The organism is uncultured Sphingomonas sp. (assembly GCF_964243315.1).
In the GTDB taxonomy this organism is placed as follows: Bacteria; Pseudomonadota; Alphaproteobacteria; order Sphingomonadales; family Sphingomonadaceae; genus Sphingomonas.
This window is the reverse complement of the sequence record NZ_CAXTEM010000005.1, coordinates 1-57,671: the sequence shown is the minus strand read 5'-3', so window position 1 is coordinate 57,671 and position 57,671 is coordinate 1. Positions and strand designations below refer to the sequence as shown.

Below are 57,671 nucleotides of genomic sequence, written 5' to 3'. Positions count from 1 at the left end.
GCCTGCGCGTGGCGCAGCCGCTGCGGGTGGCGTCGGGCGGCGTCGATTACCGCCTGCCGACCGGCTACGACTATGCCACCGAACTGGTGAACGCGTGGACGATCCAGCGGTTGGACCTCGCCCCCACCGGCCGCGAACTCGACATCGAGGCGCGGTACAGCGCCTTCCTGATCGGCGGCGCGCTCCACACCAACCTCTACTGGCGCCGCAACCCCGGCAACATCGCCACCGCGCCCGCCGATTACGGCCTCGCGCTACGCTGGGCGCGCGGCTTCTAGCTCGCCGTGCTCCTGCGCACGCAGCAGCCCAGGACCACAAGCATCAGCGCTCGTAACTCTGGATTCCTGCCTAAGCAGGAACACGGGAGCGAACCATTTGCATCCCACTCTCTGCACCCCCATCTCCTCGTCCATGACCGCATATTCCCTCCTCGATCTCGTCCCCGTCGTCGAAGGCGGCACCGTCGCGGGTGCGCTCGCCAACGCCGCGGATCTCGCCGTGCATGCCGAGCGGCTCGGCTTCACCCGCTACTGGACGGCGGAGCATCACGGCATGACCGGCATCGCCAGCGCCGCCACCGCGATCGTGATCGCGCATGTCGCCGCAGCGACCCGCACCATCCGCGTCGGCGCGGGCGGCATCATGCTGCCGAACCACGCCCCGCTGGTAATCGCCGAACAGTTCGGCACGCTCGACGCGCTGTTCCCCGGCCGCATCGATCTCGGCCTCGGCCGCGCGCCCGGCTCCGACCAGCGCGTCGCGCGCGCGATGCGCCGGACGCTCGAGACCGACGCCAATGCCTTTCCGCAGGACGTGCTCGAATTGCAGAGCTATTTTGCCGACGACGGTCAGACCGGGATCAGCGCCACGCCGGGCGCCGGCGCGAACGTCGACATGTGGATCCTCGGATCGAGCACCTTCGGCGCGCAGCTCGCCGCCGCGCTCGGCCTGCCCTATGCGTTCGCTTCGCACTTCGCACCCGATGCGCTCGACCAGGCGATCGCCATCTATCGCCGCGACTTCCGCCCCTCCGCACGTCTCGCCCGTCCGCACGTGATGGCAGGCTTCAACGTGTTCGGTGCCGATACCGATGAGGAGGCGGAATTGCTCGCCTCATCGCAGCAACAGGCGTTCGTCGCGCTGCGCACCGGCAACCCGCGCCAGCTGCCGCCGCCGGTCCCCGGCTATCGCGCCTCGCTGCCGCCGCAGGGCAAGGCGATCCTCGATCACGTCCTGCAATGCTCGGCGGTGGGCGGCCCCGCCGCGATCGCACGCGGCATCGCCGCCTTCATCGAGCGAACGGGAGTCGACGAACTCATGCTGACCAGCTCGATCTTCGACCACGAAGCCCGCAAGCGCAGCCTGACGATCGCCGCCAACGCGGTCGGCGAGCTCAAGCTGGCAGCCTGACCTCCCCGTTCCCTGGGCCGTCTCGTGCTCCCGCGAAGGCGGGAGCCTAGGACCAAGTAGAACCACCGGCTGTTATCCTGCTTGATTCTAGGCTCCCGCTTTCGCGGGAGCACAACGAAAGGCGCGCAGAGCTGACGGCCGCGCTGATGAGATTACCCGCTCGCCGCAGGCAACCTCAGCCGCACCAGCAACCCGCCGAGATCCTCGCTCTCCTCGAGCGCGACCGTGCCGCCATAGATTTCGGCGACGTCGCGCACGATCGCGAGGCCCAGCCCGGTGCCGGGCTTCCCCGTATCCAGCCGGACGCCGCGATCGAAGATGCGTACCCGCTGTTCCTCGGGGATACCCATGCCGTCGTCCTCGACCAGGAATTCCACGAACCCCGCCTGCGCGCCGACCGTGACGAACACGCTGCCGCCGCCGTATTTCGCCGCATTCTCGATCAGATTACCCAGCATCTCGTCGAGATCCTGCCGTTCGACATGCACCTGCAACGTCTTCGGCCCGGTCACGTCGATCCGCACATGGCGGTACAGCCGCCCCACCGCGCGTTCGACCGATTCAAGGCTCGGCCAGACCGCCGCCCGGCTATGCGCCGACCCGCGCCTTCCCACCGCTCGCGCCCGGGCGAGGTGGTGGTCGACCTGCCGCCGCATCGTTCGCGCCTCGCGGATCACGGTGTCGGCGAGGTCGTCCGCCTCTGCCGTCGCGGCGTTCATGATTACCGTCAGCGGCGTCTTCAGCGCATGCGCGAGGTTGCCCGCATGCCGTCGCGCTTCCTCGGCCTGGCGCTCGTTATGCTCGACCAGCGCGTTCAGTTCCTCGACCATCGGCGCGAGCTCATTGGGCATACCGCCGTCGATCCGGTTCGACTGCCCCGCGCGCATCCGCGCGATCTCCTCGCGAACCCTGCGCAGCGGCCACAGCCCGTAGAATGTCTGCAACGCCGCCAGCAGGATCAACCCGACGCCGAGCAGCGCGAAGCTGCGCACCAGCGTCCGCCGCAGCGCCGCGATCTGCGCGTTCAGTCCATCGCGGGTCTGGGCGACCTGGAACCGCCACCGCACCGTCGATCGCGGCAGCTGGACGTCCCGCTCTAGGATGCGCAGCTGTTCGCCCTTGAATTGCAGGCTGTCATAGGCGTGCACCGCGCGGTCGGTGTGCTTCGCGCCGAACTTCAGCCGCCGATCCCATAGCGATCGCGACGCGAAGCTCTCCTGCCCCGGCGCCGAGACCTGCCAATACAGCCCCGAATAGGGTTCGAGGAACAGCTGGTTCGCGGGCTCGCGGTTGAAGAACACCTCCTTGTCGGGCCCGATATCGGCGGTGACGATCAGCGCAGTCAGGACATATTCGAGCTGATCGTCGAAGTTGCGCGTAACCGCAGTCACCAGCACGCGATCGAGCGCGAAGCCGCCCCCGGCGAGCAGCACCGCGATCCACGCCGCGGCGATCAGGATCATCCGCCGCGACAGCGACCCCGTCGTCTTCGGCGATTGGCGCTCCGGCGCCGCCGGGGCTTCGATGACGGCGGTATCGTCGGTCATGCCACCGGTCAGGCGTCCGGATCTTCGAGGCTGTAGCCGAGCCCGCGGATCGTGGTGATCACATCCTGGCCCAGCTTCTTGCGGATCCGGGTCACGAACACCTCGATGGTATTCGAATCACGGTCGAAGTCCTGGTCGTAGATATGTTCGATCAACTCGGTGCGGCTGACCACCTTGCCCTTGTGGTGGAGCAGATAGCTCAGCAGCTTATACTCCTGCGCGGTCAGCTTCACCGGCTCGCCCGCCCGCGTCACCTTGCCGGACCGGGTGTCGAGCCGGATGTCGCCCGCGTTCAGCTCGGACGAAGCGTTGCCGGAGGCACGCCGGATCAGCGCGCGCAGCCGCGCGATCAGTTCCTCGGTCTGGAACGGCTTGGCGACATAGTCGTCCGCGCCCGCGTCGAGCCCCGCGACCTTGTCCGACCAACTGTCGCGCGCGGTCAACACCAACACCGGCGCGGTGCGGCCTTCCTTGCGCCACCGATCGAGCACCGTCAGCCCGTCGACCTCCGGCAACCCAAGATCGAGCACGATCGCGTCGTAATTTTCGGTCGAGCCGAGGAAATGCCCCTCCTCGCCATCGGTGGCGAGATCGATCGCATAGCCCGCGCCCTCCAGCGTGTTCTTCAATTGCTGGCCGAGATTGGGTTCGTCCTCGACGATCAGAACACGCATGGCTTTCCTTCCCTCCGGTTTATCGCGACCGCGATACCACGAAGCCGCCTGAAGGAAACAACCTGTCGGACGGCTGAACCCCGCAATACCTCACAGCGGTTACGCGCGGGAAGAATCGGCCATCATCGTCCCGTCCGGCCGATCACCTGCCCCGATCGCCCGTCGACATCGACCCAGATCACCACCCCGTCGCGCAGGAACTTCAGCGTGTAGACGCCCGTCCCCGAATCGAAGTCGACGCCGATATATTGCGCGCCCCGCATCGTCGGCACGACCCGCCCCTCGATCTCGCGCAGACCGAGCAGCCGCCCGTCGCGGCGCGCGGCATAGGCGGTCGCCTGGTCGCTGCGGCGCTGGTCGAGCACCGGCACCGTGGCGGGGGAGGCAGCGAGCAACAGGAGCGCGGGGATCATCGTCATCATGCGTCGCATAGGGGCGCCGCATTGAACAGCCTGTGAATGCTTCCCGCGACCTCCTCTCCTCGGCGCAACTTGCCGGGAGGGTCGCGGCCCCCTACCTGCCGCGCACATGGCTGCCCCTATTCTGTCTTTCGAAGGCCTTGGCTTGATCCAGGGTTCCGGCTGGTTGTTCCGCGAACTCGACATTCATGTCGGCGCGCGGGATCGGCTCGCGCTGATCGGTCGCAACGGCGCAGGCAAGACCACGTTGCTGAAGCTGCTCGGTGCGCGCATCGACGCCGACGAGGGGCGCCGCACGATCGTCCCCGGCACCCGCGTCGTCCTACTCGAACAGGAACCCGACCTCCGCGGCGTCGCGACCCTCAACGACTATGTCATGGGCGGCGACGACGCGCCGCTGGCGCACGAGGCGGAGGCGATCGCCGGTCAGCTCGGCATCGATCTGTCGCGTGAGGCCGCCTCCGCCTCGGGCGGCGAGCGCCGGCGCGCCGCGATCGTCCGCGCGTTGGCGCAGGATCCGGACGTGCTGCTGCTCGACGAGCCGACCAACCATCTCGATATCGCCGCGATCGAATGGCTTGAGGATTGGCTCAAGCGCTTCCGCGGCGCCTTCGTCGTGATCAGCCACGACCGCACCTTCCTCACCCGCCTGACCAAGCAGACCTTGTGGCTTGATCGCGGTGCGATCCGACGCGCCGAGATCGGTTTCGGCGGTTTCGAAGCCTGGACCGAACAGGTCTATGCCGAGGAAGCACGCGCCGCCGAACGCCTCGACGCGCGCCTGAAGATCGAGGAACATTGGCTGCTGCGCGGCGTCACCGGTCGCCGCCGCCGCAATCAGGGGCGCCTGTCCAAGCTGAAGGAGATGCGCGCCGAACGCGCTGCGATGATGGGGCCGCAGGGTGCCGCCAACCTGACGACCGGCACCGACGACGCGCGCTCCAAGATCGTGATCGACGCTAAGCACGTCAGCAAATCCTATGGCGACCGCACGATCATCGGCGATCTTACCCTGCGCGTCGCTCGCGGCGACCGGATCGGCATCATCGGCCGCAACGGCGCGGGCAAGTCGACCCTGCTCAAGCTGCTGACCGGCGAACTGGAACCCGACACCGGCAGCATCCGGCTCGCCAAGACGCTCGACGCGGTGGTGATCGACCAGCAGCGCAGCCTGATGGCGCCCGAAAAGACCGTCCGCGAGGTCGTCGCTGATGGCGGCGACTGGATCGAGGTGCTCGGGGTCAAGAAGCACATCCACGGTTATCTGAAGGAGTTCTTGTTCGACCCGAACATGGTTGAGGCGAAGGTCGCGTCGCTGTCGGGTGGCGAACGCTCGCGGCTGTTGCTGGCGCGGGAGTTCGCACGCGCGTCGAACCTGCTGGTGCTCGACGAACCGACCAACGATCTCGATTTGGAGACGCTCGACCTGCTTCAGGACGTGATCGGCGATTATGACGGCACGGTATTGATCGTCAGCCACGATCGCGATTTCCTCGATCGCACCGTCACGATCACGCTCGGGCTCGACGGCAGCGGCACGGTCGACGTGGTCGCCGGCGGCTACGAGGAGTGGGAACGGCAGCGCAAGCCGCGCACCGACACGAAGCGCACCGCCGCCAAGCCCACCGCCGCGCCCGTGACACCGCCCGCCGCGAAGGCCAAGCTCACCTACAAGGACCAGCGCGACTACGATCTGCTACCCAAGCGGATCGAGGAACTCGACGCCACCATCGCGCGCCACGAAGCGGCAATGGCCGATCCCGCCCTCTACACGCGGGATCCCACCGCCTTCGCCCGCCACGGCACCGCGATCGACACCGCCCGGGCACAGAAGGAAGAGGCGGAGATGCGCTGGCTGGAACTTGCCGAACAGGTCGAAGCGCTGGGCTGAGTCGGCCTTTCTCTCTCCGTCATCCCCGCGCAGGCGGGGATCCATACTGGCTAGCCTCAGAGATTGGCCGCGAGGTTCGCCAGTATGGATTCCCGCCTTCGCGGGAAAGACGAATTGGGAAGCCCCTCCTACCGCGCCGCCACCGCGTTCTGATCCACCGGCACCACCGGCAACCACACCCGGCTCGCCGCGCTGCCGCCATGTTCCACGGTCACCGTCGCCTTCCGGTAATCGCTCTTCTTCGCGAGGAAGATGTTCGGCACATAGACCTGCGGGTTGCGGTCGTAGAGCGGGAACAGGCTCGACTGGACCTGAATCATGATCCGGTGCCCCGGCTTGAACACATGGTTCACCGTCGGCAGCCGGAATTTATACTCCTGCACCTTGCCCGCCGGGATCGCCGACGGCTTGCTGAAGCTGGTCCGATATCGCCCGCGGAAGATATCGAGGCTGATCGGTAGCTCGTACCCACCCATCTTCGCGTCGGTCGCGTTCTCGGCCGGCAGCACGTCGATGATCTTGACGACGAAATCGCCATCCGTCCCCGTCGTTCGCGCGAACAGATCAGCGATCGGCGCCCCCGACACGCGAACCGGCGCGGTCAGCACCGGCGTCTGATAGGTCAGTACGTCGCCACGCCCGTCGACATGGCGCTGATCGCTCACCAGCCAGTCGCCCCAGCGACCGTCGTTGAAGTTCACCGGGCGCGGCAGATGCGGCACCGGCTTGGCGGGATCGGACACGTAGCTGACGCTGCCCGACGCCGTCTTGTCGAACCCCAGCGCCCCATCGTTGCCGAGATACAGCGGCGTCAGCGGCGCCGCGCAACCCTTCTCGCAAGCCAGCGGCCAGGTGGTCAGCTTGTCCCAGTGGTTCTCGCCGGTGTTGTAGATCGCGGCCGCGGGCAGGTTCGCGGGCGCACCGTCCTTAAGATACTGGTTGAACAGCGGCATCACCATCTGTTCGCGAAATTGCGCTGCGGTGTCGCCGTTCCACTGGAACGCGCCGAGGCTACGACCCTCGCGATTGACCTGGCTGTGCCGCCACGGCCCCATCACGAGGAAGTTGTTGCCCATTTTCCCCTTGGCTTTCAGCGCCTCCCACGCGGTGATCGCGCCGTACATGTCCTCCTGATCCCATAGCCCCTGCTCCCACAGGGTCGGGATGTTCGACGGATTCGCGGCGAGCAGCTTATCGAGCGCCTGCCCTTCCCAGAACTCGTCATAGGCAGGATGCGAGACCATCCGCTGCCAATAGGGCAGCTGGTCGTAGCCCGACTTCTGCGCCCAGGCGCCCGCCGATCCGATCTCGCGGAAATTATCGTAATCGTCATAGCCGCCGGTGGGCGGCGCCTCGCCCGCGCCCTTGTAGCCGGTCTGGCTGCCGAGCCAGGCAATGTTGGCGAGGCGGAACGCGCCATAGTGGAACCAGTCGTCGCCCATCCAGCCGTCGATCATCGGGCTTTCGGGCACCGCGACCTTCAACGCCGGGTGCGGGTTGAGCAGCGCCATGACCACCGTGAAGCCTTCGTAGGACGACCCGATCATGCCGACTCGGCCGTTCGATTCTGGCAGGTTCGTCTTGTTCACCAGCCAGTCGATCGTGTCATAGGCATCGGTGACGTGGTCGACCTTGGTCTTGTTCAGCGGCCCGATAACCGGGCGGGTGACGACATAATCCCCCTCCGAACCATACTTCCCGCGGACGTCCTGATAGACCCGAATGTAGCCCGCCTTCACGAAGACCTCGTCCGCGAGCGGCAGCGTCGCCAGCATGCTCGGACTGTCGCTGCGATTGGCACGGCCTTTGGCGTTGTACGGCGTGCGGGTCAGCACGATCGGCGCGTTCACCGCGCCCTTCGGCACCACGATCACGGTGTAGAGCTTGGTCCCGTCGCGCATCGGCACCATGATCACGCGCTTGTCGTAATCGGCGTTACCGGCAGGCGGCACGAACTTGGCGGGAACATCGCCGCCAACGGGAGCGACCTGCTGCGCCGCGACCGGAGACAGTATCAACGAGGCAGCGGCAGCGAGCAGGATCGGCTTGATCATGGAGGAAACTTCCCAAAGGTCGACGTTGCCGCATCGTGGCGCGCACATCGGCCGCTGGCAACACTGGTTAAGCAACCCTGCCCTATTCGCATGCGTCTTGAACCATCGCGCACCCGGGCCGTATGGCGTCGGTCAGCCCGACAGGGCTCCCGCGTCCAGGAAAGCCTCGCTCGATGAGTAACGATCCCGCCAAGCCGATGCCGAACCCGGCACAGAACGTCGCCGTGGCCCCGGCCGTCACCCTGGTAATCTTCGGCGCGATGGGCGATCTCACCCGGCGCCTGCTCGTCCCCGCGCTCGTCAACATGACGCGGCTCGGCCTCAGCGGCGACGACCTGCAGATCGTCGGCGTCGGCATCGATCCCGGCGACGACGAGACCCTGCGCGCCAGCGTCGCATCGCTGCTGAAGGACACCGACGCCGACCCCGCCTGGACGCGCCTCAAGCCCCGCATCCGCTACCTCCAGGGCGATTTCACCCAGAACGCGGTCTACGAAACGCTATCCGCGCAACTCGTCGGCAACGTCGCCTATTATCTCGCGGTGCCCGCGCGCTTCTTTGGCGACATCGTCGACGAGCTCGCCCAGCACGGGCTGCTCGCCGAGAAGCCCGGCGCCTTCCGCCGCGTTGCCATCGAGAAACCGTTCGGTCACGATCTCGCCTCCGCGCGCGCGCTCAATGCGCGCATCCTCGGCCATGTCGGCGAGCAACAGATCTACCGCCTCGATCATTTCCTCGGCAAGGAAACCGTCCAGAACATCATGACCGCGCGGTTCGCGAACATGATGATCGAGACGCTGTGGACCAGCAACAGCATCGACCATGTCCAGATCACCGCGGCGGAGGCGGTCGACGTCGGCACCCGCGGCAGCTTCTACGACGCCACCGGCGCGCTGCGCGACATGATCCCGAACCACCTGTTCCAGCTGCTCGCGATGGTCGCGATGGAGCCGCCCGCCAGCTTCGATGCCGAGGCGATCCGCAACGAAAAGGCCAAGGTGCTCGGCGCGGTCCGGGCCTACACGCCCACCGCCGCACGCGAGAACGGCGTGCGCGGCGCCTATACCGCGGGCCGGGTGGGCGACCGCGACGTCGCCGGCTATCGCGACACCGCCGACGTCGCACCCGAAAGCCGTACCGAGACCTTCGTCGCGCTGCGGCTGATGGTGGACACCTGGCGCTGGGCGGGAGTGCCCTTCTATCTGCGCACCGGCAAGGCGATGGCGGTGCGCGATACCGAGATCGTGGTGACCTTCAAACCGGTGCCGTTCGCGCAGTTTGACAAGACCGCCGCCGAACGCCTGCCGCCCAATCGCCTCGTCATCCAGCTCCAGCCCGGCGAGGGGTTGAGCATGGAGATCCTGATCAAGCGTCCGGGGCTCGGGGTGGACACAGTGCCGGTGACGCTCGACTTCAACTATGCCGATCGCTTTGATGTCGGCCATCTTACCGGCTATGAGTCGCTGCTCTACGACATGTTCATCGGCGACCAGACGCTGTTCCAGCGCGCTGATGCGATCGAGGCGGGCTGGGCGGCGATGCAGCCGTTCCTCGATCTATGGGCGAGTGACGGCGCACCCGAACCTTATGCAGCGGGGAGCATGGGACCGGCAGGGGCCGACGCCCTGCTCGAACGCCACGGCCACCAATGGCACGCCTTGGCGGCCGCCGTTCCCCGGCGCGTCACCCCGTGATCGGGTCGCTCGGCGCATCCTTCACGCGTCGCGCATACAGCCCGACGATCGCGAAACAGACCAGCGGCGCCAGCATCGCGATCCGCAGGCCGCCCCCTGCATGCGAGACGAACCCCATCAGCGGCGGGAAGATCGCTCCGCCGATGATCGCCATCACGATTAGCGACGATCCCAGCGTCGCGGCGGGTCCGAGATCCTTCACGCCCAGCGCGAAGATCGTCGGGAACATGATCGACATGAAGAAGCCGGTGAGCATCAGCGCGCCGATCGCGATGTCGCCGGGTGCGACTATCGCGACCGCGCACAGCGCGACGTTCGCCACCGCATAGCCGCCGAGCAGCACGGTCGATCGCACCCGCTGCATCAGCGCGGCGCCGACGAAGCGGCCGGCCATGAACAGCACCAGGCTCGCGGACAGCAGATAGGCGGCGGTACGCTCCGGGGTTTCCGGTCGGATGTCCTTCACGAAATCGACGAAGAAGCTCCAGATGCCGACTTGCGCGCCGACGTAGAAGAACTGTGCCGCCACCGCTCCGCGCAACGCCGGGACGCGCAGCAGCGCACCGATACCGCCCGGCGCGCGCACGTCCGATTGACCGCCCACCACCTTCGGCAGTCGCGTTACCGCGATCGCCGCGCCGATCGCGATCACCACCGCGGCGAGCACGAGGTACGGCGTCTGCACCATACGCGCCTCGCCTAGCCTATAGGCGTCGAGCGCCGCCGGCGTCATCGCGGTCAGCGCCGCGCTCGAATGTTCGACGCCCGAAAAAATGAAGGTGCCGCCGATGATCGGCGCCAGGAACCCGCCGAAGCCGTTGAACGCCTGTGCCAGGTTCAGCCGCTGCGACGCGCGCGCACGATCGCCGAACGCGACGATGTAGGGGTTGGCGGCGGTCTCCAGGAATGCAGCACCCGATGCGATCACGAACAGCGCCGCAAGGAACGCACCGTAGTCGCGCAGCTCGGCCGCCGGGTAGAACAGCAGCGCCCCCGCCGCATACAGCGACAAGCCCGTCAGGATCCCCGCCTTGTAGCCGAACCGCCGCATCAGCAGCCCCGCCGGCAGCGCGATCAGAAAATAGCCGAGATAAAAGACGAACTGGATGATACCCGCCTGCGCGCGGTCCAGATCGAGCGCCTTCTGGAATTGCCGGATCAGGATGTCATTAAAGTTGTTCGCGATCGCCCAGAGGAAGAAGAGGCTGACGACGAGCATGAAGCCGATGCGGAACCCGGGGGTGATGAACGCGCCGCCCACTTCACCGGCGACATTGGCGTCGGCATCCGCATCGACCTGCGGCAACATCGTCGCGCTCGGCATGTTCATGTCCTCCCCAGCCCGTCCGGGCATGCGCCGGCTTGATCACGCCGGCTGCTGTCCGAAGCTAGGGCAGACTTTCACCTGTGGCAACGTGATTGCTGCACCGGCTGATCAGCCCTTGGCGGTGCTCCGCTTCGCGCGCTTCGGTGGCTCGACCACTGCGGGTGTCGCATCGGGTGCGGCATGCCCGCGCCAGCCGAGCCGGGTCGAGATCGTCTGCGCCGCCGCCGCCAGCTGCTCGCGCGCTGCCTCCATGTCGACCGGTTGAGAGCCGTCGATCCGCTCCAGGAAAGGGATCGTCAGCGCCGCGATCAGGTATCCGTCCAGCCCAAGCACCGGATAGCTCATGTCGGTAACGCCATAGGTGATCGGGCTCGGCTGGCGATCATAGCCGCGCTCGGCGACCAGCGCGATCCGCTCCTTCAGCTCCCGGATCGAGCTCCCCTTCACCGCGCTGAGTTCGTCGAGCATTTCGGCGGTGCGCGCCGGGGCGGAGAAGGCGAGGATGACATGGCCCGAGCAGCTCTGCGCCAGGTCGATCGTCACGCCGATCTGCACGCTGAAACCGCTCGCGCCGGAGCCCTTTTCGCGCGCGATCACCAGCCCGCTGGCGCGGTTGCGTACCACCAGATGGCAGGACTGCCCGATGTCGCGCGCCAGTGCCTGCATCACCGGCACCGCCGCCTTGGTCAGGTGCCGCGCGGGCGTCGCGCGATAGGCGAGATCGAGCAGCTTGTAGGCGACCACCAGCCGATCGGTGTCGGGATTCTTGATCAGATAGCCGCGACGCTCCATCACCACGACGATCCGGAACAACTCGCTGAGCGACCGTTGCAGCCGCGCGGCGATTTCGGTCAGGGTCAGACCGTCGGGTGCCTGCGCGAGCAATTCGATGACGTCGAACGCCTTGTCCAGCGCCGGGGCGGCATAGACGTTCTTGGGCTTCCCCGCGGTCGGCCCCGCCTCCTGGCCGGCATCGTCGCTGTTGTCGCTGTGGCTGGTCATGACCGATCCGTAAGTCGCGTTGGTTCGCTTGACAATGGATGGTTACGCTACGGCCCGCGCGCCTTCGCCATGTCGATCGTCAGAACCGCGCGATCGCCTTCAGCACCTGATCATGCTCGACGATCAACGCGGGCACCCGCTCGGGTGCGTCCTCGGCCGCGAAACTATGGGTGAGGAGCGCGTCGGTCGGGATCGATCCGTCGGCGATGCGCGCGATCACCAGCTCGAAATCGGCATGCGTCGCGTTGCGGCTGCCGAGCAGGCTCGTCTCGCGCTTGTGAAATTCGGGATCGGGAAAGACCAGATCCTCGCGCACCACGCTGACCAGCACGTAACGGCCACCATGCGCGACATAGCCGAGGCCCTGACGCATCGCCGTGATGTTGCCGGTCGCATCGAACACGCAGTCATAGAATTCGCCCCCGGTAGCTTTCGCGAGCGTCGTGTCGATCCCGGCGGCCACTGGAACGACGTTAGCGATCCCCACCTTGTCGCGGGCATGCGCCAGCCGCGTCGCGCTGGTGTCGATCAGCGTCACCGTCCCCCCGGCGAACTGCGCGAACAAAGCCACCCCGACGCCGATCGGCCCGGCCCCGATCACCAGCACCGCATCACCCGCGGTCACCCCGCCACGGCCGACCGCATGCGTACCGACCGCCAGGAACTCGATCATCGCCGCCTGGTCCAGCGACAGGTTTCCGACCGCGATCACCGCGGCTTCGGGCACGCTCAGATATTCGCACATGCCGCCGTCGCGGTGCACGCCGAGCACCTCGATCGTCATGCAGCAATTCTCGCGTCCCTTGCGGCAAGCGATGCACGTGCCGCAGGACAGGTACGGGTTGATCGTGACCACCTGCCCAGGCGCGAACCGTGACCCGTCATCGACGTCGATCACCTCGCCGGCAAGCTCGTGTCCGATCACCCGCGGGTAGCTGAGGAACGGCTGGCGCCCGGCATAGATGTGATAATCGGTTCCGCACATCCCGATCCGGCGGATCCGCACCAGCACCTCGCCCGGCGCCCGGCGCGGCATTGGCCGCTCCTGTACCGCGAGCAGGAATGGGCTGTCGCAAACCACCGTCTTCATCAGCCCTCCCCCCAATTTCATGCACAGATCACACGTCGTTGCGTGGATGAAACTAACCTGCCTTATATGCAAGTCTATTCTGATCACACGCGACCAACCGATCCGAAACGGTTCGTTTCAGATCGATACGGTTTGATCTAAGTGTCCGTAGCGTCCGGCTGCGTCGATGCAGTGGATCGTCGCCAGAACCGCTAAGCCGGCGGCGCGCCTATCCCGCCAATCCGTGCCGCACCAGCATCGCCGCCGGATCCGGATCGCGCCCCCGGAATGCGCGGAAGCTCTCCGCCGCCGGCCGCACCGCGCCCTGCGCCAGCACCGTGTCGCGGAACAGGTCGCCGGTGGCGCGGTCGACCAGCCCTGCCTCGGCGAAGCGCTGGAAGCCGTCGGCGGCAAGCACCTCCGCCCACAGATAGCTGTAATAGCCCGCTGCGTAGCCGCCCGCGAAGATGTGGCTGAACGCGTGGGGGAAGCGGTGCCATTCGGGCGGTCGGATCACCGCCACCTCGTCGCGCACCGCCTCGATCACCTCGATCGGGTCGCCGCCCATCGTGCCGAGGTGGAGCAGCAGGTCGAACAGCGCGAACTCGACCTGGCGGACGATGAACATGCCCGATTGGAAGCGCCGCGCCGCCAGCATCTTGTCGTACAGATCGCCCGGCAGCGCCTCGCCGGTCCGGTAATGCCCGGACATGCCTGTCAGCACCTCGCGGTCCCACGCGAAATCCTCCATCAACTGGCTCGGCAGCTCGATCGCGTCCCACTCGAACCCGCTGGTGCCCGCGATGCTCGGCCGGTCCACGCGGGTGAACAGATGGTGCAGGCAATGCCCGGTCTCGTGCAGCAGCGTCGTCACGTCGTTGTGGCTGAGCAGCGACGGCGTGTCCGCCCCGACCGGCGCGAAGTTGCACACCAGATAAGCGACTGGCACCGCCACCGCGTCGCCGTCCGCCAGCCGCGGCCGCGCCGGCGCCATCCATGCGCCGCCGCGCTTGCCGTCACGCGCGTGCAGATCGAGGTACAGCCCCGCGATGACGCTGCCCGCCTCGTCGATCACGTCGAAGAACCGCGCATCGGAGTGCCAGCGCGGCGCGTCGTCGCGCGCCACCAGGCGGATCCCGAACAAGCGTTCCAGCAGCGCCTGCCACCCGGTCATCACCCGATCGACCGGGAAGTAGGCGCGCACCGCCTGTTCGTCGACCGCATACCGATCCATCCGCAGCCGGTTGGCAACGAAACCGACATCCCAAGGCTGGAGATCGTCGATCCCCATCGTCGCCGCGAACGCCCGCAGATCTGCCAGGTCGCTCTCCGCCGCCGGCCGCGCCCGCGCCGCGAGATCGCGCAGGAACGACATCACCTCGCCCGCATCGGGCGCCATCTTGGTCGACAGCGACCAGCTGACCGGATCGGGATAGCCGAGCAACTGCGCGACCTCGCGCCGCAGCGCGAGGATATCCGCAATGCGGGCACTATTGTCGAACTGCCCGGCATGCGGACCGCGATCCGATGCGCGGGTGCCAAACGCCTCGTACGCCCGCGCGCGCAACCCGCGATCCTCGGCGAAGGTCAGGACCGCGCCGACGCTCGGCTGTTGCAGCGTCACCACCCAGCCATCGAGGCCCCGTGCCTGCGCCGCTGCCGCGAACATCGCACGATCGGCGTCGGCGATCCCGGCGAGCAGCGCCTCGTCGGTGACGTGCTCGGTCCATGCCTCGGTGGCGTCGAGCACCGCGCTGCCGAACGCGGTCGCCAGCGCCGAAAGTTCGACCGAGATCTCGCTGAACCGCGCCCGCGCCTCGGGTTCGAGCGCCACGCCCGCCTGCACGAAATCGCGGATCGCGTGTTCCACTGCGACCCGGTCGGCGAGCGGCAGCGTCGCGAAGTCGGGCGCCGCGGTCAGCGCCACGAATACCTCGTAGAGATCACGGTTCTGCGCGACCGCCATCGCGTTCTCGACCAGCCGGTTCTGCCCCTCGGCATGCGCGGCGCGCAGCTCGGGCGTATCGGCGACCGCATGGAGGTGCGACACCGCCGACCAGAGCGCGTCGAGAGCGGTATCGGCGCGCTCGAACGGCAGCCAGGCGTCGGCGAAGCCGATCGGGCGCCGCGCCACGAGATCGGCGACGACCGCGCGGTGCTTGGCCAGCGCGGCGTCCAGTGCGGGAAGGATGGCGTCGGCGGTGAGATCGGCGAAGCGCGGCAGGGCACGGGGATCGAGCAGCAGGGTCAATGCAAACGGCCTATCGTGGATGTGATCACACCCAGATAGGCATCAATTCCCCGTCGCGACACCCCGCTCGGTGCCGGATGCTCAGACCTTCAGCCGCAGCGCCCCGAGGAAGTCGCGCTTGCCGAGCGGCAATCCCTGCGCGCGCAGGATCGCGTACGCAGTGGTCGCATGAAAGTAGAAATTGGGCTGCGAGAACGACAGCAGGAAATTCGGGCCGGTGAATGGGATCTTCGTCTCCCCGAACACGAACGCGGTGTCGCTCTCGGCCATTGCGTCGACCGCGTCACGGTCCAGCCCCTCCAAATGAGCGATGGCGTTACGCAACACCGCATGCAGCCCGTCGAAGTCGGTCGGCGGGACCGAGCGGTCGGGTGAGAACGATCCCGCGCGGACCCCCTCCAGGCCACCGGCCGAATGCGCGGCGCAGGACTTCACCTGATAGGCGAACGGCAGCATGTCGGGGGCCAGTCGCGCGTCGATCAGCTCGGACGCGGGCTTGCCGTGCTCCGCACAGAACGCCTCCGCCTTGGTGACGAGCGCGTCGACCGCGCCAAGTATCTGCAGGTTGGACGGTATCACGGCATCGTATAGCGAAAACGGCATCATCCTGCTCCCCATGGCTTGCGCGGCTTATGCGACCGCAGCGCCGCCGGGTCCACGCCGAACATCGCGCATCGTCTGCGACTTAAGCCGAGTTGCCGATCACGGCGCGCCGAACCCTGCCCCAAGGCCGCTCAACGTCCGCACCAGATCGCCCTGCCGGTTGATCCCGGTCTTGGCGAACACCGATGCCAACTGCCGCCGCGCGGTAGCCGTGGTGACGCCGTGCCGCCGCGCCGCATCGGAGATCGTCAACCCTTCGAGCAACGATCGGGTGAGCCGCGCCTCGGCGGGGGTCAGATCGAACATCAACCGCAACAGATCGGCGCCGGGAATGCTGACGTTGCCGGCGCTGGCGAGTACGATCAGCACCCCGTCGCTGCCGAAGTAATCGCGCGCACCGCGGATGAGCGGGATCATGTGCGCCGCGGCGGGATAGCCGCGCCATTGCAGGTCCAGCGGGATCGATCGGCCGCCCGGTAGAACGCCGGTCGATCGCACCTCCTCCACCGCTGCCTGCAGTCGCTGGTCCCTGAACCGCATCGCGCGGGTGATCGGCGCGATCGTGGCGCCGCTCGCGAAGGCGTGCTCGAATTCGGCGTTGCACGCATGGTGCCGCCCGTCGCGCGTGATCACCGCCGCCGCCACGCCGGCGAGCGACAGCGCGTCGAGGACCGCGTCATCCATCCGCGCCCGGACCGCCGCTGCGATCGTCAGCGCCCGCCCGAGGTGCGGCCGCAACCGATCGAGGAACGGCACCGCCGCCCGCGCCCGGTCATGTGTCTGGCAGCCTTCCACTGTCAGGATGCATGCATCGTCCGGCAGGCCCTGGAACAGCGAGCCCGCGCCGCCGACCATGCCATGCGGCTCGAGGAAGTCGGATTGCACGGGCATCTGGCGAAGCGCGTCTGCATCCACATAGTCGGTTTCGACGCAAAAGCCCGGATGATGATCCGCGATCAGGCGATCCGCGCGGCCGCCGGTGAGGTGCCACCCCTCCGCGAAGAACGCGTCGACTACCTCGGCGATGCCGGGTGACGCGGTCCAGCGCATGCGATCGGGCGACGCGGTCATGATCATCGCGCCCCGCGCGCCGCATTGCTGCGCGATGCCGTCGAGCACGGCAGGCCAGCGGCCGACGTCGATCGCAGCCCCGTAGATCGCGTCGACGTGATCGTCGAACGCGATCGCATCCGATGTCGCGGTCTTGCTCGCCACCGGCAGCCTCCCCCTGTTGCGATGGATGCTATTCCCCGGTGCAGATGGTTATCTGTCGCCTCAAATCGTGTCGCATACATAAGATGGTGGATGCGGATCGTTTGCAGCGATGCTCTTTATGCGCTGCGACCCAAGCCCTTCAGTGGGTAACTGGTGCCCGGCCCTTGGTGCCGGGCATCATTTTTTCGGCTTCGCTCGCCCGTCGCCGCTTACCTTTCCCGGCACCATGATGAGCGTGCGCCCCTCGACTCGCCACGATTCGAGCTGGGTCAGGAAGTTCATGCCGAGGATGTCGACCTCGCCCAGTGCGGGGGTCACGACCACCGGCAGGTCGCGCGCCTCGATGTCGCCGAGCCGCAGCAGCCGGATCCGCCCGGTCTCCGCGCGCACCGTGCCGTTCGCGGTTCGCATCATCACCGGGACCAGGCTTTGCCCGAGATCGATCGATGCACGCTGTGCGGTGCGCGAGGACAAGGCGGTGATCGTCGCCCCGCTGTCCACCAGCATCCGTCGCTCCACGCCGTCGATCGTCGCGCGTGCCCAGAAATGGCCATCGGGCGACATCCGGATGCGCACCTCGGTCCCGGCGACGCTCTGGCTATCGAGCCCGAGCCGTTCGGTGAGCTTGGCGATGCGCGGGTCGAACGGGGCCTGTTGAAACAGCATGAACAGGCAAGCGGCAAGGATCGCGAGCGAGAACAACGCCCTTAGCAAGCGACCGATAAAGGGTATCCGGAACACCAGCGTCAGCACGATCGCCGCGCCGACGGCATAGAGGGCAACGTGCTGCCACTGCGGAAGCGTCGCGATCGACACGGACGCGCCGGATGGCTTACCGGCCGCCGGTCGCGCCGGCGACGATGCGGTCGATCGGCACGTCGTGGAGCTGCCGGAACCGCGCCTCAATTAGGCTGAACAGCCCAAACGCGAACAGGCCGATCGCGATGATGATGTCGACCGGGCTGGTCAGCCACGACAGCGCCGCCGCGGTGCCGCCCGCCTCGCTGGCACGCTCCTCGAGCCCGGCGCGCAGGATGAAGACGCTGCTGATCAGAAACACCACGCCTCGCGCTGCGTAACCCGCCCGCCCGCTCCACCGCGCCCACGCCTGGCTCGCGATCTGCGGCTCGAGATACCGTAGGAAGCTGCCCTTTGCAGCCTTGACCAGCTGGACCACGCCGACCGCGAGCAGGATCAGGCCGGCGGCGATCAGGATCGCCTGGCCGCCCGGCAGCGCCAGGGCCGCCTGCGCGCCATCTTGCGTACCGTCGCTTGCGGAGGCAGTGCCCCGCATCAGCTGGATCGCCTGCCACGCGAGCAGCAGATGGACGACGCCGCTGATCCCGGCGCCCGCCCGCTCCAGCGCGCCCTTGCGGTCGGTCCCATGATGCTCGATGTCGAACGCCGCATCCGCGAGCCGCCATAAGCCATAGGCGATCAGGCCCGCCGCCATGATGCCGAGCAGGATCTGCCCACCGCCCTGACCGAGATACCGCAACGCGCCGCTGGTATCCTCGGATCGGCCGGTCCGGATCACCAGCAACGCGATGACGATGTACAACAGACCCCGTGTCGCGAAGCCGATGCGTGTCAGAAGCGTCAGTCGCGTACTTGCCGTCATGGTCGATCTCCCTGCACGCCGCCAACGTCCCTGCACGCGGCTCGTTCCGGCCGCGGAACAGGCGATCAGGTGGTCGGCCTGTGCGGGTGCCGCGCTAGGTCATTCGCGAAGCGCGCCGTCACGAATTCCGATCAACGGACCCAGCAGATAGTTGAGCACGGTCTGCCGGCCCGCTTTGATCGCCACGTCGGCGGTCATCCCCGCGATCACCGGCCTGTCGCGGCCGAAGCCTGCCGCCTCCGCTTTCAATCGGACGCGATAATAGCTTTCGCCCTTGGGATCCTGGATCACGTCGGGGGAGATCTCGATCACCTTGCCCTCGAGCCCGCCATAGACCGCAGCATCATAGGCCGAGATCTTGATCGACGCCGGCAGCCCCGGCCAGACGTTCCCGCGATCGCGCGGAGCGACGCGCGCCTCGACGATAACGGTCTGGTCTACCGGTACGATCTCCGCGACCGGCTCGCCCGCGCGGATCACGCCACCGACCGTCTGGAAATAGAGCTTGTTGACGACGCCATCCATCGGCGCGCGAACCTCTTCGCGCGATCGCTTGTCGGCATAGGCGGTAAGGTTCTCGTTGGCCTTGGATAGCTCCAGCCGAAGCTTGGCGGCGTGTTCCTTGGTCTCCTCCATCGTCCGGGTATAGACCTCGCGCTGGCGCGCCGCCGCCTCGCCGAGTTCCGCCTGGCTGCCGGGAATGGAGTTCTGGACATCGTCGATCTTGGTCTGGAGCGACAGCAAGGACGCGCGCTTGTCGGTGACCTCGCGCTCGGAGATCGCCTCTTCGGCATAGGCCTTTTCGAGCTTGGCGAGCTGGCCCATCATCAGCCGTTGCTCGCTGCGCAGGTTGAGCAGGCGCGCGGCCGACGCGGCGATGTCAGCGCGCCGGGCGCGGCCCTGCTCGGCCATGATGCTCGACGATTGCCCCATCTGTGCGCGACGCGAATGAAACAACACCTCCTCGGACGCCGCGATCGCTGGCGCGATTGCCGCCAGCTCGGCGGGCGCGTGGAAATCCGCGGCGCCCGCGATCTCCGCATCGGCACGGGCGAGCGCGATCTTCTTGGCGACGACGTCGGTGCGCGCGTTCCGCGCATCCGCCGACGTGAACTCGTTGCTCAACTGGAGCAGCACCTGACCCTTGCGGACCCGCTGCCCCTCCTCGACCAGCAATCGCTTGACGATGCCGCCCTCCAGATGCTGCACGACCTGATTTTGCACCGACGGCACTACCCTGCCCGGCCCGCGCGTCACCTTGTCGACCGAAAAGAGCGCAGCCCACACCAGGAAGATGGCGAGGATCGTGCCGGTCACGACCAGGATGTTGGTAGGACGCTCGGTGCGGATCCGGGCGCTCCAGGGTGCAAGGCCGCCGAGCGGCATGCTGGCGACCGGCGCGCGACCGCCCATGGCGGTGGCGACCTCGTGACGGCCGACGCCTTCGAACAGGCTTGCTCCGCCACACAGGCAGATCAGTCGGTCGCGAAATCCAGCGAAGCTCATCGTCGGCACCCTTCCAGAGACCATCGTCTCGTTGCGGGACGCCGTTTACCCTTCCTTATCCTTAAGAATGTTTAAGCGGTCGCACGAAACAGCGATGGCGGCGGCGAAGATGACATCAGGTGACCAGTCGGATCGAGGGCCCAGCCTGGCGGCACGCGTCGCCGCACGCGTCCGATCGCGACCGCCCGCCTACGACCCCGCAAACGATGGGGCCGCGATCACGTCGTTGCCGATCGTCGACGGACTGGTGCTGCTGGCTGCGGCCTGCGGGCGTGACTCCTCCGCCACGATGCTGACCGCGGCATTGCCCGCGCATGGCGGCATCATGGATCCGCGCCATGCGCCGCTCGCGCTCGCCCGCGTCGGGCTAGACGCCAGCTGGCAGCCGCGCCGTGCCGCGACGATCGTCGCCGCGGACCTGCCACTGCTCGGCGCCACCCGCGACGGTGGCTGCGTGCTGATCGACGCCATCCGCGCGGACGGCCAGCTCCGCGTGCGCGACGCCCGCGGGTTGTTCTTCGGCGAGGCGGCACAGCTCGACGCGCTGCTGGCGGGCGAACTGCTGCTGTGCGGCCATGCCGATCCGATCGAAGATGATGGCGACGACGAAACGCAGGCGCGCTCACTCTCCGAACGCAATCCGCGGCTGTGGCTGGTGGGCAGCTTCTTGGGTGAGCGGCGGATGCTCGCACAGTTGGTGGTCGCCGCGGTGCTGCTCAACGTCTGCGCGCTCGCGATCCCGCTCTACATGCGCGCAATCTATGACCGGGTCGTGCCCAACCTGGCGCTTGAATCGCTCTGGGCCCTGTCGGTCGGCATCACCATCGTTTTAATCTTCGAGTTTGTCTTCAAGACCGTGCGGTCGGCTTATGTCGAAGCGGTCGGGGTGCGCGTGGCGCAGGCGGTGCAGCATCGCGCGATGGCGGCCTTCCTGCATGCCCGCAACGCGAAATCGCATTCGGCGGGCGGGCTGATGACCGCGCTGCGCGACGTCGAGGGCCTGTCGCTGCTGGTGCCCCAGGCGGTCGTCGCGTTCTTCGTCGATCTACCCTTCTTCTTTCTGTTTCTCGTCCTGATCGGCCTCATAGGCGGCTGGACCGTTGCGGCGCCGGTACTCGGCGCGGGTGCGCTGCTGATCGTTGGGCTCGTCTGCAACTATGCGGTCAAGCTAGCCAGCAAGCGCACGTCGAAGCTAATGCAGGCGCGGCAGGATCTCGCGGTCGATCTCGCGGAGGGCCTGGAGACGATCAAGGCCAACCAGGCCGAAGGACGCTTTCTGTTTCGATGGGACAATGTCTCCGATCATCTCGCGATCGGCGGCAAGGCCACGCGCAAGTGGACCGAGCTGCCCGGCACCACCGCCGGGCTGGTCGTGCAGATGGTGACGGTGCTGGTCGTCGTCGTCGGCGTGTTCCAGATCAAATCCGGGATGATGACGACGGGCGCGCTGGTCGCGTGCACGATGCTCACCGGGCGCGCGATGGTGCCCGTGTCCAGCGCGATCACGATGATGTCAAAGGCCAACCAGAGCCTGTCGCAGTTCGCCGGCCTGGCCCGCATTCTCGCCTTACCGGCCGAGCGGCAGGTGTCCGATCCAGGCGTGCGGCGGACCGCAGTCGCGGGGCGGTTCGGTCTCGATTCCGTATCGGTGACGCATCCCGGCGCGGCGTCGCCCGGCCTTGCTAAGGTCTCGCTGACGATCGCTCCGGGCGAGAAGATCGCGCTGATCGGCAAGTCCGGATCGGGCAAGACGACGCTGCTCAATCTGCTCGCCGGGCTTGCGCAACCCAGCACCGGCCTGCTGACGATCGATGGTCATGCGATGGCGCAATATGCCGCTGCACAGCTGCGGCGCGGCATCGTCTACGCGGCGCAGGACGCCACGCTGTTCGACGACAGCATCTGGGAAAATATCTTGCTCGGCATGGACGAGCCCGACGAAGCTGTCGTCGAACTCGCGATCGCCGCATCGGGGCTCGACACCTTCGTCAGCCGGACGGTCGAGGGTTTCTGCCGCAAGGTCGGCCCCCGCGGCTCGCATCTGTCCGGCGGACAGCGCCAATCGGTGCTGCTGGCACGCGCGCTGATCCGCGATCCGCGAGTGCTACTGCTCGACGAGCCAACCGCGTCGATGGACATCGGCACCGAACAAGCGGTCATTCAGGGCCTGCGCGGCGCCACGCGCAATCGCACCCTGGTCGTCGCGACCCACCGTCTCGCGGTGCTCGACATCGTCGACCGGGTGATCTGGCTCGATGGCGGACGTATCATCGCGGATCGCCCACGCGACGAAGTCCTCGCGATGCTGCGCAATCCGAAGATGCGCGCGGCGGCGTGAGGCTTAAGCAGCACGCAAGGTCTTAGTTAGCGTCCTCTTAACCTCGACGGCTTACCAGTTTCAGCGAGGTGCCGCCCCTGGCCGGCGGCACGCGGAGGATCGAGATGGCGGGCGCATCGGCAGAAGGCGAAGTCAACCACTGGCCGGCGTTCGTCGACGTGCTGACGACGGTGATCATGGTCGTCACCTTCCTGCTCGTGATCATGAGCGCAGCGGTGATGGTGCTGTCGCAGCGCATGCTCGAACGCGCGAAGGCACAGTACGAGCAGCAGCATACCAAGGACGCTGACCCGGCCACGGCCCGCGACAAGCTGACCGCCAAGGGCAAGGCGCACGACACCAGCCGCATCGCCTCCCCGGCAGAGGCCGCCGACGGTTCGTCGATCGCGGAACTCGGTTCGGTGCTGAAGAGCGAGACCCCGATCGACGGCCAGGACCGTTTGACCGTACGAACCCGCGAAACCCCCGATACGCTGCGGCTCGCAGTAAAGGCGGACGAGCAGGCCGAGGACAGCAAGGGCGTTCGGGTGCAAGCGTCGGACGTGTTGCTGCGGGTCGACTTCGAACCGCTCGCCGTTCGCTTCGATAGCGACAGCGAGAAGAAGGTGAAGGACTTCCTCGCCAGCAGGACACTGCCCGGCGCCGTCTACGAGATCTGGTCGTCGGCGCCGCAGACCAGTTCGGTCTCCGAGGCCCAGCGCCTCGCCTTCTTCCGCGCCGCGCTGACCCGCAACCTGCTGATCCGTGCCGGCATCCCCGGCGCGGAGATCAAGACCCAGATCCGGGTGACCGATCCGACCTCCACCGACGGGCACAATGTGCGCGTCGTCGTGAAACCCTGACCGTCCGACGACCGAAAGATCGAGGCATGGAAAAGAAGATACGCTCCGAGTTGATGAGAATGACCGCCATCATGGTCGTCCTTCTCGGGCTCGGCATCTACGCGCACGAATTCGTCATCGCCGGCATCCAGGCCAAGGTGGCGCTGAACCTGTCCATCTTCGCGACCTTCGGGCTGGCCGCGTGGCTGGCGTTCAGCCACGTCTTCGCGCTGAAGAACGAGGTGCTCGCGCTCAACGCGTTGAAGGTCGATTACGGCACCCGGTCGCGCCGACCGCTCGATCCCTACAAGCAGCCAGCGATCATTTTTCAGGAACCCGAACTGCTCGGCCAGGGCTATCGGATGATCACCGAAGAACTCGGCAAGCAGGATTCGCTGCATCTGTCGAACGCGACGGTGCAGGTGCTGCTCCACGACGTCGATCAGCGCATCGGCGATCGCAAATCGACGATCATGTACTTCTCCGGGCTGATGGTTTTTCTCGGGCTTCTTGGCGCGTTCATGGGCCTGATGAAGACCGTCCATTCGGTGGGCGACCTGATCGGCAGCATGGACGTGTCCGGCGCCGGCGGCACCGACAGCTTCGGTCAGCTGATCGAGGGCATGAAAGGCCCGCTGAACGGCATGTCCGTGGGCTTCAGCTCATCGCTCTTCGGGCTGATGACGTCGATGGTCCTGGGCGCGCTCGAGCGCTTCATGACCAGCGCGATGAAGGCGCTGCGCAACGAATTCGAGCATTGGCTCTCGAACATCGCGGAGCTCGAGGGTGGCGCGGAACAGGCGACCGGCGATCGTGCCGAGCTCGCTGCGGTGACTGCGGCGCTCCAGGCCGGCAGCCGCCAGCTCGCCGAGTTGCATGACGCGCTGAAGACCGGATCGACCAGCCATGTCGAGACCAACCGCACGGTCAGCGCGATGGCGGCGCAGATCGAGGCGCTGGCCGGGCATGTCGGCCAACTCGCCGATCCCCGGCCGATGCTCCGCCCGGTGGCTGAGAGCGTCGCCGAACTCGCACGCAACCAGACTGAGATACTCGGCCAGGTGCAGACGCTGTTCCGGATGGCCGAGCATGACCGCGCAGCGATGCGCGCGCTGCTCGACGGGGTGAACACCCACGCGCATCGCCACCCCCCGCTAGACGGCGCGACGCTGCATGCGCAGATCGATCGGCTGATCGGGCTGCAACAGGAGGTCGCCGAACGCGAACCGGTGGCGATCGCAACTGCACCCATCGAGGCGGTGGCCCGCCCGAGCTTGTGGCAACGCCTGCGAGGACGACCGCGCGCGCAGACGGAAAGCCGGGCGCTGATGCCGCTGGTCCGCACCATCGCGGCGCAGCAGGAACGCCTGTCGCACGACGTCCGCGCGACCTTCGACAGCGCGGTGTCGTGGTTGGCGTCGCAGCGCCAGACTGATCGGGCGACGCTGGAGAAGCTGACCGAGGATCAGGGCGTCATCGACGATCGCCTGTCGCGGCTGGTCGCAAGATCGGAAGGCGCCGTCGACAAGCATGGCGCGCGTGCCGAACTGGAGGCGCTCAGCCGCGCGCTGGACGCCGCGATCGACACGGATGGGTCGGCACCGACGACCGCCACACCTCGCAACACCGCCGGCCGCGCCGCATAGCAGATCGGGAAGAACCCCATGAACCTCCTGCCCACCTGGCTTCACCGCCGCCGCCCGGTCTTCTCGCGCACCACCGAACGGTACAGCGTGGCGATCGACGGATCGCTGATGATGATCGATCGGATCATCAACTTCCCCGGCCGCGTGATCGACTTGTCGACCGGTGGCGCGCTGTTCCGCCCGCGCTTGACCTACCTACTCTACCGCCGCGACGTGCCGGTCTGCCTGACGGTCGGCGGCCATGAGATGTTCGGACGTATAATGGGCACCAATTCACTCGGCTTCGGCCTGAGCTTCGACGAACCGCTCGAAGATGAAGAATTTCGTGCGATTTTGGCGCTGTCCGCAGTCCCGGTGGTCGGATCGGCACGCGCCGCGTAACCTAATATTTACCCTAACCGGGCATTAATCTTGCCGAACGGACGTGTTCCGAGGGGCAATTCAATGACTTCTTCGTTCTTGCAGCAGACCCGAGCTCGTAGGCTTTGCGTCTCGACCGCAAGCCTGCTGGCATCGCTGGGATCGGGCGGTATCGCAAGCGCTGCCGAGGCGCCTGCGGTCGTCGCGAAGGAGATGTCTCGACCCGCCGCGCCCTATGCGTCGACCGCCGCGCCGACCGCTGCCAAGGCATTGTTCGTGACGACGGCGACGATCCGCCGATCCGTCGGCGGCGAGATGCTGCTGCCCGATACCGACCTCACCACGATCGAGCGCGACCTGCCGCAGATCGCGACCTTTCGCCGCGGCGCCTTTGCCGCGTCGGCGCCGCGACCGATCTATGGCCCCCGCCCCGTCGCCAATTATACCCCTGTCGACAACGATCTGAACCGCCTCACCGCGTTCGTCCTGCCAGTCGCGGCGACCCGCGTCGTCGCCACGCTTCCCCAGGGAACGCCGCTTCCGACAGCGACGGAAACGCCGGTAGCGATCGATTCCGACGTTCGGACCGAGCCGCTCCGCGCGGCGATCGTCGAGGCGCTCCGCAGCAACCCCGAAATTCAGATCGCGCTCGCGCGCCAGGACGACGCCAAATACGGCGTCAACGAAGCCGTCGCGGGCTACCTGCCGCACATCGACGTCGCGGTGGCGATCGGCAACGAGTTCAGCGATCCCCAGCTCGGGTCGTCGACGATGCTCCGCCGCGGCGAGGGCCTTCTGTCGGTTCGACAGAACGTCTGGGACTTCGGCACCACGATCAACGACATCAAGCGCGCCCGCGCCGGCTATCGCAGCGCGCAATGGGGGACCCGGGAGAAGATCGAAGGCATCTCCTACGACATAACCGCGGCCTATTTGAGCGTGCTGGAGCGGCAGAAGCTGCTCGCACTCTCCGAACAGTCACTGGCAGCGCACCAGAAGATCCTGAAGATGGTGACCACGCAGAACGATCTCGGGCTCACCACCCCCGCCGACGTCAGCCGTGCCAAGGCCCGCGCCGAGAACGTCCAGGCTCAGATTCAGGACCGCAAGAGCGCGCTCGAACAGGCGCGCGAGGCGTTCCGGCGGCTCACCGATCACCTGCCCGGCGTCGCGACCGAGGTGCCCTCCGCCGCCGCCGCACTGCCGGCGAGCGCCGACGCCGCGGTCGCGATGATCGCCGACCATAGCCCGCGCATGGCGCAGGCGGTGCAGGATCGCCGCTCGATCGAACGCCAACGGGCCAGCCAGACGGGCACCTTCCTGCCAAAACTGGGACTGCTCGCGCAGGCGAACTGGCGCGATGACGTGCAGGGCCGCACCGGCAAGAACAGCGACGCACGGGTGATGTTCACCGTCACCTACGGCTTCCTCAACGGCGGTGCCGACGTCGCAGTCCGCAACCGCTTGTCGGCACGGCTGCGCGAGGCCGACTACGAGCTGGAGCGCCGTCGCCGCGAGGTCGAGCAGGATCTCCGCATCGACTTCAACGCGCTCGAGGCCGCACGCACCAAGACCGCCACGATCGAGTCCGAGATCGCCTCGTCCGAAAAGGTCGCGCAGCTCTATACCCAGCAGTTCCGCGAGGGCCGGCGCACCGTGTTCGACCTGCTCGACAGCCAGCAATCGCTGTTCGACGCGCGCGCCAACTTGGTGTCGAACGGCACCGCCAAGCAGCTCGCCGAATTCCGCGTGCTGCAAAAGCTCGGCGGCCTGTTCGACCTGCTCAGCGAAGGGCAGAAACTGCCGAAGCTCGCCGTCCCCGCCGCCGAACAGGCGAAGCGCGCGGACTGATCCCGGCGTTACGGCGCGAAGCACATGATACGCCTGCAAACGCTTTATTAACTATACCCCGCCATCCTCGCGAGGATCATTGGGGGTATGCCGTCATGGCGAAGTCATCGAAACTCGGCGCGGGCAAGAACCCGGTTGGCGCGAAGGCGCAGCTGGCTCCCGATGCCGATGGCGGCGCCGTCAAGATGATCGCAGGTGGCGTGGTCGGCCTGACGAAGGTCGTGCCACTCGGTGCCGACGACAAGGCGCTGCTCCACGCACGCTATGCGCCGTTCAAGGTCGAGATCGTCGACATCGACGTCGTGCTCGTGTTCGAGGACGGCACCAAGATCGTCATCCCCGGCATGGCACTCGCTGTATTCTCGGGGCGCAAGGCGCTGCTGGTCTTCGACGACAAGGAGATCGATGCCGAAAGCACGTTCTCGCAGGTCGGCGAGATCAAGGAACAGCCGCTACCGATGAAGCTGGCGCTGTCCTCGGCCGCGTCCGAGAAGGCCACCGACGGCAAGTCGCAGGGCGACAAGGCGGAGGACGGTGGCGCGATCCAGGCCAAGGACGCCAGCGCCCAGCAACAGGCAGCGCAGACCAAGGACGAGAACCAGCACAAGTCGGACGGCGAAGCCAAACGACTGACCGAGAAGATCTCGAACACGCAATCTTCGTCGGCCGGTAGCTCGAACGCCCCGCCCTCCGCCAAGGCGATCCAGCCCGCCCCCGACGATGCGATCGGCGAGGCCGGCATCGGCAAGCTGGTCCCCAAGCTGACCCTCACGCTGTACAATCGGGAGGGCGGCCGGACCGGCACCGAGAACGGGCAAACCACCGTGACCGGCGCGACCGGTGCCGAGGGATCGTCCAAGGATTCCCAGTTCGCCGCGCAATCCGCAAAGGAGCGCATCACGGGCACCTCCGCCAACGACGTGATCCGTGCCGATGATCCTAAATATGCGCCGTCCGGTGCATCCGCGCGTGCGCTGCACGTCGAGGCGCTGGTGCCGACCGGCGGGCTGACCTTAACGACCGTGCTGATCCCCTCCCTCCCCGCCGGTTACTCGATCGCCAACGCGACGCTGACCGACAAGGGCTGGCTGGTCAGCATCGACCAGGGATCGATCGCGAAGCTCACAGAGATCGCCGATCCGACCGGCAAGATGGTCGCGGTGCCCGCGTCGCAATCGGCCTTCGCGTTCGACCTCCAGTTGATCTACGCAGTGCCCGCCCTCGGCACCGCCGCCAACGCCAGCGGCTTTCAGGAGGAATTCTTCCTGCCGGTGCAGCTCGGCCTGTCCACCGACGGCAAGAACAGCTCGAACAGCGTCGAGGTCTCGACCCACTTCGGCATCAAGATCGTGACCTCGCAAGGCGACATGACCGTCATCGATCCGGTCAGCGGCAACCCCGTTTATGTCCTGTTCTCCAACCCACCGGGCAATATCATCGCCGCAGGCGACGGGGCCGACCGCATCGTCGCGGGCATCGGCGCCGACCAGATCGACGGCGGCACCGGCCTGGACATCGTCAGCTACGAAACGTCGAACGCGGCGGTGACGGTCGATCTCGGCGCGGGCAAGGGCAGCGCCGGCTATGCCGAAGGCGATACCTATACCGCGGTCGAGAGCGTGACCGGCTCGGCCTATGACGACGTGCTGAAGGGCGACGCGGGCGATAACAGCCTGACCGGCGGCAAGGGTGCCGACACGATCGACGGCGGCGCGGGCACCGACACCATCGACTACACCAACGCGATCGATACGGCGGCCGAAGGCAGCGACGGAGTCGAGATCTTCCTCGACGGTACCGCATCCCTCGGCGGTGAGGCGGAAGGCGACAAGCTCGCCAACATCGAAATCGTGATCGGCACCGGCCGCGACGACATCCTCCACGGCGGCACCGGAGCGGAAACGCTGAAGGGCGGCGCCGGAGATGACCGTGTCACCGGCAGCGGCGCCGCCGATCGCCTGGACGGTGGCGACGGCACCGACGTTGCGGATTACTCGGCGTCCGCGAACGGCGTCACCGCGTATCTTGACGGTCGCGCCGGCGTCGGCGGCGATGCCGAGGGCGACGTCGTCACCGGTGTCGAACGGATCATCGGCTCCGCGCATGACGACACGCTGGTCGGCGATGCAGGCGACAACATGCTGTCGGGTGGCGCGGGCGCTGACCGGATCGACGGCGGCGCGGGCAACGACAGCGTCGATCTCTCGGACAGCGCGGTCGGCGTGACCGTCTATCTCGACGGGCGTGCCGGCGTCGGCGGCGATGTCGAGGGCGACACCTATGCGCAGGTCGAGACGCTGACCGGCTCGCGTCACGACGACCGCCTGGTCGGCGGCAGCGTGGCCGAAACGTTGAAGGGCGGCGCGGGCGACGACGTGATCGAGGGCGCCGTAGGCGGCGACACGATCGACGGCGGAGCCGGCCGCGACATCGCCAGCTATGCGGGTGCCGCAGCGGGCGTGCGGGTCGCGCTCGACGGATCGACGCTCGACGGCGCCGATGCGCTCGGCGACCGCTTCGTCAGCATCGAGGGCCTCGAAGGGTCGCGCTACGGCGACGTGCTGATCGGCACCGCCGGCGACGACACGCTGCTCGGCAACGATGGCGACGACATCCTGCTTGGGCTTGGCGGAGCGGACCGGATCGACGGCGGCGCCGGCATCGATACGACCGATTATTCGCTGTCCCGCTTCGGCGTGACGGTGCGGCTCGACGGCGGTCTGTCGGAAGGCGGCGACGCCGATGGCGATCGGCTGACCGGCATTGAACATGTGATCGGATCGGCACTCGACGATCGGCTGGTCGGCGGCGCGGGCGACGACCGGCTCGAGGGACGATCGGGCGACGACGTGCTCCAGGGCGGCGCCGGCGCGGACATCCTCCAGGGCGGCGAAGGCGCCGACACCGCGGACTACGCGACTTCGCTGGCGGGCGTGACGGTCGCACTCGACGGAACGATTGGTCGCGGCGGTGACGCCGAAGGCGACCGACTTTCGGGCATCGAGCGATTGGTCGGCTCGGCCTATGCCGACGCGCTGACCGGCAGCGCCGGCGATGATGTGATCGCGGGCGGCGCCGGCGACGACGTGTTGGTCGGCGACATGGGCGCTGACCAGATCCAGGGCGGCGACGGCTTCGACACCGCCGACTATGCCGCCGCGAGCGGCAGCGTCACCGTGCGTCTCGACGGCACCGCTTCCTCCGGCGACGTTGCCGAGGGCGACCGCCTGACCGGTATCGAACGACTGGTCGGCAGCAGCTATGCCGACGACCTGCGCGGCGACAGCGGCGCCAACCTGATCGATGGCGGCGCCGGCGACGATTTCTTGCGCGGCGGACTTGGCGCGGATCGCCTGGTCGGCGGCGACGGCAGCGACACCGCGGCTTATGACGATTCCCAGACCGGCGTGGTCGTCGACCTCGCGCTCGGCACCGGCAGCGGCGGCACTGCCGCGGGCGATCTCCTCAAAGGAATCGAGAACCTCACCGGCTCAGCTTCCGACGATCGGCTGCTCGGCGACGCCGGTGCAAACCGGTTGAGCGGCGGCGCGGGCAACGATCTGCTCGACGGTGGCGCGGGTGCGGACAGCCTCGATGGCGGGATCGGTCAGGACATCGCGGATTATTCGCGATCGGGCGAGCGCGTGATCGTGGCCCTGGACGGCTCGCTCGGCCTCGGCGGCGACGCTGCGGGCGACCGGCTGACCGAGATTGAGGGCGTGACCGGATCGGCATTCGACGACCTCCTGACGGGCGACGGCGCGGCGAACCGGCTTGCGGGCGGCACTGGCGACGACCTGTTGCGCGGTGGCCTCGGCAGCGACGAACTCGACGGCGGAGTCGGCTTCGATGCGGCCGATTATTCGCAATCGGCCTCCAACGTGATCGTCGCCAATGACGGCTCGCTCGGGCTCGGCGGCGACGCGCAGGGCGATCGGCTAACCGGGATCGAGCGGATCGTCGGCTCCGGCTTCGACGATCGGCTCGGCGGCGGCGCAGGCGTCGACACGCTCGAAGGCGGCGCGGGCGACGACGTGCTCGCGGGCAACGGCGGTGCCGATACGCTCGACGGCGGGTCGGGCAGCGACATCGCGGATTATTCGCGCAGCACCGCCGGCGTATCGGTATCACTAGGTGGCGGCCCGAGCATTGGCGGCGATGCCGAGGGCGACGGCCTGCTGAGCATCGAAGGCGTGCTCGGATCATCTTTCGCCGACACGCTCCACGGATCGGCGGAGGCGGACCAGCTGGCGGGCAATGGCGGCGACGATAGCCTCGCCGGCCTCGGCGGTGCCGACCGGCTCGACGGCGGCGCCGGCTTCGACGTCGCGGACTATTCCTTATCGGCTACGGCAGTCACGATCGATCTCGGTAGCGGAACCGCGGCGGGCGGCGACGCGCAGGGCGATACGCTGACCGGCATCGAAGCGGTGATCGGATCGGCTTCCGGCGATCTGCTGCGCGGCGGTGCAGACGGCGAGAGCCTGTCGGGCGGCGACGGCGACGACACCATCGCGGGTCGCGGCGGCGCGGACCTGATCGCAGGCGGCGACGGCTTCGATACCGCAGATTACTCCGACAGCGCGTCGGGTATTCGGCTGACGCTCGACGGAAGCATCGGCGCAGGTGGCGACGCCGCGGGCGACCGGGTCACGGGCATCGAGCGCGTGATCGGGTCGAACAGCGCCGACATCATCACCGGTGCGGATGCATCCGAGACGATCGAGGGTGGTGCGGGCGCCGACCTTCTGCGCGGCGCTGCTGGCGACGACATGATCGACGGCGGCATCGGCGACGACCGGCTGGACGGCGGCAGCGGCGACGATCGGCTCGACGGCGGTGACGGCGACGATTTCTTGATCGGCGGCAGCGGTGCCGACCGCATCACCGGCGACGCAGGCTTCGACGTCGCCGACTATGCGACGTCGACGAGCGGGATCACCATCGGCCTGGACGGTTCGGCGGGGGTCGGCGGCGATGCGGCGGGCGATCGCCTGGTCGGTGTCGAAGGCATCATCGGGTCCGCCTTCGCGGATCTCCTCACCGGCTCGACCAGCGACGACCGGCTCGACGGCGGCAGCGGCGACGACGTGCTCGTCGGCGCAGCGGGCAGCGACCGGCTGGCGGGCGGCGACGGCGACGATCTCATCCAGGGCGGCAGCGGGGCCGACGCGATCGACGGCGGCGCAGGCCGCGACACCGCCGATTACGGCAGCGCGAGCGCAGGGGTGCAGATCGCCCTCGATGGCACCACCGGGCTCGGCAGCGATGCCACCGGTGACACGCTCTCCTCGATCGAGCGGCTGATCGGCAGCGGCTATGCCGACGTGCTGACCGGGGCCGCGGCGGACGAAGACCTGCTCGGCGGCGGCGGTGCCGATCGGCTGGACGGTCGCGGCGGCGCGGATCTGCTCGACGGCGGCGCAGGCATCGACACCGCGGACTATTCCGGATCGGCACTGGGCGTGATCGTCGATCTCGCGACCGGCACCGGGCAGGGCGGCGACGCCGAGGGTGACCGCCTCGTTTCGATCGAGAACCTGATCGGCTCCACCGGCGACGACGTGCTGAATGGCACCGCAGGCGCGGATACCCTCGACGGCGGCGCAGGCGACGACGTGCTGACCGGTCGTGCCGGCGCGGATACGCTGATCGGCGGCGCCGGCCGCGACACCGCGGACTATTCGGAGTCCGCCTCGGCAGTTTCGGTCGGGCTCGAGGGCACGATTGCCGCGGGCGGCGATGCGCAGGGCGACGTGCTGTCCGGCATCGAACGCGTCGTCGGCAGCGCCTTCGACGACCAATTGCGCGGCGGCGTACTCGACGACGAACTCGTCGGCGGCGAGGGCGCGGACAGCCTCTCCGGCGGGCTCGGCAACGACATATTGTCGGGCGGCGACGGCGATGACGCGCTGGTCGGCGGCATCGGCGCGGACCGGATCGACGGCGGCGCCGGCTACGACGCGGCGGATTACTCGGCATCGCTCGCCGGAGTCGCGCTTACCTTGGACGGCAGTGTCGGCATCGGCGGCGACGCCGCGGGCGACCAGCTGACCGGCGTCGAGACGGTGATCGGATCCAGCTTCGACGATCGCCTCACCGGATCGGTCGGAGACGATCGCCTGGTCGGCGGTGCCGGGGACGACGTGCTGGCCGGTGGTACCGGCGGCGACCGCCTCGAAGGCGGCAGCGGCGACGATATCCTCGCGGGCAACGCCGGCGCGGACGACCTCCTCGGCGGCAGCGGTGTCGATACCGCAAGCTATGCGGATGCGAGCGCAGGCGTCGCCGTGTCGCTCGACGGCACCGCCGGCAGCGGCGGCGATGCGGCCGGCGATCGGCTGACCGACATCGAGAACCTCATCGGCTCCGGTTTTGGTGACGTGCTGGGCGGCGGCGCGGGCGCAGAGACGATCGTCGCGGGCGCGGGCGACGACCGCATTCTCGGCAGCATCGGCGCCGACCTGCTCGACGGCGGCACCGGCTTCGATCTGGTGGACTATAGCGCCTCGGCGGGTGCGGTCCGGGTCACGCTCGACGGCTCGCTCGGCATCGGCGGCGACGCCGCGGGCGACCAGATCATCGACATTGAAGGCGTGATCGGATCGTCGCTCGACGACATGCTGACCGGCAGCGGTGCAGTCGAACGGCTCGACGGCGGCGCCGGCAACGACCAGCTCGTCGGCGGTGGCGGCGACGACACGCTGCTCGGCGGCAGCGGCAACGACCTGCTCGACGGCGGCGCGGGCGCGGACCTTATCGACGGCGGCGACGGTGTCGACACGATCGATTATTCGACCTCGTCATCGGGCGTGACCGTGTCGGTGGACGGCTCGACCTCGACCGGGGGCGCGGCGCAAGGCGACCGGCTACTGAACGTCGAGAACCTGATCGGCTCCGCGTTCGATGACGTGCTGCGGGGCACCGCTGCCGGCGACACGCTCACCGGCGGCGCGGGCGACGATGTGCTCGCGGGCCGGGGCGGCGCGGACCAACTGATCGGCGGCACCGGCTTCGACACCGCGGACTATTCGGACGCTGCCGCAGGCATTGCGGTCTCGCTCGCGACCGGCCTCGGCTCGGCAGGCGATGCCAAGGACGACCGCCTGGATTCGATCGAGCGCGTCGTCGGGTCGGCGTTTGCCGACACCATCGCGGGATCGGTCGCGGCGGACACGCTCGACGGCGGTGCGGGCGACGATCGCCTGGCCGGCGCGGGCGGCAACGACATCCTGCGCGGCGGCGACGGTGCGGACAGCATCGAGGGCGGCACCGGCGCGGATCAGATCGACGGCGGCGCGGGCTTCGACACGGTCGATTACGGCGCATCGGATGTCGGCGTCCGCATCGACCTCGTCGCGAGCACCGGTCGCGGCGGCATCGCCGAGGGCGACACCCTGGCCGGGGTCGAGCGCGTGCTCGGCTCGGCCTATGCCGACCAGCTGATCGGCGGCAGCGCCGGCGAGGTGCTGGAGGGCGCAGCGGGCGACGATGTGCTGGCGGGCGGCCTCGGCGCCGACCTGCTCGACGGCGGCGCGGGCACCGACACCGCGGACTATTCGCGCGCGATCGCAGGCGTGATGCTCGATCTGACGAGCGGCGGCACCGGCGGCGAGGCCGCGGGCGACCGCTTCACCAGCATCGAGATCGTCCAGGGCTCCGACTTCGCGGACGCGATCACCGGGTCGGCGGGGGCCGACGAGCTCTACGGACGCGATGGCAACGACATGCTTACGGGCGGCGCGGGCGACGACCTGCTCGACGGCGGTGTGGGCGACGACATCCTCGCGGGCGGTGCTGGCGCCGACGTGCTCACCGGCGGCGCGGGACGCGACTCGGTCGATTATACCGCGAGCGCGGCGGCCGTGACGGTCAGCCTCGACGGGCAGACTGCAGGGGGCGGCGACGCGCAGGGCGACACGCTGTCCGGCATCGAGCGCGTGACCGGCTCCAGCTTCGACGATCGACTCACCGGCGAGGTCGGTGCGAACGACCTGATCGGCGGCGCGGGCGACGACATCCTGTCGGGCGGCGCAGGCAGCGACACCTTGGACGGCGGCGTCGGCGACGACCTGCTGACCGGTGGCGCGGGCGCTGACGCGATCGTCGGCGGCGCCGGTTTCGACGCCGCAGACTATTCGGCGTCCGGTGCCAGCATCGACGTGCGGCTGGACGGCAGCCTCAACACCGGCGGCGACGCCGATGGCGACACGCTGTCGGGAATCGAGCGCGTGATCGGGTCGAACTTCGCCGACATCCTGACCGGTGCAGCAAGCGACGACAGTCTGGCGGGCGCCGGCGGCGACGATATCCTTGTCGGCGGCCTCGGCGCGGACGCGCTCGACGGCGGCGCGGGCAACGACACCGCGAGCTATGCCGCCGCCACCGGCGGAGTCGTGATCGACCTCAGCGGCGCGGCAGGCACCGGCGGCGAGGCCGCGGGCGACCGGCTCACATCGATCGAGAACCTGATCGGCTCCGCCTACGCCGACACGCTCGGCGGCGGGACCGGCGACGAGATCATTCGCGCGGGGGCGGGCGACGACGTCGTTGCGGGCAGCGCGGGCAGCGACCTGCTCGACGGCGAAGCCGGCTTCGACACGGTCAGCTACGCCGCATCGGGATCGCGGGTCACCGCCTATTTGGACGGACGAGCTGGCACCGGCGGCGACGCGACGGGCGACGTGCTCGTGTCTATCGAGTCGCTGGTCGGATCGAACCACGCCGATCTGCTCAGCGGTTCGGACGATGCCGACCGGATCGAGGGTGGTGCGGGCGAGGACATCATCGACGGCGCGGGCGGCGACGACACCCTCTTCGGGGGCGACGGTGACGACGCGATCACCGGGGGCGAAGGCGCCGACGGGATCGACGGTGGCACCGGCTTCGACACGATCAGCTACGTGGATTCGACCGCGGGAGTTCAGGCGGGCCTGGACGGCGTCGCCGGCATCGGCGGGACTGCACAAGGCGACACGGCCGTAGCGGTGGAGCGGCTGATCGGCTCCTCCTACGACGATCTGCTGCGCGGCAGCGCGGGCGACGATGCGCTGCTCGGCGGCGACGGCAATGACGTGCTGCGCGGCGCGGCTGGCGCGGACATGCTCGACGGCGGCACGGGCAACGATACCGCCGATTATTCGACCTCCGCGATCGGCGTCACCATCGGTCTCGACGGCAGCGCCGGCATCGGCGGCGATGCGCAGGGCGACGTCCTCACCGACATCGAACAGATCACGGGCTCCGCACATGCCGACCTGCTCTCGGGCGGCGTCGATGGCGAGACACTGGACGGCGGCGCGGGCGACGACGTGCTACGCGGCAGCCTCGGCAGCGACCGGCTGATCGGCGGGGCCGGCTTCGACACCGCCGATTATGCGGCCTCCAACGCGGGCGTGACCGTCGCGCTCGACGGCAGCTTCGGCTCGAGCGGCGATGCGTCGGGTGATCGACTCGACTCGATCGAACGGATCATCGGCTCGGCATTTGACGATACGATCGCGGGCGGCAGCGGCGACGACATGCTCGACGGCGGCGCAGGCAACGACCGGCTGACCGGCCGCGCCGGCAACGATAGTCTGTCGGGCGGGCTCGGCGACGACGTGCTCGACGGCGGTGCGGATGCCGACCGCTTAGACGGCGGCGCCGGGATCGACACCGTGACCTTCGCGAACTCGATCGCGGGCGTCAGCGTCGATCTGCTCGCAGGCTTCGGCAGTGGCGGCGACGCCGAGGGCGACGCTTATGTCGATATCGAACATCTGATCGGCTCCGACCTGGCCGACGCCCTTACCGGCGCCGCGCGTGACGAACAGTTCGAGGGCGGCGCGGGCGACGATGTGATCCGCGCGGGCGCGGGCGACGATCTCCTCGACGGCGGCACCGGCAACGACCTTCTCGCCGGCGGCGCGGGTGCGGACAGCATCGACGGCGGCAGCGGCTTCGACACCGCCGATTACGCCGCCTCCTCGGCCGCGATCGACGTGGTGCTCGACGGATCGGGCGCCGCGGGCGGCGACGCACAGGGCGACACCCTCACCCGCATCGAACGCGTGGTCGGATCGACGTTCAACGACACGATTACCGGCATCTCCGCGGGCGAGACGCTGGAGGGCGGCGCCGGCGACGACACGCTCATTGGCAATGGCGGCGGCGACACGCTGCGCGGCGGTGCCGACAACGACCTGCTCCGCGGCGGCGCGGGCGCGGACATGCTCGACGGCGGCACCGGCTTCGACACCGCTGACTATTCGGGATCCGACGTAGCAGTCGAGATCGACCTGGGTGCCGGCACGGGCACCGGCGGCGACGCACAAGGCGACACGCTGAACGCGATCGAGCGCGTGATCGGATCGGGCAATGGCGACACACTGACTGGCGGCCCGGGCAACCAGACGCTGCTCGGCATGGCGGGCGACGACAGCATCTCAGGCGGCGCAGGCGACGACACGCTGTCGGGCGGATCGGGCGACGACATGATCGAAGGCGGCGCAGGCGCGGACTCCTTCGACGGTGGCACCGGCGCCGACGTGGTGACCTATCGCGGGTCGTCCACCGGCGTAACCGCGTTCCTCGACGGCACGGCCGGCATCGGCGGTGACGCGCAGGGCGACGTCATAACCAATGTCGAGGCGCTCGACGGTTCGGATCATGACGATGTGCTGGGTGGCCGCGCGGGTGCCGAGCTGCTCCGCGGGGCCTCCGGATACGATCTGCTGCTCGGCTCGACTGGCGCTGACAGCCTCGACGGCGGCGCTGATTTCGATACCGTGGATTACGGCGCCAGCGGCGCGGCGGTCACGGTCAACCTCGACGGATCGATCTCTGTGGGGGGCGACGCCGCAGGCGATACGCTCACGAGCATCGAACGCGTGATCGGATCCACGGGCAACGATACGCTGAACGGCGGATCGGACGCGGACACGCTCGAAGGCGGCGCGGGCAACGACACGATCACGGGCGATGCCGGCGCGGATACGCTGCTCGGCGGTGCAGGCGACGACCTGTTGAAGGGCGGCCAGGGCGCCGACCTGCTCGACGGCGGCAGCGGCGCCGATACCGTAACCTATGCCGGGTCGGCGACCGCGGTGAACGCCGGCCTCGACGGCGGCATGCAGACCGGCGGCGATGCCGATGGCGACACGATCGTCGCGGTCGAGCGCCTGATCGGCACCGACTATGACGACACGCTACGCGGCGGCACCGGTGCCGAGACGCTCGACGGCGGCGCGGGTGACGACGTGCTCACGGGATCGGCCGGCGCTGACCGGCTGATCGGCGGCAGCGGGCTCGACTCGGTGGATTACGCGGCATCTGGTGCGGGCGTGACGATCGGCCTCGGCGGCACCGTCGGCAGCGGCGGCGACGCGGCGGGCGACATGCTGAGCGGGATCGAGCGGCTGGTCGGCTCGGCCTATGCCGATACGCTGACTGGCGCGGCGGGCGACGATCACCTGCTCGGCGGCGACGGCAACGACGTGCTTACCGGTGGCGGCGGCATGGACCACATCGATGGCGGTGCGGGTGACGACGTGATCGCGGGCGGCTCGGGTGCCGATATCCTCGACGGCGGCACCGGCATCGATACCGCGGATTACACCGCCTCGGTCGGCGGTGTGTCGGTCGCGCTGAACGGCCTCGCCTCATCGGGTGGCGATGCGGATGGCGATTTGCTCTCCGGGATCGAACGCGTGCTCGGATCGGCGCAGGCCGACGTGATCACCGGCGGGTCAGGCGACGAGGAGCTGTTTGGGAATGGCGGCGCGGACGTCCTGATCGGCGGGCTCGGCGCGGACAGATTGTACGGCGGCGCGGGCCAGGATTCCGCCGACTATTCGGCGGCTGCAGCTGGCGTCACGGTGGCGCTCGACGGCAGCGTCGGCACGGCGGGCGAAGCGACCGGCGACGTGCTCGTGACGATCGAGCGGCTGATCGGATCCGACTTCGACGACATGCTCGGCGGCTCGGTGGCGGACGACACGATCGTCGGCGGCAGCGGCAACGACATCATCGCAGGCAACAGCGGCAACGACGCGCTGCAGGGCGGCGCGGGCGACGACGTCATCGTCGGCGGCGGTGGCGCGGATGCGATCGACGGCGGGACCGGGCTAGACACCGCGGATTACTCGGCGGCGGCGATCGGCGTCACCGTCTACGCCGACGGCACCAGCGGCAGCCGCGGCGACGCCGCGGGCGACGTGCTCGTCTCGATCGAGCGTATCGTCGGCTCGGCCTATGACGATCGCCTCAACGGCGGCAACGGTAGCGAAACGCTGCTCGGCGGCGCGGGCGACGACGTAGTTCAGGGCAATGGCGGCAACGACCTGCTCCAGGGCGAGGCCGGGGACGATACGATCGTCGGCGGCGCGGGCGCGGATGCGGTAGATGGCGGCGCGGGCTACGACACCGCCTCCTACGCGACCTCGCTCGCGGGCGTGACGATCCGGCTGGACGGCATCGCGTCGAGCGGCGGCGACGCTGAGGGCGACGTGCTCGCGTCGATCGAACAGGTGATCGGATCGAGCCAGGCGGACATCTTCTACGGATCGGCGGGCGCCGACCGCGTCGATGCCGGTGCGGCCGACGACGTGATCTACGGCAGCGCGGGAAGCGACACGCTTATCGGCGGGCTCGGCGTCGACACGCTCGATTACTCGGCGGGCACCACCGCGATCAGCGTGTCGATGAACGGCGCGGTCTCCACCGGTGGCGACGCGCAGGGCGACACGCTGACCGGGATCGAGCGCGTCCTCGCGACCGATTTCGACGATGTGGTGACCGGCACCACGGGCGCAGACACCGTGCTCGGCCTGCTCGGCAACGACATGCTGTCGGGCGGCGACGGCAACGATGCGCTGTCGGGCGGCGGTGGCGATGACGTGCTGACCGGCGGGCTCGGCCAGGACGTGCTCGACGGCGGCGCCGGTCAGGACAGCGCCGACTATTCGGCAGCCGTCGTGGGCGTCGCGGTACGGATGGACGGCGTCGCGAGTTCGGGCGGCGAGGCACTCGGCGACGTCCTCGTCTCGATCGAACGCGTGGTCGGATCGGGCTTTGCCGACACGCTGGCGGGTAGCGCCGGCACCGACCGTATCGAAGGCGCCGCGGGCGACGATCGGATCGACGGCCTCGCCGGCGACGACATGCTGCTCGGCGGTGCTGGCAACGACGTGATCGCAGGCGGTGCCGGTGCCGATGCGATCAACGGCGGCGCCGGGATCGACACCGCGGAGTTCTCCGCCTCGAACACCGGCGTGACCGTCTCGCTCGACGGCACGATCGGTAGCGGCGGCGACGCGACCGGCGATGTGCTGACCGGGGTAGAGATCCTGCGCGGATCGGCCTTCGCCGATCGCCTTGGCGGCACCGGCGGCAACGATACATTGATCGGCGACGCGGGTGACGACGTCCTCATCGGCGGTGCCGGCGCGGACATACTCACCGGCGGCGATGGCGTCGACACGGCGGATTATGCCGGCAGCGCGAGCGCGGTGACGGTCGACCTCGGCGCCGCGAGCGGCAGCGCGGGCGACGCCACCGGCGACAGCCTGTCGGGCATCGAGCGCGTGGTCGGCTCGGCCTTCGCGGACCGGTTGACCGGCTCGAACATCGCCGATGTGCTGGTCGGCGGCGCGGGCGACGACATCCTGGTCGGCGGCCTCGGCGGCGATACGCTCGACGGCGGCACCGGCAGCGACACCGCGGACTATTCGGCCTCCACCACCGGGGTCACGGTCTACACTAACGGCATCGACCAGGGCACCGGCGGCAGCGCCGCGGGCGACGTGCTCACCGGGATCGAGCGCGTGACCGGATCGGCCTTCGCCGATACGATCGTCGGCTCCACCGGGGACGAGATCCTCACCGGCGGAAGCGGCGACGACATTCTCGAAGGCGCCGCCGGCGCGGACGCGATCGACGGCGGCACCGGCACCGACACCGCCAGCTACGCGCGTGCAGGCGCCAGCGTAATCGCGAGCCTCGCCACGGGCACCGGCACCGGCGGCGATGCCGCGGGCGACAGCTTCACCTCGATCGAACGGCTGCTCGGGTCCGATCATGCCGACACGCTCGCGGGCGGTTTGGCGGCCGAGACGCTCGACGGCGGCGCGGGCGACGACCTGCTGATCGGCAGCCAGGGCGCCGACACGCTGATCGGCGGCGGCGGCAGCGACACCGTCGATTATACCGCCGCGACCGCAAGCATCACCGTGAACCTCGACGGTTCCGCAAGCAGCGGCGACATCGCCGCGGGCGATCGCCTGACCGGGTTCGAAACCGTGTTCGGCTCGGCCTTCGCAGACGTCATCACCGGCAGCTTCGGGGACGAGACGTTGCACGGCGGCGCGGGCGACGACGTCCTGTCGGGCGGCAGCGGCGTCGACACGCTGCTGGGCGAGGCCGGCGACGACGTGCTGCGCGGCGACGCGGGCGCGGACATGCTCGACGGCGGTGCCGGCACCGATACCGTGAGCTATTCCAACTCGGGCGCGGCAGTGGTCGTTGATCTCGCCGCGGGCACCGCGACCGGCGGCGACGCACAGGGCGACACCTTCGCCAATGTAGAACGCTTCCAGGGTTCGCGCCTCGGCGATCTGATGATCGGCGGCGTCGGCACCGACATCTTCGACGGCTTCGACGGCGACGACACGTTGCGCGGCGGTGCAGGCGACGACCAGCTCACCGGCGGGGTCGGCGACGACGTTCTGGTCGGCGGCGCAGGTGCCGACACGCTGGCGGGCGGATCGGGCATCGACACGGTCGACTATACCGACTCGACGGCCGGCGTGACGGTCCGGACCGCCCTCGCCTCTTCCGGCGGCGACGCGCAGGGCGACCTCATGTCGGGCATCGAGCGCGTGATCGGCTCGGCCTTCGCGGACCGTTTCGAAGGCGGCGCGGCGGACGAGGAATTCGTCGGCAACGCCGGCGACGACAGCTTCGTCGCCAGCGGCGGCGCCGACATCTATCGCGGCGGCAACGGCGTGGATTCGGTCGACTATTCTGCATCGGCCGCGGCGGGCATGAAGATCTACATGGACGGCAGCTTCGGCGTCGGCGGCGACGCCGCGGGCGACCGGCTGTTCGAGATCGAAGTCGTGACCGGTTCGGCGCAGGGCGACGAGATCGCCGCGGGGAGCACCGCCGCGACTATCTATGCGGGCGCAGGCAACGATCTGCTCACCGGCGGCGGCGCTGCCGACCTGCTCGACGGCGGCGCCGGCGACGACCGCATCGTCAGCGGCGCGGGCGCGGATCAGGTGATCGGCGGCGCCGACATCGACACCGCGGACTATCGCAATTCCGACGCTGCGGTCACGATCAGCAACAACGGCAGCGCGGGGTCGGGCGGCTGGGCCGCAGGCGACGTACTGACCGGGATCGAGCGGATCGAAGGGTCCATCAACTATGGCGACACGCTGCGTGGCGGGACCCTCACCAGCACCGTGCTGTGGGGCCTGGGCGGCGACGATACGATCGTCAGCTTCGGCCAGGCGGACGCGATCGACGGCGGCACGGGCACCGACACGGTGGATTATTCCGGCAGCCAGGCAGGCGTCGGCGTCCGGCTGGACGGCGTCGCCTCGACCGGCGGTGACGCCGCGGGCGACACGATCACCGGCGTCGAGCGGGTCATCGGCTCTGCCTTCGCCGACACCATCGCCGGCACCGCGGCCGTCGAGACCCTGATCGGCGCGGACGGCGACGACGCGCTTGCCGGCGGCGCCGGCGCCGACCGCCTCGACGGCGGCCTCGGCTTCGACACCGCCGATTATTCGGCGTCCGGCGGGATCGCGGTACGGATGGACGGCACCACCACCGGCAGCTTCGGCGATGCCGCGGGCGATGTGCTCGTATCGATCGAGCGCGTCGTCGGATCGACGCAGAACGACATCATCTACGGATCGGACAATGCCGACACGATCGAGGGCGGCGCCGGCGACGATATGTTCCGTCCCGGCCTCGGCGCCGACACGCTGGACGGCGGCGCCGGCCAGGATACTGTGAACTACGGCGACGCGACCGCCGCGATTACAGTCAATACCGGCAACGCCAGCCTGTCGACCGGGCTTGCGCAGGGCGATACTTTCGCGTCGATCGAGATCTTCGCGCTCACCGGGTTCAACGACGTCTTTACCGGCTCGGCGGCATCGGAATGGGTGCAGGGCGGCGCCGGCGTCGATACGATCAACACCGGCACGGGCGACGACCGGCTGGATGGCGGCGCGGGCGACGACATTCTCGTCGGCGCGGGCGGCGCGGACCTTATCGACGGCGGCACAGGGATCGACACCGTCGACTACAGTGCCAGCGCGGCGGGTGTGTCGCTCGACCTCAACACCGGGATCAGCAACAGCGGCGGCGACGCGCAGGGCGACGTCTTCGCGATCAACACGATCGAGAACGCGCTCGGATCGGCCTTCAACGACTTCATCGACGGATCGAGCGCGATCAACATCCTGACCGGTGGCGCAGGCGACGACACGCTTCAGGGGCGCGGCGGGGCCGATCGGCTCGACGGCGGCACCGGCAACGACACCGCGAGCTATGCGAGTTCGGGCGCTGCGGTCACCGTCAACCTCGGGACGGGCGTGAACACCGGCGGCGACGCCGCCGGAGACGTTCTCGTCGCAATCGAACGGCTGATCGGGTCTAACAGCAACGACAATCTCACCGGCGACGCCAATGCCAACACGATTTCCGGCGGCAACGGCGCGGACACGCTGAACGGCGGTGCCGGCAACGACATCGTAAACGGCGACGACGGCAACGACACGATCGAGGGCGGGGCGGGTGCCGACACGATGGACGGCGGCCTCGGCATCAACACGCTGAGCTACGCCGCCGCCTCGGCCGCGGTCACCGTCTCGCTTGCCGCCGGATCTGGCAGCGTCGGCGACGCGGCCGGTGACACCTTCATGAACTTCACCAACTTATCCGGATCGGCCCAAAACGACATCCTTACCGGCGACGCCGCGCAGAACACCATTTCGGGCAATGACGGCGTCGACACGATCGATGCCGGCGCCGGCAACGACACGCTGCAAGGCGGCAATGGCGACGACATCCTGCTTGGCGGGGTCGGTTCCGACGTCAACAATGGCGGCGCGGGCATCGATACAGTCGACTATTCGCTGAGCGCCACCTCCGTTGCGGTCGACCTGACTGCCAATAGCGGGAACGGCGGCGACGCGCAGGGCGACACCTTCACCGCGGTCGAGAACCTCACCGGTTCGGCCGGTAGCGACACGCTGGTGGGCGACGCCAACGCCAACATCCTGAACGGCGGCAACGGGAATGATCAGCTGATCGGCTATGCTGGCAACGACACGATCAACGGCGGCGCGGGGGACGATGCGATCAGCGGCGGCGCAGGCGCGGATGCGCTCGACGGCGGCACCGGCAACAACACGCTGTTCTTCGGCAACAATGCGGGCAACCCAGCGGCGTCGACGGCCACCGTCGGCATCACGATCAATCTCAACGGCGTGACGCTCGGCATCGGCAGCGACGCGGCGGGCGACACCTACAAGAACTTCACGAACATCTACCTGACCGGCTTCGCGGACACCGTCACCGGCACTGCGGCGAACGAATGGTTTCGCGGCCTCGGCGGGGCGGACACGATCGACGGCGGCGCGGGCACCGACACCGCGTCCTATTACGGCAGCGGCACCGCGATCGGGATCACCATGGGTCTCGACGGCAGTGCCGGTATCGGCGGCGAGGCAGCGGGCGACAGGCTGACCAATGTCGAGGTCCTGATCGGCACCGCTTATGACGACGTGCTTTCGGGCAGCACCGGCAACGACCAGCTGATCGGCAACGAAGGCGTCGACACGTTCCGCGGCGATGCGGGTGCCGACCAGATCGACGGCGGCCTCGGCCGCGACACGATGAGTTATGCCGCGTCGAGCGCAGGCGTCACCGTCAATCTCGCCAACGGCACGGTCTCGGGCGGCGACGCCGCAGGCGATACGCTGATCTCGATCGAGAATGTGACCGGCAGCGCCAGTGCCGACACGCTGACCGGCGACGCGGGCGACAACATCCTGGTCGGCAACGCCGGCAACGACGTGCTGATCGGTGGCGCGGGCGCGGACACGCTGAACGGCGGCGCGGGGATCGACTCCACCGACTATTCCGCCTCCGCGGCAGCGGTCACGCTGTATCTGGACGGCCGCACCTCGACCGGGGGCGACGCCGAGGGCGACGTCCTGCTCGCGATCGAAACCGCGACCGGCTCCGGCTACGACGACACGATCGTCGGCTCCAACGCCGACGAGACGATCAGCGGCGGCGCCGGCAACGACATCATCGACGGCAGCGCCGGCAACGACATCGTCGGCGGCGGTGCTGGCGACGATGTGATCAGTGGTGGCGCGGGCGCCGACACGATTGACGGCGGCAGCGGCAACGACACCGCGTCCTATGCGAATGCCGGCGCGGCGGTCACCGTCTATACCGACGGTGTGACCGCCGGTGTCGGTGGCGAAGCGGCGGGCGACAGGCTCGCCAACATCGAGATCGTGGTCGGCTCCGCTTATGGCGACACGCTGATCGGCTCCGCCGGATCGCAGACGCTGCGCGGCGGTGTGGGCGACGACGTCCTGATCGGTGGCGCGGGTGGCGACGTGCTCGACGGCGGTTCGGGGATCGACAGCGCATCCTACGCCACCTCCGCCGCAGGGATCACCGCAAGTCTCGCCAGCGGCGCGCTGGTGGTATCGGGCTCCGACGCGACCGGGGACACCTTCATCTCGGTCGAGGGCGTGGTCGGATCCGCTTTTTCAGATAACCTGACCGGCGGTACGGGCAGCGAGACGCTCGACGGCGGTGGCGGCGACGACCAGGTCTATGGCAGTGCAGGCGCCGACGTGCTGATCGGCGGCGCCGGCTACGATACCCTCTCCTATGCTGCATCGACGAGCGCGGTACTGGTGCGCCTCGACGGCACTGCCGGCTTCGGCGGCGACGCCGCGGGCGACACGATCGGCGGCTTCGAAGTGGTGGTCGGATCGGCCTATGCCGACTCGCTCTATGGCGCGGGTGCGGACGACACGCTGTTCGGCGGCGCGGCCAACGATATCATCGACGGCGGCACGGGCGCGGACACGATCAACGGCGACGACGGCGACGACCTGCTGGTCGGCGGCAGCGGCGCGGACACGATCAACGGCGGCAACGGCACCGACACGGTAAGCTACGCCGCGTCGTCGGCCGCGGTGAACGCGACGATCAACAGCAACGTCAATTCGGGCGGCGATGCTCAGGGCGACTCGCTTGCGACCGTCGAGAACCTCGTCGGCTCGAACTTCGACGATTTGCTCACCGGCGACGGGGGCGCCAATGCGATCGCCGCCGGCGCCGGCAACGACGTGGTCGCGGGCGGTGCGGGCAGCGACGCCCTGGATGGCGGCGCGGGGTTCGACACCGTGAGCTATGCAGCGTCCTCGGCCGCAGTCACCGTTTCGCTGGCGACCGGCAGCGGCACCGGCGGCGACGCCGCGGGCGACACGCTCGTGGGCTTCGAGAACCTGACCGGATCGGCGCAGGACGATGTGCTCACCGGCGACGGCGCGGCCAACGTCATCACCGGCGGCGGGGGCAACGATACGCTCGTGGGCGGCGGCGGGGCCGATACGTTGGCCGGCGGCAGCGGCACCGACACCGCGAACTATGCGGCATCGGGCACCGGCGTCGTCGTGCGCCTCGACGGCACGACCGGCAGCGGCGGCGATGCGCAGGGTGATACCCTCACCCAGATCGAGAACCTGATCGGCTCCGCACAGGCCGACACGCTGTACGGCGACGGCGGCGCCAACGCGATCACCGCCGGCGCGGGCAACGACAGCATCGAGGGCGGCGCGGGTGCCGACACGATCGACGGCGGCAGCGGCATCGACACCGCGAGCTACGCGGCGTCGAGCGCGGCCGTCACCGTCACGGTCGGCAGCAGCAGCAACATCGGCGGCGACGCCCAGGGCGACGCGCTGGCGAACATCGAGCGGCTGATCGGCTCGGCATTTGCCGACACCCTGGCCGGCGACGGCACCGCCAACGCGCTCGACGGCGGCGCAGGCGACGACCTGCTTACCGGCGCGGGCGGCGCGGATGCGCTGATCGGCGGCTCGGGCCAGGACACCGCAAGCTACGCTGGCTCGACTGCAGGCGTCGCGGTCCATCTCGACGGCAGCGCGAACACTGGCGGCGACGCGGCCGGCGACACGCTGTCGGGAATCGAGCATCTGTCCGGCTCCGCCTTTGCCGACACGCTCGTCGGCGACGGCGGCGCGAACCGCCTCAACGGCGATGCCGGCAACGACCTCCTCGAAGGCGGCATTGGTGCCGATACGCTCGACGGCGGCGCGGGCATCGACACCGCCAGCTATGCGCATGCGACGAACGGCGTCTACGCCAGCCTCGCCGCGAGTGGCAGCAACACCGGCGAAGCAGCGGGTGACGGCTATACCAGCATCGAAAACCTGCAGGGCAGCGACCTGGCCGACAGCCTGATCGGCGACGCCGGCGCCAACCGGCTTGACGGCGGCGCCGGCAACGACCTGCTCGTCGGCGGTGCCGGCGCGGACATGCTGGTCGGCGGCAGCGGCTACGATACCGCGAGCTATGCCAGCGCCCCCTTCCCGATCTCGCTCGATCTGTCTGGCGCGACCGGCAGCGGATCCGCGGGCGATGCATCGGGGGACACGCTTGCCGGGATCGAACACGTGATCGGCAGCGGTTACGATGACGCGTTCGTGCTCGGCATGACCACTGGCATCTCCGTCGACGGTGGCGCCGGTAATGACAGCATCCAGATAGCGGCGGGCAGCGGCTCGATCACGAGCGCGATGTTGTCGTCGGTGCTGACCAACAGCGAGAACCTCGATTTCACCGCAAGCGGCGTCGATGCGAACCTCTCGATCGACGCCGGTTTCCTCCAGTCGATCGCCGGAGCAGGCAACGCATCGCACCTGACGCTGCGGATGGACGCCGCCGACACCTTCACCATAGACCCCACCGCCACCGTCACGCAAAACGGTTCGGACTACATCTTCTACAGCGACAGCTCGATGAACACCGAAGTAGCTCGCATGACGTTGACCAGTTGATCGGGAGAGAATTGGCACCTGCAGGCTCGAAGCTTATCGACCAGCCGCTACAACGGCGCCGAACCTTCTCCAGATCAACAAGATTGCCGGCTCGTTTTGCTCCAGGTGAATGTAGCAGCGTCGAATGGTCGCCACAGCCTTGATCCGGAGGATGAAGACGGTGACCACGAACGATCTCGATTATCATTCGACCCGCATGCGGCAGGAGCGGGATGCGGGCCTGAGATCCCAGAACGTCAGGGTTGCCCGCGCGCATCTGCGCCTGGCGGATCTGCACGGCCGGGTATTGATGGCGGCGGGCGGGAAGATCCGCGATCCGCTGCTGCTCGACTGAACGCGATATACAGAACAAGGAAGAGAGAGATGCGAAATCTATCGATGCTGGCGGCTCTGCCCCTCTTGGCCGCGATCGGCGGCTGCGGCCAGGGCGAACGCGGCGGTGCCGGCGATATCGTCACGACCAACACCGGCGACGTCGTCCTCAACGATGCGCAAGCTAACTATGCATTCCGCGGCGACAACGAGCAGGTCGCCGGCCAATCGAATGCGGTCGACACCCAGGCCATGCCGCAAGCGAATGGCAACGCGTCGGGCTCATCGGGTAATATACAGTAGGCCCTAAGAGACGCGAGATGTCGCCTTACGACGTGCAGCTAGCGCACAGCGACTTCGGGCTAACCGAGCGTGGCGCCGGCCGGGTTTCGGACGGCCTCAGCGTCATCAGTGGAGCGCTTCGATCGTCTTGGTCGGTGCCGACCGACACCTTCGTCACCGCGGATATCCCGTTGCTGCTGACGCAACTAAGCCTGATCGACACGCGCCGCGACCCGTGAGCGAGCAGTAGCGGCTCCTCGCCGTCGAAGCGCGGTATTCAGGCCGTCCACCCAGCCAACTTGGCCGGTTGCTCAGGTATTCCTTGTTCGTGGACATGCTTGTCACGGCCCGATCGATCACGCGAATGTTGCCGTCAAGCGTCTGGGATGGGCTGCTCGCCGGCCCGCCTGCCCTCCTGCCCTCCGACACGCCCGAGCTTCTGCGGCGCAAGCGGCGGTAATGCGGTCGGCGCCTGAGTGGAGGGCGCCCTTCTGGTGGCCATATTGCCAATTGACGCATGCCCGTTCGTGTCATCACGCCGTCCATGGTGGAGTGCCTTGAGCATCGGAGGAGCGGACATGAGAAGGTCGCAGATTACACGCGCAGTACTAACGCTCGCGATGCTGGCGTGCACTCACAGCGAAGCATTTGCCGCTTCGCCCACAGCAACAAGTGACGCGGTGGTAGCTGGGTCGGCATCGCTTGCCGCGCCGAGCACGAAGCCAACGTTCGTTCCAGCGGACTTCGACGTGCCGACGAGCGTCGAAGCAGCGGGTTTCAAGATCCTGCCCTTAGGCCCCGACCTCGTCGACGTCGATTTCGCCGCCTACATGTCGTCGATCAAGCATTTGCAGAAGACCTTCTCGCGCAGCGCGGATTGGCCGCACGGAGGCATCACCCACGCCGATGCCATGAAGGACATGGAGACCGAACAAGCAAGGTTCAGCGCCCGCAAGTCCTTCGCCTACGCCGTGCTCACGCCGGATGGCCGTCGCGAGCGTGGGTCGGTCTACGTTTCACCGAGCCCCGTCCCGGGCTACGATGCCGTCGTCCGGATGTGGGTCACCAAGGCCGAACACGACGCGGGCTTCGACGCCGAACTCTACAAGTGGGTCGGCAGTTGGATGAAGAAGGCTTGGCCCTTCGCCAAGGTCGCTTACCCTGGCCGTTCCATAGACTGGAAGGTCTGGGACCGAATGCTTCAAGTGCAGCGATCGGGGCAAAATGCCTCGGTGGTCGATAAGCAATAGTCGCTCATCCGGCATCTAGATGCGTTCTCCGGGACCAGCCTCCAACACCCTGGCTTGGCAGAGTAGTTGCGGACGACCGCAGCTCAGGGCATCTCACGCACCCAGATCGAGCGAAAGCTGATCGGCGCGCTGGGATCACCGTGGTCCTGCAACTTGATCGACGTCGCACCATGCGCGGTGTAGCGCGGCGGTCCGATGTACGTGGTCTCCCCTTTGAGCGCGACATGGTCTTGAACGAGCACGCCATTCCAGAACACCGTCAGATAGGCAGGGACCTTCAACTTGCCGTCAGATGAAAAAATGGGCGCGGTCCAGACGACGTCGTAGGTCTGCCAGTCGCCCGGCTTCCGGGCCGCGTTCACCAGCGGCGCCTGCTGCTTGTAGATGCTCCCCGCCTGACCGTTGACGTAGGTCTTGCTGCCATAGCTATCCAGGATCTGGAGTTCGTACCCCGCATCTCCCTCGCCGGTGGAGGCGAGGAACAACCCGCTATTGCCGCGCGCCTGCCCCGTCCCGGTGATGTCGCGTGGAATGCGCCATTCGAGATGAAGCTGGTAGTTGCGGAACCGACGCCTGGTCTCGATGTTGCCCGTCCCTTTGCGCACGGTCAGGGCTCCGTCCGCCATCGTCCAGCGCGCGGGCGACTTGTCCTTGGACGAAACCCACTCATCGAGATCGCGTCCGTCGAACAGCACAACCGCATCGGAAGGCGCAGTCACCGGGAGCGCCGCTGCCGGCGCGGGCGTGACGATCTTCGGCTCGGGGCTCCAGACCTCGGTTTCCTCAGGCCTAGCAGCAGGAGCCGTCTGTGCGAGCGCGACGGCGAAGAAGATTGCTGCGGTGCTCACAAGGTCCATCCTGCACGATATTCGCGATCGAGAAAGCGGTTGGCATCGGGCACGTTGGTGACCCGCCCCGCCTCGCCGTCATATTCGATCGGCTGGTCTGCCCTTAGCGCCACCATACCCAGGATCATCGTCTCGTTCAGCGGCACGGCGACCGAAAAGGGCGAGGAGATCGCCTCCTCGCCGCGGATCGCGCGGATCCAGTTCATCTCGTGCGCCTCTCGACCGCCCTGGATGCGCGGGAGCGATACGGGGACCGCCGCGGCACGCGCGTCTGCGCCCTCACCGATCAGCACCGGCTTCTCGCCATAGGTGTCGTGCATCATCAACCCACGGTCGCCGACGTAGAGCACGCCGCCGTCTGGGTTCATGCGCGCACTGGCAGGCATCGCCGCAGGCGTCGGCGGCATCAGCCCGCCGTCATACCATGTGAGGGTCAGCGGACCGCCCGGCGCATTGCCGAACCGATAGGTGGTGATGTTGGCGAGCGGATAGCTGCCCAGATCGGCCGGCGGCTTACCGTCCCAGATGTCGGCATCGCCGCCCCAGCGGCTGTGGCGCGTTTCGATCCGGGTCGGCAGGCCGGGCTGCAACGCCCAGATCGGAAAGTCGATCAGATGCGCGCCCATATCGCCCAGCGAGCCGACACCGAACGGCACCCAGCCGCGCCAATTGAAATGCGCGTAATCGGGATTGTAGCCCCACTCCACCGGCGCCGGCCCGAGCCATAGATCCCAGTCGAGCGTCGCAGGCTTTGTCACGGGCGTCGGGCGCGCCTCCCCCTGCGGCCAGAGCGGGCGATTGGTCCAGACATGCACCTCGCGCACCTTTCCGATCACGCCGCCGCGGATCAACTCGACCGCGCGCCGGCCATCGTCGCCCGAATGGCCTTGGTTCCCCATCTGGGTGACCAATTTCGGATTGCGGCGTGCCAGATCGAGCAGCACCCGGCCCTCGCGTACCGTGTAGGTCAGCGGCTTCTGCACATAGACATGGATGCCGCGCTCCATCGCGGTCTTGGCAGCGATGGCGTGATGATGATCGGGGGTCGCGATCACGACCGCGTCGATGTCCTTGCGCGCGTCGAACATGCGTCGATAATCGACATACTTTGCGGCTCGATCATAAGCCGCCTTCAGCTCGACGCGATCCGCCCGGCTCGCACCCTTGTCGTCGACGAAGGACTTGGCGACATGGGCAAGGTCGACATCGGCCATCGCAACGATGTTCTGGCCGGTGAGCTTGGCCATGTTCTGCGCGCCCATGCCCCCGGCGCCGATCACCGCGACGTTGACCCGGTCGCTGGGCGCGAGCCGCCTAGCCGCAGCACCTCCCGGCAACGCAAAAAGCCCGGCGCTTGCCGCTGTTCCGCCGAGCCAGCTTCGGCGGGTCATCCCGCTGCTCACTTCAGTCGCCCGATGCGTGTCGTCCTTGGTGCCGACAGCGTCATTGCGGTCAGCAGGAATGTCCGGTTCGACATGGCCTTACTCTCCTGTTTGCTGTCCCAACTTGCCAAGCCCGTATGCCATCGACAAGCGCCATCAGCAGCGCCAGCGCTGCGGCACCGCATCAAGCCCGATGCTGTCAGGGCCACCGCCCCCCCAGGCCTCACCTGTGCTGATGGCCAATATCGTTCGCTAACGTGCCGAATTTGCCACACTGAGGAAACAATCTTGCTTGGTGCTCGGCCCCGCCCGCCCGATGTCAGCGTCGTGCCGAGCAAATGGTTGGTTTTAACCTGCTGATCCGCCGCAAAAATATAAGACTCGCATCATACCAGCCACGAAAAACCGCTGCTGCTGCAGACGTCTTGTGCAAAAAAGCTGCTGTTGACTCAGTTTGCGGCCGTGTTAGCGCAACCACAGCGGCGAAGACCGTGTGAACTCAAGACCGCCGGAAGACGGCGGTTGAGTAGAGGAGGGATTATGATCAAGTTTCCGTGCGCGCTCGTCCAATCGGCATCCACCATCGCGATGATGGCGTGTTTCGCCGCGAGCCCGGCTCTCGCTCAGGCGGGCACCGCCCCGACCGACCAGGGCGCCAATACGACCAATGCTCAGCAGACCGGCCAAGGGACGGTACCGGATGCGGCCCCCGCCACCTCCACGTTGAGTGACGGCCAAGGCAACGTAACCGACGACATCGTGGTCACCGGCGTTCGCGCCTCGCTGAACCGCGCCATCGACATCAAGCGCACGTCGGCCGGCGTCGTCGACGCGATCTCGGCCGAAGACATCGGCAAGTTCCCCGACACCAACCTCGCCGAATCGCTGCAGCGGATCACCGGCGTGTCGATCACGCGGTCGAACGGCGAAGGGTCGCAGGTCGCGGTTCGCGGCTTCAGCGGCGGCTTCAACTTGGTGACGCTGAACGGACGCCAGCTGGCGACGACGAGCATCGACTTGAGCACTGGCAACGCGTTTGCGACCGGCACCGGTCGTTCGTTCGACTTCCAGAATCTCGCATCCGAAGGCGTCTCCACGCTCGAGGTCTACAAGACCGGCCGCGCGAACATTCCTTCGGGCGGCATCGGCGCCGCGATCAACGTCGTCACTCGGCGTCCGCTCGACGCCCGCCAGGACGGCTTCTCCGGTTCGATCGGCGGCAAGGCGCTGTACGACAGCTCGGTGGAAGATGCCGAGGCGGACCTGAGCCGGATCACGCCCGAGTTCTCCGGCTTGCTTAATTGGAAGAACGTCGACGAGACCTTCGGCGTGAGCGTCTTCGGCAGCTACCAGCTGCGCGAATCTTCGTCGGTGCAGTCGAACCCGAACTATTGGAACATCGTGCCGCTGGCCGATTTCCTTAACACCGCGGGTGCGTACATCCGTCCGACCACGACGATCACCAATCGTCCCACGACCGCCTATGTCCAGATCCCGAACGACAGCCGGTATCAGTTCTCCGAAAACCGCCGCGAGCGTTTGAACGGGCAGGCCGTGCTGCAGTTCAAGCCGACCGAGCGGCTGGAGCTGACGGTCGACGGCCTGTACGCCCGCAACAAGCTCAGCGACGAGCGCTCAGAGCAGACCAACTGGTTCCAGCGTCCGTTCACCGAGGTCGCCTTCGACGACAACGACCGGATGCAGACGGCGGTCGTCCTTGCCGAGGCGATCCAGGCCGACAAGGGATACGAGCAGCAGCGCTTCGCCACGAAGACGGAGCTCTACTCGGTCGGCGGCAACGCCAAATGGAACTTCACCGACACCCTGTCGCTGCGGCTCGACGCGAACCACTCCAAGTCGACCACGGATCCCGACAACGCGAATGGCTCGTCGGCGACGACCATCTCCATCGGCGCCCCGGTGCGCGCGACGCATCGCGTCGATTATTCCAACGGCTTCCCCCAGCAGTCGGAGACGATCAACGACAACAACGCGACTAACGGTGGTCGTGGCGGCAACAACAACGGCCTGCTCGACGCGGGTGATCTCGGCTCGCAGGTTGCGCGCCGGATCAACTCGCAGCAGGAGGCGCGCATCAACCAATATGGTGCCGAGCTCGGCTGGGACCTAGGCCAGGACAGCAGCTTCAAGTTCGGCGGCAACTATATCGACGCGAAGACCCGCTCGGCGTCGTCCAACACGCAGCAGACCCTTGGTGACTGGGGCATTACGGATAACACCGGCGTCTTCCAGCAACTCGCCGGCGACCTCGTCAGCACCTATTGCCTGACCTGCAAGTTCGACAAGTACAACCCCAACTCGACTGGTTCGTCGCTGGTCGCCTTCCGGGCGGACGCGGTCGACCTGCTGAACGTGTTCGAGCCTTACTATGCATCGGCCGTACCCGCCTCGCCGGGCGTGGCGGCACGGCCGGCACGGCCGGCGGTTCTGCAGGGCTCCAGCGACGACACGGTGGGCGAGAAGACGTGGGCCGTGTACGGGCAGCTTGCCTGGGGCGGCGAGCTCGCCGGTCGGCGCGCCAACGCGCTGATCGGTGTCCGCTACGAGCAGACGCGCGTCAACTCGATCAGTCTCCAGTCGATCCCGGCCTCGCTGCAATGGCAGTCGGATAACGACTTCAACGTCATTGGCGGACCGCCGGGTGCCGCGGTGCAGGTCAAGGCCAAGTACGACAACCTCCTGCCCTCGCTCGACTTCAACATTGAGGTTGTGGACGACGTCGTGGCCCGTACCTCGTTCAGCCGTACGCTGGCCCGCGCGGACTATGGCAACCTGTTCGCCTCCGTCACGGCTAACGCACCTAACCGGCCCACCGCGCTCGGCGCAGCGCCGGCGCCCGCTAGCCGGCAGGATCCGGGTCTGCTGCCGTTGCAGTCGGACAATTTCGACGTGTCGGTGGAATGGTACTACAAGCCGTCGAGCTTCGTCTCGATCGGCTTCTTCAACAAGGACGTGCGCAACTTCATCGGCAACCAGATCACCAACGGCAACTTGTTTGGCCTGCGTGATCCGGGTTCGGGCGCGGCTGGCTCGCGGTCGGGCGTAGCGCTCAACTACCTGCGCACCAACAACATCGCTCAGACGGACATCAACCTGTTCGCCTATAGCGCTCTGCTGGTGCAGAACGGCGGCAACCAGGGGGCGGCAACTGCTGCGTACCAGGCCAACGCGGACGCGCAGGGCAATTACCAGAACAACACCGTCTATCAGAACCTCGCAAACGCCGTTAACATCGACGGCGACGCCAACGATCCGCTGGTCAACTTTGCGATCAGCGGCCCGGTCAACAACCGCGAAGGCAACATCCACGGCTTCGAACTCGCCTGGACGAACTTCTTCGGCGAGACGGGTTTCGGCTTCGCGGCGTCGTATACCAAGGTCGATGGCGACGTGAACGTCGATCCCTATGCCGATCCCAACGTCAACATCTTCGCGTTGACCGGGTTGGGCGACAGCGCCAACTTGACCGGCATCTACGAAAAGAACGGTTTGTCGGTTCGGGTGTCCTACAACTGGCGTGATAAGTATCTCGCGGGCACCAACCAGGGCGGTAATCGTAACCCGCTGTTCACCGACACGTTCGGCACGCTCGACGCCAACATCAGCTATGATCTGACCGAGAACATCGCGCTGTCGCTGGAGGCGGTCAATCTGACGAGCGAGCCCTTCCGCCAGTATGCACGCGGCAAGACCAACCTGGTGTTCGCACAGGAACTGAAGCCTCGCTTCTGGGCCGGCGCACGGTTCCGCTTCTGATCGGGTCTGGGAGTGGGTTCAGGCCCACTCCCGATACCTGACAATCAAGGCCGCCGCGCACTGTGCGGCGGCCTTTTTCTTTTGTTGCCGCCGCCGCACTGCTAGGATTGGCGACCAACAGGACCGGAGCGGATGAACCCCGTACAGATCAACAATGTCGACCATGCCGAACTGCGCGTGAGCCCGCGCGCCGGTGCCGAATTCGGTGACGCCGCCAATCAGGCGCTGGTGTTCCCCAGCGAATTCGAAGAACTCCAGCGTGAGTTCGCGATCATCTTCCGCCGCCGCGACACCGGCATCCAGGCCTATGCGCTGCTGGGGCTCGACCGGGACGAGAACCTGTTCCTTGCGGGCGACCGCTGGGCGAGCCGCTACGTTCCCGCCAGCCATCGGCGCGGCCCCTTCTCGATCGGCATCGCGCGATCGTCCACCGACGCTGAACCAGGGGAACCGCTGGTCCATGTCGACATGGACGATCCGCGCGTCGGCGATGCGGACGGCCTGCCGCTGTTCCTCGAACATGGCGGCAACGCGCCATATCTCGACCATGTGTCGGGCGTCCTGCGACTGCTCTACCAGGAGATGGACGCTGCCCCGGCGGCCTATGCGGCACTCGACGACGCCGGCCTGCTCACCGCCGTGACGCTGACCGTCGATGTCAGCGAGGAACGCCGCTACACCCTGCCCGACGTGCTCGTGATCGACGTCGAACGTCACGCCGCGCTTACCGGCGAGCCGCTGGAGCGGCTCCACCGCGCCGGCCTGCTGCGCCTTGCGACCTTGGCGACGGCGTCGCTCGGCAACATCCAGCAACTCATCGCGCGCAAGCAGGCGCTGCTGGGTGCGGCCGGGTGACCACGCTGCCGGCCATCGCCCGCCGCACACATGTGATCGAGGGGGCGGACGCCGCTACCCTGCCCGTTGCCGACCTGATCGCCGAAGGTCGCCCCGTCATCCTGCGTGGACTGGCCCGCCACCTGCCCCTCGTCGAAGCAGGCGTGGAAGGGTCCGGTCCGGCGATCGCCTGGCTCAAGAAGTTCGACGGCGGCCGGCCGGTCACCGCCTATATCGGCGATCCCGCGATCGGCGGCCGCTTCGGCTATTCCGACGACCTCACCGCACTAAACTTCACCCGCGAGAGCGGCGCGCTGTCGACCTATCTCGACCGTTTGCTCGCCAGCCTCGACGATCCCGGTGCGCCCACCATCTATATCGGCTCGACCGACATCGACCAGTATCTGCCTGGCCTCCGTGCGCAGGCGGCGCTGGCGTTCGGGGATCCGCAGTTGGCGGAGAATCCGCCGCTGGTCAGCATCTGGATCGGCAACCGCACCACCGCCGCGACACATTACGACATGTCGAACAACATGGCCTGCTGCCTCGTCGGGCGGCGGCGGTTCACGCTGTT

The 57,671-nt window shown here is 67.9% G+C and carries 32 protein-coding genes (1 of these 32 running past the window's edge); 17 read left to right on the top strand and 15 right to left on the bottom strand.

Annotation, left to right across the window (positions count from 1 at the left end):
- Both ACFE77_RS02950 and ACFE77_RS02945 read left to right on the top strand, forming a co-directional pair.
- Nucleotides 1-278: the end of a S8 family serine peptidase gene (locus ACFE77_RS02950; protein WP_375420135.1), read on the top strand. 2,143 nt of this gene lie to the left of the window's left edge; the window shows 278 of its 2,421 coding nt (coding positions 2,144-2,421); the start codon falls outside the window, past its left edge; it ends in the stop codon at nucleotides 276-278.
- A gap of 133 nt (nucleotides 279-411) precedes the next feature.
- Entirely contained in the window at nucleotides 412-1,410 is a 999-nt protein-coding gene (locus ACFE77_RS02945; protein ID WP_375420134.1) for an LLM class flavin-dependent oxidoreductase, read from the top strand.
- A 152-nt stretch (nucleotides 1,411-1,562) separates the two neighbouring features.
- Here ACFE77_RS02945 and ACFE77_RS02940 read toward each other — a convergent pair whose 3' ends face one another.
- From ACFE77_RS02940 to ACFE77_RS02930, 3 genes are all read right to left on the bottom strand, one after another.
- Nucleotides 1,563-2,957, bottom strand: a complete 1,395-nt coding sequence (locus ACFE77_RS02940; protein WP_375420133.1) for a sensor histidine kinase — start codon at nucleotides 2,955-2,957, stop codon at nucleotides 1,563-1,565.
- An 8-nt stretch (nucleotides 2,958-2,965) separates the two neighbouring features.
- Nucleotides 2,966-3,631: a response regulator transcription factor gene (locus ACFE77_RS02935; protein WP_375420132.1), complete on the bottom strand. Its 666-nt coding sequence runs from the start codon at nucleotides 3,629-3,631 to the stop codon at nucleotides 2,966-2,968.
- A gap of 122 nt (nucleotides 3,632-3,753) precedes the next feature.
- The gene (locus ACFE77_RS02930) at nucleotides 3,754-4,050 is read right to left on the bottom strand and encodes a PepSY domain-containing protein (RefSeq protein WP_375420131.1); all 297 of its coding nucleotides are present in this window, start codon (nucleotides 4,048-4,050) and stop codon (nucleotides 3,754-3,756) included.
- 109 nt (nucleotides 4,051-4,159) lie between these two features.
- Between ACFE77_RS02930 and ACFE77_RS02925 the strand changes: the two genes are divergently transcribed.
- Complete coding sequence (locus ACFE77_RS02925; RefSeq protein WP_375420130.1) at nucleotides 4,160-5,941, top strand: ABC-F family ATP-binding cassette domain-containing protein; 1,782 nt, start codon at nucleotides 4,160-4,162, stop codon at nucleotides 5,939-5,941.
- Between the two features lie 128 nt (nucleotides 5,942-6,069).
- Here ACFE77_RS02925 and ACFE77_RS02920 read toward each other — a convergent pair whose 3' ends face one another.
- Nucleotides 6,070-7,995: a CocE/NonD family hydrolase gene (locus ACFE77_RS02920; protein ID WP_375420129.1), complete on the bottom strand. Its 1,926-nt coding sequence runs from the start codon at nucleotides 7,993-7,995 to the stop codon at nucleotides 6,070-6,072.
- Between the two features lie 173 nt (nucleotides 7,996-8,168).
- Between ACFE77_RS02920 and zwf the strand changes: the two genes are divergently transcribed.
- Entirely contained in the window at nucleotides 8,169-9,689 is a 1,521-nt protein-coding gene (gene zwf / locus ACFE77_RS02915; protein ID WP_375420128.1) for a glucose-6-phosphate dehydrogenase, read from the top strand.
- On the opposite strand, the gene fucP is transcribed toward zwf, so the two are convergent.
- The 9 genes from fucP to ACFE77_RS02870 all read right to left on the bottom strand — a co-directional run bounded on the left by fucP (nucleotide 9,679) and on the right by ACFE77_RS02870 (nucleotide 20,283).
- Entirely contained in the window at nucleotides 9,679-11,019 is a 1,341-nt protein-coding gene (fucP, locus tag ACFE77_RS02910; RefSeq protein WP_375420127.1) for an L-fucose:H+ symporter permease, read from the bottom strand. The genes zwf and fucP overlap by 11 nt on opposite strands.
- Before the next feature lie 105 nt (nucleotides 11,020-11,124).
- Nucleotides 11,125-12,018: an IclR family transcriptional regulator gene (locus tag ACFE77_RS02905; RefSeq protein WP_375420126.1), complete on the bottom strand. Its 894-nt coding sequence runs from the start codon at nucleotides 12,016-12,018 to the stop codon at nucleotides 11,125-11,127.
- A 79-nt stretch (nucleotides 12,019-12,097) separates the two neighbouring features.
- The gene (locus ACFE77_RS02900) at nucleotides 12,098-13,108 is read right to left on the bottom strand and encodes a zinc-binding alcohol dehydrogenase family protein (RefSeq protein ID WP_375420125.1); all 1,011 of its coding nucleotides are present in this window, start codon (nucleotides 13,106-13,108) and stop codon (nucleotides 12,098-12,100) included.
- Between the two features lie 208 nt (nucleotides 13,109-13,316).
- Complete coding sequence (locus tag ACFE77_RS02895) at nucleotides 13,317-15,338, bottom strand: M3 family metallopeptidase (protein ID WP_375420124.1); 2,022 nt, start codon at nucleotides 15,336-15,338, stop codon at nucleotides 13,317-13,319.
- Between the two features lie 81 nt (nucleotides 15,339-15,419).
- The gene (locus ACFE77_RS02890) at nucleotides 15,420-15,941 is read right to left on the bottom strand and encodes a DUF1993 family protein (RefSeq protein WP_375420123.1); all 522 of its coding nucleotides are present in this window, start codon (nucleotides 15,939-15,941) and stop codon (nucleotides 15,420-15,422) included.
- Nucleotides 15,942-16,040: 99 nt separating this feature from the next.
- Complete coding sequence (locus ACFE77_RS02885; RefSeq protein ID WP_375420122.1) at nucleotides 16,041-17,156, bottom strand: helix-turn-helix transcriptional regulator; 1,116 nt, start codon at nucleotides 17,154-17,156, stop codon at nucleotides 16,041-16,043.
- Between the two features lie 177 nt (nucleotides 17,157-17,333).
- Nucleotides 17,334-17,972, bottom strand: a complete 639-nt coding sequence (locus tag ACFE77_RS02880; protein ID WP_375420121.1) for a TIGR02281 family clan AA aspartic protease — start codon at nucleotides 17,970-17,972, stop codon at nucleotides 17,334-17,336.
- Between the two features lie 16 nt (nucleotides 17,973-17,988).
- Complete coding sequence (locus ACFE77_RS02875) at nucleotides 17,989-18,777, bottom strand: DUF1206 domain-containing protein (RefSeq protein ID WP_375420120.1); 789 nt, start codon at nucleotides 18,775-18,777, stop codon at nucleotides 17,989-17,991.
- A 99-nt stretch (nucleotides 18,778-18,876) separates the two neighbouring features.
- The gene (locus ACFE77_RS02870; RefSeq protein WP_375420119.1) at nucleotides 18,877-20,283 is read right to left on the bottom strand and encodes an HlyD family type I secretion periplasmic adaptor subunit; all 1,407 of its coding nucleotides are present in this window, start codon (nucleotides 20,281-20,283) and stop codon (nucleotides 18,877-18,879) included.
- Nucleotides 20,284-20,377: 94 nt separating this feature from the next.
- Between ACFE77_RS02870 and ACFE77_RS02865 the strand changes: the two genes are divergently transcribed.
- The 10 genes from ACFE77_RS02865 (at nucleotide 20,378) to ACFE77_RS02820 (ending at nucleotide 50,256) form a co-directional block, all read left to right on the top strand.
- Nucleotides 20,378-22,621: an ATP-binding cassette domain-containing protein gene (locus ACFE77_RS02865; RefSeq protein ID WP_375420118.1), complete on the top strand. Its 2,244-nt coding sequence runs from the start codon at nucleotides 20,378-20,380 to the stop codon at nucleotides 22,619-22,621.
- 104 nt (nucleotides 22,622-22,725) lie between these two features.
- Nucleotides 22,726-23,463 (top strand): hypothetical protein, encoded by a 738-nt coding sequence (locus ACFE77_RS02860; RefSeq protein WP_375420117.1) that lies wholly within the window; start codon nucleotides 22,726-22,728, stop codon nucleotides 23,461-23,463.
- A gap of 26 nt (nucleotides 23,464-23,489) precedes the next feature.
- The gene (locus ACFE77_RS02855; RefSeq protein ID WP_375420116.1) at nucleotides 23,490-25,088 is read left to right on the top strand and encodes a hypothetical protein; all 1,599 of its coding nucleotides are present in this window, start codon (nucleotides 23,490-23,492) and stop codon (nucleotides 25,086-25,088) included.
- 18 nt (nucleotides 25,089-25,106) lie between these two features.
- On the top strand, nucleotides 25,107-25,469 hold the full coding sequence (locus ACFE77_RS02850) for a PilZ domain-containing protein (RefSeq protein ID WP_375420115.1): 363 nt from the start codon (nucleotides 25,107-25,109) through the stop codon (nucleotides 25,467-25,469).
- 63 nt (nucleotides 25,470-25,532) lie between these two features.
- The gene (locus tag ACFE77_RS02845) at nucleotides 25,533-27,299 is read left to right on the top strand and encodes a TolC family protein (RefSeq protein ID WP_375420114.1); all 1,767 of its coding nucleotides are present in this window, start codon (nucleotides 25,533-25,535) and stop codon (nucleotides 27,297-27,299) included.
- 95 nt (nucleotides 27,300-27,394) lie between these two features.
- Complete coding sequence (locus tag ACFE77_RS02840; RefSeq protein ID WP_375420113.1) at nucleotides 27,395-48,412, top strand: hypothetical protein; 21,018 nt, start codon at nucleotides 27,395-27,397, stop codon at nucleotides 48,410-48,412.
- A gap of 151 nt (nucleotides 48,413-48,563) precedes the next feature.
- Entirely contained in the window at nucleotides 48,564-48,746 is a 183-nt protein-coding gene (locus tag ACFE77_RS02835; RefSeq protein WP_375420112.1) for a hypothetical protein, read from the top strand.
- A 29-nt stretch (nucleotides 48,747-48,775) separates the two neighbouring features.
- Nucleotides 48,776-49,027, top strand: coding sequence for a hypothetical protein (locus ACFE77_RS02830; protein WP_375420111.1), 252 nt, complete (start codon nucleotides 48,776-48,778; stop codon nucleotides 49,025-49,027).
- A 17-nt stretch (nucleotides 49,028-49,044) separates the two neighbouring features.
- Nucleotides 49,045-49,245, top strand: a complete 201-nt coding sequence (locus ACFE77_RS02825) for a hypothetical protein (RefSeq protein ID WP_375420110.1) — start codon at nucleotides 49,045-49,047, stop codon at nucleotides 49,243-49,245.
- A 339-nt stretch (nucleotides 49,246-49,584) separates the two neighbouring features.
- Entirely contained in the window at nucleotides 49,585-50,256 is a 672-nt protein-coding gene (locus tag ACFE77_RS02820; RefSeq protein WP_375420109.1) for a twin-arginine translocation pathway signal protein, read from the top strand.
- An 83-nt stretch (nucleotides 50,257-50,339) separates the two neighbouring features.
- Here the strand turns inward: ACFE77_RS02820 and ACFE77_RS02815 are convergent, their stop codons facing one another.
- Nucleotides 50,340-51,104 (bottom strand): DUF1080 domain-containing protein, encoded by a 765-nt coding sequence (locus tag ACFE77_RS02815; protein ID WP_375420108.1) that lies wholly within the window; start codon nucleotides 51,102-51,104, stop codon nucleotides 50,340-50,342.
- Nucleotides 51,101-52,495 (bottom strand): Gfo/Idh/MocA family protein, encoded by a 1,395-nt coding sequence (locus ACFE77_RS02810; RefSeq protein ID WP_375420107.1) that lies wholly within the window; start codon nucleotides 52,493-52,495, stop codon nucleotides 51,101-51,103. The genes ACFE77_RS02815 and ACFE77_RS02810 overlap by 4 nt, the downstream gene beginning before the upstream one ends.
- A gap of 531 nt (nucleotides 52,496-53,026) precedes the next feature.
- Here ACFE77_RS02810 and ACFE77_RS02805 point away from each other — a divergent pair.
- The 3 genes from ACFE77_RS02805 to ACFE77_RS02795 all read left to right on the top strand — a co-directional run.
- Nucleotides 53,027-56,263, top strand: a complete 3,237-nt coding sequence (locus ACFE77_RS02805) for a TonB-dependent receptor (RefSeq protein ID WP_375420106.1) — start codon at nucleotides 53,027-53,029, stop codon at nucleotides 56,261-56,263.
- Nucleotides 56,264-56,395: 132 nt separating this feature from the next.
- Nucleotides 56,396-57,118: a SapC family protein gene (locus ACFE77_RS02800; protein WP_375420105.1), complete on the top strand. Its 723-nt coding sequence runs from the start codon at nucleotides 56,396-56,398 to the stop codon at nucleotides 57,116-57,118.
- Nucleotides 57,115-57,671 (top strand): cupin-like domain-containing protein (locus ACFE77_RS02795; protein ID WP_375420104.1); only part of this gene is annotated, 557 nt, incomplete at its 3' end. The genes ACFE77_RS02800 and ACFE77_RS02795, both read left to right, overlap by 4 nt.

What these genes read in the sequence shown, in the direction of transcription:
- ACFE77_RS02855 (WP_375420116.1), top strand. Translation starts at nt 23,490, where the DNA reads ATGGAAAAGAAGATACGCTCCGAGTTGATGAGAATGACCGCCATCATG.
- ACFE77_RS02900 (WP_375420125.1), bottom strand. Translation starts at nt 13,108, where the DNA reads ATGAAGACGGTGGTTTGCGACAGCCCATTCCTGCTCGCGGTACAGGAG.
- ACFE77_RS02940 (WP_375420133.1), bottom strand. Translation starts at nt 2,957, where the DNA reads ATGACCGACGATACCGCCGTCATCGAAGCCCCGGCGGCGCCGGAGCGC.
- ACFE77_RS02810 (WP_375420107.1), bottom strand. Translation starts at nt 52,495, where the DNA reads ATGACCCGCCGAAGCTGGCTCGGCGGAACAGCGGCAAGCGCCGGGCTT.
- ACFE77_RS02800 (WP_375420105.1), top strand. Translation starts at nt 56,396, where the DNA reads ATGAACCCCGTACAGATCAACAATGTCGACCATGCCGAACTGCGCGTG.
- ACFE77_RS02845 (WP_375420114.1), top strand. Translation starts at nt 25,533, where the DNA reads ATGACTTCTTCGTTCTTGCAGCAGACCCGAGCTCGTAGGCTTTGCGTC.
- ACFE77_RS02865 (WP_375420118.1), top strand. Translation starts at nt 20,378, where the DNA reads ATGGCGGCGGCGAAGATGACATCAGGTGACCAGTCGGATCGAGGGCCC.
- ACFE77_RS02890 (WP_375420123.1), bottom strand. Translation starts at nt 15,941, where the DNA reads ATGCCGTTTTCGCTATACGATGCCGTGATACCGTCCAACCTGCAGATA.
- fucP (WP_375420127.1), bottom strand. Translation starts at nt 11,019, where the DNA reads ATGAACATGCCGAGCGCGACGATGTTGCCGCAGGTCGATGCGGATGCC.
- ACFE77_RS02840 (WP_375420113.1), top strand. Translation starts at nt 27,395, where the DNA reads ATGGCGAAGTCATCGAAACTCGGCGCGGGCAAGAACCCGGTTGGCGCG.
- ACFE77_RS02860 (WP_375420117.1), top strand. Translation starts at nt 22,726, where the DNA reads ATGGCGGGCGCATCGGCAGAAGGCGAAGTCAACCACTGGCCGGCGTTC.
- ACFE77_RS02945 (WP_375420134.1), top strand. Translation starts at nt 412, where the DNA reads ATGACCGCATATTCCCTCCTCGATCTCGTCCCCGTCGTCGAAGGCGGC.
- ACFE77_RS02825 (WP_375420110.1), top strand. Translation starts at nt 49,045, where the DNA reads ATGTCGCCTTACGACGTGCAGCTAGCGCACAGCGACTTCGGGCTAACC.
- ACFE77_RS02835 (WP_375420112.1), top strand. Translation starts at nt 48,564, where the DNA reads ATGAAGACGGTGACCACGAACGATCTCGATTATCATTCGACCCGCATG.
- ACFE77_RS02875 (WP_375420120.1), bottom strand. Translation starts at nt 18,777, where the DNA reads ATGACGGCAAGTACGCGACTGACGCTTCTGACACGCATCGGCTTCGCG.
- ACFE77_RS02920 (WP_375420129.1), bottom strand. Translation starts at nt 7,995, where the DNA reads ATGATCAAGCCGATCCTGCTCGCTGCCGCTGCCTCGTTGATACTGTCT.
- ACFE77_RS02930 (WP_375420131.1), bottom strand. Translation starts at nt 4,050, where the DNA reads ATGACGATGATCCCCGCGCTCCTGTTGCTCGCTGCCTCCCCCGCCACG.
- ACFE77_RS02830 (WP_375420111.1), top strand. Translation starts at nt 48,776, where the DNA reads ATGCGAAATCTATCGATGCTGGCGGCTCTGCCCCTCTTGGCCGCGATC.
- ACFE77_RS02820 (WP_375420109.1), top strand. Translation starts at nt 49,585, where the DNA reads ATGAGAAGGTCGCAGATTACACGCGCAGTACTAACGCTCGCGATGCTG.
- zwf (WP_375420128.1), top strand. Translation starts at nt 8,169, where the DNA reads ATGAGTAACGATCCCGCCAAGCCGATGCCGAACCCGGCACAGAACGTC.
- ACFE77_RS02905 (WP_375420126.1), bottom strand. Translation starts at nt 12,018, where the DNA reads ATGACCAGCCACAGCGACAACAGCGACGATGCCGGCCAGGAGGCGGGG.
- ACFE77_RS02925 (WP_375420130.1), top strand. Translation starts at nt 4,160, where the DNA reads ATGGCTGCCCCTATTCTGTCTTTCGAAGGCCTTGGCTTGATCCAGGGT.
- ACFE77_RS02850 (WP_375420115.1), top strand. Translation starts at nt 25,107, where the DNA reads ATGAACCTCCTGCCCACCTGGCTTCACCGCCGCCGCCCGGTCTTCTCG.
- ACFE77_RS02935 (WP_375420132.1), bottom strand. Translation starts at nt 3,631, where the DNA reads ATGCGTGTTCTGATCGTCGAGGACGAACCCAATCTCGGCCAGCAATTG.
- ACFE77_RS02870 (WP_375420119.1), bottom strand. Translation starts at nt 20,283, where the DNA reads ATGAGCTTCGCTGGATTTCGCGACCGACTGATCTGCCTGTGTGGCGGA.
- ACFE77_RS02805 (WP_375420106.1), top strand. Translation starts at nt 53,027, where the DNA reads ATGATCAAGTTTCCGTGCGCGCTCGTCCAATCGGCATCCACCATCGCG.